Annotated in this window: 46 protein-coding genes (2 of these 46 cut by a window edge); 22 read left to right on the forward strand and 24 right to left on the reverse strand. The window is 67.9% G+C overall.

Annotated features, from left to right (window positions below; all coding sequences use genetic code 11):
* Positions 1-164, reverse strand: the 5' portion of a protein-coding gene (locus J8847_RS08930; protein ID WP_211524341.1) for an acyl-CoA thioesterase. Its footprint begins 259 nt before the window's first position; 164 of the gene's 423 nt are visible here — the first part of the coding sequence; its start codon is at positions 162-164; the stop codon falls past the left edge of the window.
* Between the two features lie 70 nt (positions 165-234).
* On the reverse strand, positions 235-1,011 hold the full coding sequence (locus J8847_RS08935; RefSeq protein ID WP_211524342.1) for an SDR family oxidoreductase: 777 nt from the start codon (positions 1,009-1,011) through the stop codon (positions 235-237).
* A 173-nt stretch (positions 1,012-1,184) separates the two neighbouring features.
* Between J8847_RS08935 and J8847_RS08940 the strand changes: the two genes are divergently transcribed.
* Together J8847_RS08940 and J8847_RS08945 are read left to right on the forward strand one after the other, a co-directional pair.
* Entirely contained in the window at positions 1,185-2,861 is a 1,677-nt protein-coding gene (locus J8847_RS08940; RefSeq protein WP_211524343.1) for an electron transfer flavoprotein-ubiquinone oxidoreductase, read from the forward strand.
* 121 nt (positions 2,862-2,982) lie between these two features.
* On the forward strand, positions 2,983-3,579 hold the full coding sequence (locus J8847_RS08945) for a hypothetical protein (protein ID WP_211524344.1): 597 nt from the start codon (positions 2,983-2,985) through the stop codon (positions 3,577-3,579).
* 43 nt (positions 3,580-3,622) lie between these two features.
* On the opposite strand, the gene J8847_RS08950 is transcribed toward J8847_RS08945, so the two are convergent.
* The 8 genes from J8847_RS08950 to J8847_RS08985 all read right to left on the reverse strand — a co-directional run bounded on the left by J8847_RS08950 (position 3,623) and on the right by J8847_RS08985 (position 10,116).
* Complete coding sequence (locus J8847_RS08950; protein ID WP_229512647.1) at positions 3,623-5,668, reverse strand: bifunctional diguanylate cyclase/phosphodiesterase; 2,046 nt, start codon at positions 5,666-5,668, stop codon at positions 3,623-3,625.
* A gap of 216 nt (positions 5,669-5,884) precedes the next feature.
* Positions 5,885-6,547 (reverse strand): amino acid ABC transporter permease, encoded by a 663-nt coding sequence (locus tag J8847_RS08955; protein WP_211524396.1) that lies wholly within the window; start codon positions 6,545-6,547, stop codon positions 5,885-5,887.
* A 49-nt stretch (positions 6,548-6,596) separates the two neighbouring features.
* The gene (locus J8847_RS08960) at positions 6,597-7,406 is read right to left on the reverse strand and encodes a transporter substrate-binding domain-containing protein (protein ID WP_211524346.1); all 810 of its coding nucleotides are present in this window, start codon (positions 7,404-7,406) and stop codon (positions 6,597-6,599) included.
* 76 nt (positions 7,407-7,482) lie between these two features.
* Entirely contained in the window at positions 7,483-7,884 is a 402-nt protein-coding gene (locus J8847_RS08965; RefSeq protein ID WP_211524347.1) for a hypothetical protein, read from the reverse strand.
* Positions 7,885-7,982: 98 nt separating this feature from the next.
* Positions 7,983-8,444, reverse strand: a complete 462-nt coding sequence (locus J8847_RS08970) for a metallophosphoesterase family protein (protein ID WP_211524348.1) — start codon at positions 8,442-8,444, stop codon at positions 7,983-7,985.
* Positions 8,445-8,447: 3 nt separating this feature from the next.
* The gene (locus J8847_RS08975) at positions 8,448-8,741 is read right to left on the reverse strand and encodes a DUF378 domain-containing protein (protein ID WP_211524349.1); all 294 of its coding nucleotides are present in this window, start codon (positions 8,739-8,741) and stop codon (positions 8,448-8,450) included.
* A gap of 103 nt (positions 8,742-8,844) precedes the next feature.
* Positions 8,845-9,471, reverse strand: coding sequence for a DUF882 domain-containing protein (locus J8847_RS08980; protein WP_211524350.1), 627 nt, complete (start codon positions 9,469-9,471; stop codon positions 8,845-8,847).
* A 111-nt stretch (positions 9,472-9,582) separates the two neighbouring features.
* The gene (locus J8847_RS08985) at positions 9,583-10,116 is read right to left on the reverse strand and encodes a GNAT family N-acetyltransferase (RefSeq protein ID WP_211524351.1); all 534 of its coding nucleotides are present in this window, start codon (positions 10,114-10,116) and stop codon (positions 9,583-9,585) included.
* Between the two features lie 215 nt (positions 10,117-10,331).
* On the opposite strand from J8847_RS08985, the gene J8847_RS08990 reads away from it, so the two are divergent.
* Together J8847_RS08990 and J8847_RS08995 are read left to right on the forward strand one after the other, a co-directional pair.
* Complete coding sequence (locus J8847_RS08990) at positions 10,332-11,342, forward strand: sulfate ABC transporter substrate-binding protein (RefSeq protein ID WP_211524352.1); 1,011 nt, start codon at positions 10,332-10,334, stop codon at positions 11,340-11,342.
* 299 nt (positions 11,343-11,641) lie between these two features.
* Positions 11,642-12,586 (forward strand): serine hydrolase, encoded by a 945-nt coding sequence (locus J8847_RS08995; RefSeq protein ID WP_211524353.1) that lies wholly within the window; start codon positions 11,642-11,644, stop codon positions 12,584-12,586.
* 46 nt (positions 12,587-12,632) lie between these two features.
* Here the strand turns inward: J8847_RS08995 and recD are convergent, their stop codons facing one another.
* The 4 genes from recD to J8847_RS09015 form a co-directional block, all read right to left on the reverse strand.
* Complete coding sequence (gene recD / locus J8847_RS09000; RefSeq protein WP_211524354.1) at positions 12,633-14,564, reverse strand: exodeoxyribonuclease V subunit alpha; 1,932 nt, start codon at positions 14,562-14,564, stop codon at positions 12,633-12,635.
* Positions 14,551-18,195, reverse strand: a complete 3,645-nt coding sequence (recB, locus tag J8847_RS09005; RefSeq protein WP_211524355.1) for an exodeoxyribonuclease V subunit beta — start codon at positions 18,193-18,195, stop codon at positions 14,551-14,553. The genes recD and recB overlap by 14 nt, the downstream gene beginning before the upstream one ends.
* Positions 18,192-21,575 (reverse strand): exodeoxyribonuclease V subunit gamma, encoded by a 3,384-nt coding sequence (recC, locus tag J8847_RS09010; RefSeq protein ID WP_211524356.1) that lies wholly within the window; start codon positions 21,573-21,575, stop codon positions 18,192-18,194. Before recC ends, recB begins: the two co-directional genes overlap by 4 nt.
* Before the next feature lie 96 nt (positions 21,576-21,671).
* A complete protein-coding gene (locus J8847_RS09015) occupies positions 21,672-24,800 on the reverse strand; it encodes a CHASE domain-containing protein (RefSeq protein WP_229512649.1) in 3,129 nt (1,042 codons plus the stop codon).
* A gap of 84 nt (positions 24,801-24,884) precedes the next feature.
* Between J8847_RS09015 and J8847_RS09020 the strand changes: the two genes are divergently transcribed.
* Both J8847_RS09020 and J8847_RS09025 read left to right on the forward strand, forming a co-directional pair.
* Complete coding sequence (locus J8847_RS09020; RefSeq protein ID WP_211524357.1) at positions 24,885-26,945, forward strand: prolyl oligopeptidase family protein; 2,061 nt, start codon at positions 24,885-24,887, stop codon at positions 26,943-26,945.
* 116 nt (positions 26,946-27,061) lie between these two features.
* Positions 27,062-27,337, forward strand: coding sequence for a DNA-binding transcriptional regulator (locus J8847_RS09025; RefSeq protein ID WP_211524358.1), 276 nt, complete (start codon positions 27,062-27,064; stop codon positions 27,335-27,337).
* Here J8847_RS09025 and J8847_RS09030 read toward each other — a convergent pair.
* Entirely contained in the window at positions 27,312-28,049 is a 738-nt protein-coding gene (locus J8847_RS09030; RefSeq protein ID WP_229429625.1) for a LuxR family transcriptional regulator, read from the reverse strand. The genes J8847_RS09025 and J8847_RS09030 overlap by 26 nt on opposite strands.
* A 379-nt stretch (positions 28,050-28,428) precedes the next feature.
* Between J8847_RS09030 and J8847_RS09035 the strand changes: the two genes are divergently transcribed.
* From J8847_RS09035 to J8847_RS09045, 3 genes are all read left to right on the forward strand, one after another.
* Positions 28,429-33,333, forward strand: coding sequence for a response regulator (locus tag J8847_RS09035; RefSeq protein WP_211524359.1), 4,905 nt, complete (start codon positions 28,429-28,431; stop codon positions 33,331-33,333).
* Between the two features lie 31 nt (positions 33,334-33,364).
* Positions 33,365-34,198, forward strand: a complete 834-nt coding sequence (locus J8847_RS09040) for a CheR family methyltransferase (protein ID WP_211524399.1) — start codon at positions 33,365-33,367, stop codon at positions 34,196-34,198.
* A 70-nt stretch (positions 34,199-34,268) separates the two neighbouring features.
* A complete protein-coding gene (locus J8847_RS09045) occupies positions 34,269-34,448 on the forward strand; it encodes a hypothetical protein (protein ID WP_211524402.1) in 180 nt (59 codons plus the stop codon).
* Positions 34,449-34,552: 104 nt separating this feature from the next.
* Here J8847_RS09045 and glpD read toward each other — a convergent pair whose 3' ends face one another.
* On the reverse strand, positions 34,553-36,088 hold the full coding sequence (glpD, locus tag J8847_RS09050) for a glycerol-3-phosphate dehydrogenase (protein ID WP_211524360.1): 1,536 nt from the start codon (positions 36,086-36,088) through the stop codon (positions 34,553-34,555).
* Between the two features lie 121 nt (positions 36,089-36,209).
* On the opposite strand from glpD, the gene J8847_RS09055 reads away from it, so the two are divergent.
* Positions 36,210-36,860 (forward strand): phosphohydrolase, encoded by a 651-nt coding sequence (locus J8847_RS09055; RefSeq protein ID WP_229429946.1) that lies wholly within the window; start codon positions 36,210-36,212, stop codon positions 36,858-36,860.
* Positions 36,841-37,677: a Sir2 family NAD-dependent protein deacetylase gene (locus J8847_RS09060; RefSeq protein WP_211524361.1), complete on the forward strand. Its 837-nt coding sequence runs from the start codon at positions 36,841-36,843 to the stop codon at positions 37,675-37,677. Before J8847_RS09055 ends, J8847_RS09060 begins: the two co-directional genes overlap by 20 nt.
* Positions 37,678-37,938: 261 nt before the next feature.
* Here J8847_RS09060 and J8847_RS09065 read toward each other — a convergent pair whose 3' ends face one another.
* Both J8847_RS09065 and J8847_RS09070 read right to left on the reverse strand, forming a co-directional pair.
* Complete coding sequence (locus J8847_RS09065; protein WP_211524362.1) at positions 37,939-40,020, reverse strand: ATP-dependent helicase; 2,082 nt, start codon at positions 40,018-40,020, stop codon at positions 37,939-37,941.
* 384 nt (positions 40,021-40,404) lie between these two features.
* A complete protein-coding gene (locus J8847_RS09070; protein ID WP_211524363.1) occupies positions 40,405-40,617 on the reverse strand; it encodes a hypothetical protein in 213 nt (70 codons plus the stop codon).
* Positions 40,618-40,806: 189 nt separating this feature from the next.
* Here J8847_RS09070 and J8847_RS09075 point away from each other — a divergent pair, with 189 nt between their 5' ends.
* From J8847_RS09075 to J8847_RS09110, 8 genes are all read left to right on the forward strand, one after another.
* Complete coding sequence (locus tag J8847_RS09075) at positions 40,807-40,983, forward strand: hypothetical protein (RefSeq protein WP_211524364.1); 177 nt, start codon at positions 40,807-40,809, stop codon at positions 40,981-40,983.
* A gap of 52 nt (positions 40,984-41,035) precedes the next feature.
* Positions 41,036-41,638, forward strand: a complete 603-nt coding sequence (locus J8847_RS09080) for a chromate transporter (RefSeq protein WP_211524365.1) — start codon at positions 41,036-41,038, stop codon at positions 41,636-41,638.
* Entirely contained in the window at positions 41,635-42,213 is a 579-nt protein-coding gene (locus tag J8847_RS09085) for a chromate transporter (protein WP_211524366.1), read from the forward strand. The genes J8847_RS09080 and J8847_RS09085 overlap by 4 nt, the downstream gene beginning before the upstream one ends.
* A 59-nt stretch (positions 42,214-42,272) precedes the next feature.
* Entirely contained in the window at positions 42,273-43,115 is an 843-nt protein-coding gene (gene fghA, locus J8847_RS09090; protein ID WP_211524367.1) for an S-formylglutathione hydrolase, read from the forward strand.
* Between the two features lie 129 nt (positions 43,116-43,244).
* On the forward strand, positions 43,245-43,715 hold the full coding sequence (locus J8847_RS09095; protein WP_211524368.1) for an Hsp20/alpha crystallin family protein: 471 nt from the start codon (positions 43,245-43,247) through the stop codon (positions 43,713-43,715).
* A 104-nt stretch (positions 43,716-43,819) separates the two neighbouring features.
* On the forward strand, positions 43,820-44,482 hold the full coding sequence (locus tag J8847_RS09100) for a phosphoribosyltransferase (protein WP_211524369.1): 663 nt from the start codon (positions 43,820-43,822) through the stop codon (positions 44,480-44,482).
* Between the two features lie 37 nt (positions 44,483-44,519).
* Positions 44,520-45,719 carry an SRPBCC family protein gene (locus J8847_RS09105; RefSeq protein WP_211524370.1) on the forward strand — a complete coding sequence of 400 codons (1,200 nt, stop codon included), beginning with the start codon at positions 44,520-44,522 and terminating at the stop codon, positions 45,717-45,719.
* 6 nt (positions 45,720-45,725) lie between these two features.
* Positions 45,726-47,060 carry an erythromycin esterase family protein gene (locus J8847_RS09110; RefSeq protein ID WP_211524371.1) on the forward strand — a complete coding sequence of 445 codons (1,335 nt, stop codon included), beginning with the start codon at positions 45,726-45,728 and terminating at the stop codon, positions 47,058-47,060.
* A gap of 54 nt (positions 47,061-47,114) precedes the next feature.
* Here the strand turns inward: J8847_RS09110 and J8847_RS09115 are convergent, their stop codons facing one another.
* The gene (locus tag J8847_RS09115; protein WP_211524372.1) at positions 47,115-49,154 is read right to left on the reverse strand and encodes a diguanylate cyclase domain-containing protein; all 2,040 of its coding nucleotides are present in this window, start codon (positions 49,152-49,154) and stop codon (positions 47,115-47,117) included.
* A gap of 168 nt (positions 49,155-49,322) precedes the next feature.
* Here J8847_RS09115 and J8847_RS09120 point away from each other — a divergent pair, with 168 nt between their 5' ends.
* Together J8847_RS09120 and J8847_RS09125 are read left to right on the forward strand one after the other, a co-directional pair.
* Complete coding sequence (locus J8847_RS09120; protein WP_211524373.1) at positions 49,323-49,802, forward strand: (2Fe-2S)-binding protein; 480 nt, start codon at positions 49,323-49,325, stop codon at positions 49,800-49,802.
* Positions 49,799-52,039 (forward strand): molybdopterin cofactor-binding domain-containing protein, encoded by a 2,241-nt coding sequence (locus J8847_RS09125; protein WP_211524374.1) that lies wholly within the window; start codon positions 49,799-49,801, stop codon positions 52,037-52,039. The genes J8847_RS09120 and J8847_RS09125 overlap by 4 nt, the downstream gene beginning before the upstream one ends.
* Here J8847_RS09125 and J8847_RS09130 read toward each other — a convergent pair.
* The 5 genes from J8847_RS09130 to J8847_RS09150 all read right to left on the reverse strand — a co-directional run bounded on the left by J8847_RS09130 (position 52,026) and on the right by J8847_RS09150 (position 57,346).
* The gene (locus J8847_RS09130) at positions 52,026-52,388 is read right to left on the reverse strand and encodes a hypothetical protein (protein ID WP_211524375.1); all 363 of its coding nucleotides are present in this window, start codon (positions 52,386-52,388) and stop codon (positions 52,026-52,028) included. The two genes, J8847_RS09125 and J8847_RS09130, sit on opposite strands and share 14 nt — an antisense overlap.
* Before the next feature lie 112 nt (positions 52,389-52,500).
* Positions 52,501-52,902: a RidA family protein gene (locus J8847_RS09135; RefSeq protein ID WP_211524401.1), complete on the reverse strand. Its 402-nt coding sequence runs from the start codon at positions 52,900-52,902 to the stop codon at positions 52,501-52,503.
* 2 nt (positions 52,903-52,904) lie between these two features.
* Positions 52,905-54,089, reverse strand: a complete 1,185-nt coding sequence (locus J8847_RS09140; protein WP_211524376.1) for an acyl-CoA dehydrogenase family protein — start codon at positions 54,087-54,089, stop codon at positions 52,905-52,907.
* Positions 54,089-54,943 carry an enoyl-CoA hydratase family protein gene (locus tag J8847_RS09145; protein ID WP_211524377.1) on the reverse strand — a complete coding sequence of 285 codons (855 nt, stop codon included), beginning with the start codon at positions 54,941-54,943 and terminating at the stop codon, positions 54,089-54,091. Before J8847_RS09145 ends, J8847_RS09140 begins: the two co-directional genes overlap by 1 nt.
* A 24-nt stretch (positions 54,944-54,967) precedes the next feature.
* On the reverse strand, positions 54,968-57,346 hold the full coding sequence (locus J8847_RS09150; protein ID WP_211524378.1) for a bifunctional salicylyl-CoA 5-hydroxylase/oxidoreductase: 2,379 nt from the start codon (positions 57,344-57,346) through the stop codon (positions 54,968-54,970).
* A 186-nt stretch (positions 57,347-57,532) separates the two neighbouring features.
* Here J8847_RS09150 and J8847_RS09155 point away from each other — a divergent pair, with 186 nt between their 5' ends.
* Positions 57,533-57,671, forward strand: partial view of a pyridoxal phosphate-dependent aminotransferase gene (locus J8847_RS09155; protein WP_211524379.1) — the start only. 1,040 nt of this gene lie beyond the right edge of the window; only the first 139 of its 1,179 coding nucleotides appear in the window; the start codon lies at positions 57,533-57,535; its stop codon lies off the right edge, out of view.

Here is a 57,671-nt window from a genome sequence, read left to right on the forward strand (position 1 = left end):
CCTTCCCCGCGCGGCTCTGGCAGGCCACCCACGCTTTCCAGCCACGCGATGCGCGCCGACTCGATATACCGGAAATAGTTGGTGTTGTTGACGTGACCCATGGCGTCCATGTCGCCCCAGCGGATAGGCATGCGCATCGCATGCACGAACTTCTTACTGCTCATTGCTTCCTTTGTTTCCACACGCTTGTTGCGCCGCGCAGTGCGGCGCCGGTTGCGGCGCTGGCAGCGCCGATTACTGCGCCGTCATCCCGTCATCGGCCGTGATGATGGCGCCATTGATAAAGTGGGCTTCCTCCGCCGCCAGCAGCAGCAGCAGCCCGTCGAGGTCTTCCGGCTTGCCGGGACGCTTGCGCGGCAAGGCGTCGATCAGCTTGCGGCCCTGTTCGGTATCGAAATAGTCCTCGTTCATTTCGGTCGAGATGTAGCCGGGACAAATCGCGTTCACGTTGATCCCGTACTTGCCCCACTCGACCGCCATCGCCTTGGTCATCTGCACCACGGCGGCCTTGCTCATGCAGTACACGCCGATCTGCGGCAGCACCCGCAAGCCCGCCACCGACGCGATGTTGACGATGCGGTGCTGCTTGCGCGGATCGCCCTTGGCGCGCGCGATCATGCGCTTGGCCGTCTGCTGGGCGACGAAGAAGGCCCCGCGCAGGTTGGTGTCCATGATGTAGGCGTAGTCGTCTTCGCTCACGTCGAGCAGTTTCTGGGTCGCCGACACCCCGGAGTTGTTGACCAGGATGTCGATCGGCCCGGCCTCGGTCTCGGCATGCGCGATCGCGGCCTTGATGCTGTCCAGGTCGGTGACGTCCAGGCGCACCACGTGGGCCGCGCCGCCGTCGGCCTCGATCTCCGCCCGCAATTCCTTGAGCCGCTCGACCCGCCGCGAGGCCAGCACCACCTGCGCGCCCGCCCCCGCCAGCGCCTTGGCGAAGCGCGCGCCCAGGCCGCTGGAAGCACCGGTCACCATTGCAATCTTGCCTTCGAAATTAACTTCAATCCCCACGGATGGCTCCCCGGCGCGATGCCGCGCGACCTTGTTGCGAAGCCATCATCATTACACAAAACATCAGTATTAGATTGCCGCATCTAATATTGCCTTTAAAATGGCGGCCGGAGTTGCAATCGGCAGAAAAAAACCGCACACTCGTGCTTATTTTACAGATTCTTATAAAAACCATGACAGAGCCAATCAATATTCTCGAACAATACGGACCGCGTGAAGCGATGGAGTACGACGTGGTCATCGTCGGCGGAGGCCCGGCGGGCCTGTCGGCGGCGATCCGGCTGAAGCAGCTGGCCGCGGAAAAGGGCCAGGAAGTATCGGTCTGCGTATTGGAAAAAGGCAGCGAGGTCGGCGCCCACATCCTGTCGGGCGCCGTCATGGACCCGCGCGCGCTGGACGAGCTGATCCCCGACTGGAAGGAAAAAGGCGCCCCGCTCAACACCGCCGTCACCGAAGACCGCGTGCTGTTCCTGACCGAGACCAAGTCCTACGCCACCCCGTCGTTCGCGATTCCGAAGGCTCTGACCAATCATGGCAACTACGTGATCTCGCTCGCCAACGTGGTGCGCTGGCTGGGCCAGCAGGCAGAAAGCCTGGGCGTCGAGATCTTCCCCGGCTTCCCGGCCGCCGAGATCCTGTACAACGAGGATGGCTCGGTCAAGGGCGTCGCCACCGGCAACATGGGCGTCAAGCGCGATGGCGAGCCTGGCCCGGATTTCCAGCTCGGCATGGAGCTGCACGCCAAGTACACGCTGTTCGCCGAAGGCTCGCGCGGCCACCTCGGCAAGCAGCTGATGGCCAGGTATGACCTGAACAAGGGCAAGGACCCGCAAACCTACGGCATCGGCATCAAGGAACTGTGGGAAATCGATCCGGCCAAGCACAAGCCCGGCCTGGTGATCCACACCGCCGGCTGGCCGCTGGACAACAGCACCTATGGCGGCTCCTTCCTCTACCACCTGGAAAACAACCAGGTCGCGGTGGGCTTCGTGGTCGGCCTGGCCTACCAGAACCCCTACCTGTCGCCCTACGAGGAATTCCAGCGCTACAAGACCCACCCGGCGATCCGCCACTTCTTCGAAGGCGGCAAGCGCATCTCCTACGGCGCGCGCGCCATCACGGCAGGGGGTTTACAGTCCTTGCCCAAGACCGTGTTCCCGGGCGGCGCGCTGATCGGCTGCGACGCCGGCTTCCTGAACACCAGCCGCATCAAGGGCAGCCACGCCGCGATCAAGACCGGCATGCTGGCCGCGGAAAGCGCCTTCGACGCACTCGCCGCCGGCCGCCAGGGCGACGAACTGAGCGCCTATCCGGAAGCCTTCGAGAAGTCCTGGCTGCATGAAGAACTGCACATCGCGCGCAACTTCAAGCCCTGGATGGCCAAGGGCCTGGTGCTGGGCACGATCATGACCGGCATCGACCAGATCGTCTTCCGCGGCAAGGCCCCATGGACCCTGCACCACCAGCACGCCGACCACGAGTCCCTGAAACCGGCCTCGCAGTTCAAGCCGATCGTGTATCCGAAGCCGGACGGCAAGCTGACCTTCGACCGCCTGTCCTCGGTGTTCATCTCGAACACCAACCACGGCGAAGACCAGCCGGTGCACCTGACGCTCAAGAACCCGAGCGTGCCGGTGGACGTGAACCTGGCCACCTACGCGGGCCCGGAACAGCGCTACTGCCCGGCCGGCGTCTACGAGTTCGTCAAGACCGACGAAGGCAAGGACCGCCTGCAGATCAACGCCCAGAACTGCGTGCACTGCAAGACCTGCGACATCAAGGACCCGACCCAGAACATCGTCTGGGTGACGCCGGAAGGCGGCGGCGGTCCGAACTACCCCAATATGTAAGGGGTAGTTGCAGGGTCTTCCTGGACGCTGAACCAATCCCCTTCGCACGGCGCCAGCGGCTTCACGCCGTGCCGGAGGGTATTGAGTCAAGGCAATGTGGGAGCAGTCGCGACGGCTGAGTATGTGCGACCTGTCCTACGGCGCTCCCTTCCCCTCTCCGATTGCCGGGATTGCCAAGAAGCCTATGATGGGGTTTCTCGACACACTCAATGAGGAGACCACCATGGGTGAAAACAAGGGACATGGCACCAAAGGCCCAAGCTACGACCAGCTGAACGACATGGACACCAATGTCCAGCGCGACAAGCTGAACCAGGAGCAACAGGGCAACATGCAATCGGGGCGGCAATCCGGCAGCCAGCAGTCGGGGCAGCAACAGGGTAGCCAGCAATCCGGTCAACGGCAGCAAGGCAGCCAGCAATCCGGTCAGCAACAAGGAAGCCAGCAATCGGGTCAACGGCAGCAAGGTAGTCAGCAATCCGGCCAGCAACAAGGCAGCCAGCAGTCGGGTCAACGGCAGCAAGGCAGCCAGCAGTCCGGCCAGCAGCAGGGTAGCCAGCAATCGGGGCAACAGGGCAGCCAGCAACGCGGGCAGCACGCATCCGGCGGCACACCGGCGCTGGACGACCTGGATTCGCGACAAGGCGAGAGCGCGAAAGATGCGTCTCAAGCCTGGAGCCAGGACAACAGCATCGACAAGCAGCGCGGCAACCGCTAGTCGCTGAGCACTTCAACCACTACTACGGCGTCCTCGTGCGCCGTCAAGGGCTGGCCGCCAGCGCCAGCCTTTCCAGTTCGTCGGCAGACATCGGTCCGCCGACGACATACCCTTGCGCATAATCGCAGCCGGCCTCGCGCAAGAGCGTGCGCTGGAGTTCGGTCTCGACGCCCTCGGCCACCACCTTCATTCCCAATTTGTGCGCCATCGCGATGATGGCTTCGCAGGCCGCCAGCCCGTTGGCTTCGCGGTCCAGCGCGTCGACGAAGCCGTGGTCGATCTTCACGTAATCGAGCTCGTAGCGCACCAGGTGGGCCAGCGAGGAATAGCCGGCGCCGAAATGGTCCAGGGCCACCTGCAGGCCCATGGCGCGGTAAGGGCGCAGGCGCTCGATCACCGCATCCATTCCCTCCAGCAGCATGCTCTCGCCGATCTCGATCACCACGCTGCGCGGCCGCAGCGCGCGCTCCCTGAGGAAGGCCAGCCAGGCATCGTACTGGCCCGGTTCGCGCTGGACCTGGGCCGGCGACTTGTTGACGCTTACCTGGAACTGGGGATCCACGTGCTGCTGCCAGTGCTGCACCTGGAGCGCCGCCTCGCGCAGCACCCAGTCGCCGATCTCGACCATCAGCCCGCTCGACTCCGCGAAGGGCATGAATTCTGCCGGGCGCAGCAGGCCGCGGCGCGGATGGCGCCAGCGCAGCAGGGCCTCGGCCTTGCGCACCCGCCCGCTGCGCAGCGACACGATCGGCTGGTACAGGAGTTCGAACTGGTTCGCCGCCAGCGCCGTGCGCAGCTCCGCCGCGATGGCCTGGCGCGCCAGCATGGCCTGCTGGGCGCCGTCGGTGTAGTAGCTGTAGCGGTTGCGGCCGGCGTGCTTGGCCACGTACATCGCCTGGTCTGCGCGCGCCATCAGGTCGCACAGCTGGCCGGCGTCGGCCGGATACAGCGCGATGCCGACCGAGGCGGATACCTCCGCCCGCTGGCCGTCGAGGACGAACGGGGCCGCCAGCGCATCGACGATGGACTGGGCGATCCGGTCGACGGTCGCGATCCGGTCCAGCCCGGACAGCACCACGGTGAATTCGTCGCCGCCCAGGCGCCCGATGGTGTCCGCGGCGCGCACGCAGGCCCCGATGCGCTGCGCCGCTTCGGCCAGCAGGCGGTCGCCGGCCGCGTGGCCGAGGCGGTCGTTCACTTCCTTGAAGCGGTCCAGATCGAGGAAGAGCAGCGCCAGGAAGGCGGCGCTGCGGTCGGCGCGGCGGATCTCCTGCGCCAGCCGGTCCATGAACATGTGGCGGTTGGGCAGGCCGGTCAAATCGTCATAGTTGGCGCGGCGCCAGATGCGCGCCGCGGCCTCGCGCTGGCTGGTGATGTCGTTGACCAGGGCCAGCGCGCCAAGATAGCGCCCGCCCGCATCGAACAGCGGATTGATGGCGACACAGGTCCACAGCGCGCCCCCATCCTTGCGGATGAACTTGAACTCGTAGCGCCGCACCTCGCCCTGGCGCCGCCGCGCGATGTTCCGCTCCAGCAGCGCCCTGCCCTCGTCGTCCATGAAACGGCCCACGGGCAAGTCGAGCACGTCCTCGATCTGGTAGCCGAGCAGCGCCGCCATGCGCGGGTTGACAAAGGTGGTGTTGCCGTGCGCATCGACTTCCCAGACGCCCTCGTCGGCGCAGTGCACGATGCGGCGCAGGCGCTCCTCGCTGCGCGCCAGCGCCTCCAGGCGACTGCCGGTTCGCTCCGCCACCACGCGGCAAGCACGCGTGCCGACGTCGTAGCTTCCCGTCAAACAAACCCAGCTTGCGCTGCCGTCCTGTGCGCGCAGCATCACTTCGCAACGCGGCTCGGGTTCCGCGCCGCGGGTGGCCATCAGGAAGCGGTCGAAGACGGGGCGGTCGGTGTCGGCCAAGGCCTCGCGCAGGCGCAGGCCGAGCGCGCGCTCGCGCGGCAGGCCCAGCATCCTGGCGCCGCACAGGTTGGCCTGCAGGATGGCGCCGTCCAGCCCCAGCAGGAAGAAACCGAAAGGCGCCAGCAGGAACAGCTCGTTGTAGCCGGCGGTGGGCTGGGCGGGCGGCGAAAACATGGCGTCGCCACCGGGCAGCGCGGCGGCCTCGGCGTCAGGGCTTGCCGCTTCCGGGGTGGAAGATGCAAGGGGCGGCCTTAGCTGGCCATACTCCATAATTCCTCCGCCAATCGTTGCCGACAGTCAGTATTTCCAAAAAGACTAACACTGGTCGATGATGCTGTCGAGATGTGTTGCACATATGCCAAATGCAATTCTACAACACTAGACAGCTGCTCAACGAGGCTGGTAGGAACGGTTGAGACGCAGCTCCGCGCGGCGCTGGAGGAATTCGAAGAACAGGCTCAGGCACCAGTAGATCGCGGCGGCGGCCAGGTACAGGGGCAAGGGCTGGAAGGTCGCGGCGATGACTTCCTTGGTCGCCAGCATCAGCTCGGTCAGGGCGATCACCGATACCAGCGAGGTGTCCTTGATCAGGCTGATCAGTGTGTTGCTCATGGACGGCACCGCCACGCGCAGCGCCTGCGGCAGGATGACGTAACCGAGCGCCTGCCACCAGCCGAGTCCGAGGCTGAAACTGGCGCGCCACTGGCCTTCGCTGACGCTCTGCACGGCACCGCGCAGGCTTTCCGACAGATAGGCGCCGGCATTCAGTGAGAGCGCCAGCACCCCGGCCGCCACCGGCGTGAATTCGATGCCGATGCTCGGCAGGCCGTAGTAGATGACGAAGATCTGCACCAGCAGCGGCGTGCCGCGCATCACGCTCACGTAGAGCGAGGCCGGCAGGCGCAGCACGCGCCAGGGCGCGATGCGCATCAGGGCCACGGGAAAACCGAGCGCCAGCCCGCCCACCATCGAGGCGACAGCGAACAGCAGCGTATACCCGGCGCCCGCGAGCATGACCGGCGCCGCGTCGCGCAGCAGGCCGGCGAGTTCCAGCAGCGGCGCGCTCCAGGGGGCGGCGTCGGCAGGGGTCACAGGGGGCCGTTCACTTGGGTTCCTGGCTGGCGTCGGCGCCGAACCACTTGAGCGAGAGCTGCTTCAGGCTGCCGTCGGCGCGGGCGTCGTTGATGATCTTGTCGACCGCCGCCTTGAACTGGGGATTGCCCTTGCGCATGGCCACGCCCATGCGCTCGACCGCGCCCACGCGCGGACCGGCCTTGATCGGCAGTTGCGAATGCTTGAGCAGGTAGGACACCATCAGGCTGTCGTTGAGGGCCGCGTCGATGCGGCCGAAGGCCAGGTCCTGCAGGTTTTCCGGGGCCGCCGGATAGCTCTTCACCTCGACGCCCGGCACCGCCTTGATCTGCTGCTCGAACACGCTGCCCTGCCCCACGCCGACCTTGCGGCCCTTGAGGTCGTTGAGACTGGCGTAGGCCGCGCGCTCGTTCTTGCGCACGATCAGCTGGGGGCTCGAGTAGGTGTAGGGAACGGAGAAATCGAAGGCCTGCTGGCGCTTGGCCGTGATGCCGACCTGGCTGACGATGACGTCGTACTTGCCGGCCGCCAGGCCCGCCAGGATGGCGGCCCATTCGGTGGTGACGAATTCGGGCTTCAGGCCCAGCTTGCCCGCCACGAGGCGGGCGACGTCGACATCGTAGCCGGCCAGCTGGCCGGTCTTGGGGTCCTTGTAGTTGAACGGCGGGTAGGTGCCTTCCATCGCGATGCGCAGGGTGCCGCGCGCCTTCGCTTCCGTCATCAGGTCGGCCGCCACCGCCGGCAGCGCCAGGAGCACGCCGCTTGCCAGACCGAGGGCGAGCGCCGCGCGCCGACCCCGCTTCGTCACTTGCTTGCCCATCACTTTACTCCGAACAATATCGAGCTGACTTTATAACCGAAAACCGGCTTGGGTGCCTAGCGAGGGGCGGGTTTGGTCACCAGGCGCGCCGGCCCTGCGAGCCGAAATGGTGGCCGGTGACGAGCGTGGTGCTCTCGACCAGCATCGACAGTCCCAGGATCAGCTGGACCAGCCTGTCGTCGGGCAGGACCCAGATCTGCCCGCGCGGCGGCTCGGCGCCGGTGGCGGCCGAGATCAGGGGCGCGATCCAGGAGGCGTCGGGCTCGACGTCGAGGATGACCGCGTCGGCGGTGGTCTGCATGTAGATGTTGCCGCCTTCGCCGAGCGTGAAGCAGATGCCGACGCCGGTTTCCTGGGGCTTGACGGTCTCCTGCAGGAAGCGGTTGTGCTCGTCGATCCAGAGTTCGACGTCCTGCGGCGTCTCGAGGGGAGTCCAGGGGCGGGGTTTGAAGCGGGGCGAATCGGGTTGGGTGGTCATGTGCTGCGTTTGAATGAGGTCGAACGCTATCTTACGGGATTATATGGGCTTCGAGGTAGGAGTAACGGCTGCGGCCTGCACGCAAACCCGAGACCCCATCAACTAAGGTCCAGCGTCACCAGATTGACCTGCACGCTGCCGCCTTCAATCAACAACTCCCCCACCGAAATCGGCAAGGAAAACCTCCTCGGCCCCGCACTCCCCGGATTCACATACAGCACGCCATGCTTCTCCACACAAGCCGGCTTGTGCGAATGCCCCGCCACCACGACGCGCACGCCATCCGCCGCAGGATCGCCCTCCAGCTCCTTGAGATCGTGAATCATGTAGATGCCGACGCCGCCCAGGTCCAGGCGCACGGTATGCGGCAAGCCCTCGGCCCAGGCGCCGCGGTCGTTATTGCCGCGCACCGCCGTCAGGGGCGCGATCCCGGCAAGCCGGTCGAGGATGTCGGGCGCGACGATGTCGCCCGCGTGGAGGATATGGGCGCTGCCCCGCAGGAAGTCCAGCGCCTGCGGGCGCAGCAGCCCGTGCGTGTCGGAGATCAGTCCGACCCGCATGCCTTACAAGCCGCGCTTGCTGCCGGCCATCTTGGCCGTGGTGTAGACCGAATACAGCGCCGCCACGCCCACCAGCACATAGACCACCCGGGTCGCCGGGCTGCCCGGTCCGAACAAGGTCGCGACCATGTCGACATCGAACAGGCCGACCATGCCCCAGTTCAGGCCACCGATGATCAGGAGCGCCATCGCCAGGTAATCCAGCCCGGACATCGCGGAGCGGGTATGTGGACGCATGGACACCCGGCGCTCGCCGGTGGTCCTGCGGTCCATCGTTGGTGCGTTCATTGTTGCCATCACAGCCTCCTTAATTTAAGGAAATGATTAGCCAGGGTCTGGCCCCCTGACCATGACAACAAATACTAGCGCAAGTTCTTTGCGCCCCTCGCACGCGTCCGGATCAGCCTTTCCAGGTGCGCTGCAGGCCGGTATCGGCGTGGATCCAGCCGCCCTTCGGGCCGGAGCGGTAGTAGTAGCCGACCCCGCCCTGGCGGAAACTGCGGATCAGGCCGCCCAGCACTTCCTCGTTGAGGGCGGCGACGCGGATGTCGGCCGCCTTGCCCAGCATGTGCAGCGACTTGCGCGCGGCCGGGACGCCCTCTTCGATCAGGCGCTTGTTCGACGCTTCGGTGCGGTAGCCCGACAGGATCTCGAGCGGCTGGGTCAGGCCGTAGCGGGCGATGAAGGCCTGGGTGCCCCAGAGCATTTCGAGCAGCTTGGGATCGATCGGCGCCGTTTCGCGGCCGTTGACGTCGCGCAGCAGGTGGCAGAGTTCCTGGTAGGCCGAGTCGATGACCTCGCCGTCCTTCCAGTACAGCACCTTGGCGCGCTCGCCGCTGGCGGGACGCACGACCGACAGGGTGCGCGGCTTGACCCAGAAATCCAGGTCGAGCAATTGCGCATCGAACAAATCCGGCGGCGGCGACATCTCGGTGGTGGACGATGCGGCGGCGGCAATCTGAGCGCCAAGGGCGCCAAGGGCGCACAGGCCGGCGCCCTGTTTCAGGAAATCTCTACGTGAAGCCATAACGAACTCATCAATGCGAGACGCGTACTATAGCTGAAGGCAGGAGCACGTAAAAGCTGGAAACACGCCGAGAAGCGTTGTAGATGGGAATCTAGAGGCGGGATATGTTGCTTATCCGCTGCAGTTGCAGAAACGCTTGCGCGCGGCGCCCTCTTCAAGCTGGCAATCCTGGTCGAGCCGTTTCCAGAGCAGGTCGCATTCGAGGCCGAAGCAGGACGTTTCCTTGCCGGCATTGAGGTAGCCGTGGCGCTCGAAAAAAGCGCTGGCGCCAGCCGGGCTGTGCAGGAAGAGCTTGTTGATATTCCAGGTGCGGGCCTGCTCCTCGACGGCGGCCAGCAGCGCGCGGCCAACGCCGCAGCGCAAGGCTTCGGGCAGCACGTAGCACAGGGCCACCTTGCCGGCCTGGGTCAGCAAGGCCAGGCCGACCAGCTGGCCTTCGCTTTCGGCGACCAGGGCGAAATTGCTGGGCGTGGAGAACCAGGTGGCGACGGTGGCCGGAGTCTTGTTGCCGAGCCAGGGGCCGAGTACCTCCGGGTCGTCGCGGTGGTCGTCCCGGCGCCCCTCTTCGATCGAGCGGCGCAGCAGGGAGCAGGCGGCAGGCGCGTCCCCGGGGGCGGCCTTGCGAATGTCAATACGGGTGGACATCAATCATCAACGTTGGAAACATAACGAACGGGCGCCGCCGGCGCGTCGCAAGGCCTCGACTATACACAAAAGGGGGAGGCTCTGCTTTCGCACTGCACAATGGGGAACGCGCGTGCGTAAGCCGTATATGGTTATGACAAATCTGTCGTTCCGTTCCGGTGCGAAATTGCGGAACATGGTCCTTGTGCACTATTAATTTCCTAAGCGAGAAGAACATGACGACTTCCCCGAATTCCCTGCGCCGCTGGATCCTGACCCTGGCCCTGGGCGCCGCCCTGCCCCTGCAAGCCAGCGCGGCCGACACCGAGCTGCTCAACGTTTCCTACGACGTGGCGCGCGAACTCTACAAGGACATCAACCCGGCCTTCATCGCAACCTACAAGAAGCAGACCGGGGAAACGGTCAGCGTCAAGCAGTCGCATGGCGGTTCGAGCAAGCAGGCACGCGCCGTCGCCGACGGCCTGGAAGCCTCGGTGGTGACCATGAACCAGGCCAACGACATCGACATGCTGGCCGAGCGCGGCCTGGTGACGAAGGATTGGGCCAAGAAGTTCCCGAACAATGCCGCCCCGTATTACTCGACCATGGTCTACCTGGTCCGCAAGGGCAACCCGAAGCAGATCCGCAACTGGGAAGACCTGGCCCGCCCTGGCGTGCAGGTCATCATCCCGAATCCGAAGACCGCGGGCAATGGCCGCTACACCTACCTGGCCGCCTGGGGCTCGGTGCTGAAGAAAGGCGGCAACGACCAGCAGGCGCGCGACCTGGTGGGCCGCATCTTCAAGAACGTGCCGATCCTGGACGCCGGCGGCCGCGCCGCCACCACCACCTTCACCCAGCGCCAGATCGGCGACGTGCTGGTGACCTTCGAGAACGAAGTGAGCATGGTGCGCGCCGAGTTTGGCGACAACTTCGAAGTGGTCTACCCGTCGGTCTCGATCCTGGCCGAGTCGCCGGTGGCCGTGGTCGACAAGGTGGTCGACCGCCGCAACCTGCGCAAGCCCGCGACCGCCTACCTGAACTTCCTGTACTCGCCGCAAGGCCAGGAAATCGGCGCCAAGCACTTCCTGCGCGTGCGTAACGAAGCGGTGATGAAGAAGTACGCGGCCAACTACAAGCCGATCACCCTGTTCACGGTGGACGAGCTGTTCGGCGGCTGGCAGAAGGCGCAGGACCGCCACTTCGACGACGGCGGCGAATTCGACAAGATCTACCAGTCGAAGTAAGCGCCTGGCGTCCTTACGATTGTGTCACAAGCCCTGCCGTGTGCAGGGCTTGTCGTTTCTGGAGTCGAGGTATACTGCTGAGCAGCTTTGTAGTGCGCTCGACAAGGAATGACGCATGTACGCCATATTTTCTGCGATAAATGCCCTTTCCAAGGGCGATTTTGCTTGTACGCCATAGACATGCGCGGCGGAGTGGTGCTATCGTCCTTCCTGTAGTTGCCCTACAGATAGATGTTGATTGTGCGCCAGCCTCGGCGCCTCCCAGACTGTCAACTTCAACCCGGATTCCAGACCCAACAATGATCAAAAAATTGTTCGCCACCGTATTGATGTCGATCTCGGCTGCGGCTTTCGCCGTGCCCTTCGGTTCGCAATCGGTGCTCGTGGTGGAAGACGATACCGGCAAGATCCTGCTCGAGAAAAACGCCGACGCAGTGGTGCCGATCGCCTCCCTGACCAAACTGATGACCGCGATGGTCGTGCTCGACGCCAGGCTGGACATGGACGAGCTGATCGAGATCGACCGCAGCGACGTCGACACCTTCAAGCACAGCAGCTCGCGCGTGCCGGTCGGTGCGCTGATCTCGCGCCGCGACGTGCTGCATCTGGCCCTGATGTCCTCGGACAACCGCGCCGCCGCCGCGCTGGCCCGCACCTTCCCGGGCGGCACCGCCGGCTTCAAGGCCGCCGTGCGCCGCAAGACCGCTTCCCTGGGCATGAGCCAGACCGTGATCGAAGAGCCGACCGGCCTGTCGCCGCACAACCGCTCGACCGCCGGCGACCTGATCAAGATGGCGACCGCATCGACCAAGTACCCCGAGATCACCGAGATGACCACCGTGTCGAAGGATCTCATCAGCATCAACGGCCGCCAGGTCGAGTACCGCAACACCAACCGCCTGGTGGGCGCCAAGGGCTGGGACATCGGCCTGTCGAAGACCGGCTACACCTCGGAAGCGGGCCGCTGCCTGATCATGAACATCAAGGCCGCGGGCAAGAACGCGACCATGGTGCTGCTCAACGCCGGCGCCTCGTCGACCCGCATTCTGGATGCGCTCAACATCCGCCGCTTCATCACCGGCGAGCCGGCGACCAAGGTGGCCCGGGCTTCCAGCCGCGCCCCGCGCTTCAAGGCAAGCTCGAGCCGCGCCCGCATCAAGGCGAGCGCCAGCACCGGCAAGCTCAAGGTGGTCAAGAAGCGCAGCAAAGCCAAGGTGAAAGTCACCCGCAAGCGCCGCAACTAAACAGCGGACGCAGGATACGAAAGGGGCCGTCAGGCCCCTTTTCCATTTAGCCGATCATGTCGCGCAGGCCGCTGGTGCGGTGCGTACGCCGCCCGATCGCATCCAGCAGCACCTCGCCCGCCGGGGTCACCAGGGTGAACACTTCGCTGGCGCGCGTGATGCCGGTGTAGACCAGCTCGCGCGTCAGGATCGCGCTGCGTTCGCGCGGCAGGGCCAGCACCGTGTGGCGGAATTCCGAGCCCTGCGATTTATGCACCGTCATCGCGAAAGCCGTCTCGACGTTGCGCAGGCGGGTGGCCAGCACGCTGCGCACTGTGTCGCCCTCCAGGAAGTAGACTCGCAGCGAACCGGGGCGCTCCGGGTCGGCCAGGGTCAGGCCGATGTCGCCGTTGAAGACCTTGGTCCCGTAATCGTTGCGGGTCACCATGACCGGGCGGCCGACATACCATTCCCCTCCCCGGCGCAGCAGGCGCGCGCTTTCCAGGCGCTGGGCGATGGCGTCGTTCAGTCCGGCAACGCCCCACTCGCCGTCGCGCACCGCGCACAGGATGCGGAAGGACTCGAAGCGCAGCAGCACCTGGCGCACCCATTCCTCGTGCCCGCCTTGCGGCCCGGCCAGCAGCAGTTCCAGGTAGGGGCCATAGCCCGACTGCGCCAGCTGCAGCAGGTTCTGCGGCTGGGCGTGGTCGATCCAGCGCACGCCGCCCTCGCCCGCCCGCAAGACCTCCTCGGCGCGCGGACCGTCGCCCGCGTTCACGGCCAGCGCCAGCTGGCCGATCGGACCGCCGAAGCGGCGGCTGTGGCGCAGCATCACGGTCTGCTGGGCCAGCGCACCGCCGCTGCCCAGGAAGGCGTCCGGCAGCTCTTCGCCGCTGGCCTCGCGCACATAGGCCAGCGTAGCGGCGGAATAGGCCCCGGCCTGGGCGTTGTGACACAGGTCGCCCAGCACCGCGCCCGCTTCCACCGAGGCCAGCTGGTCCTTGTCGCCCAGCAGGATCAGGGTCGCGGTCGGCGGCAGCGCGTCCAGCAGGCAGGCCATCATCTCCAGGTGCACCATCGAGGCTTCGTCGACGATGAGCACGTCCACGTCGAGCGGATTGCCGCGGTGGTGGGCGAAGGCGCGGCTGTCCGGACGCGCGCCCAGCAGGCTGTGCAGGGTGCGCGCGGCCCCCATGCGCGCGGTGAGTTCGCGCAGCGGCAGCTTGGCGCCGACACGCTCGGCCAGTTCGTTCAGGGCCTTGTCGATCGACTGCTTGAGGCGGGCGGCCGCCTTGCCGGTCGGCGCGGCCAGGGCGATGCGCTGGCTGCCCGCTTCCGGCGCGGTGGCGAACAGCAGCGCCAGCAGGCGCGCCACCGTATAGGTCTTGCCGGTGCCGGGGCCGCCGGTGATGATGCCCACCGCGCCGCGCAGGGCGATGGCGCAGGCGAGCTTTTGCCAGTCGGGCTTTTCGGCCGCGCGCTGCGAGGCGAACAGGGTGTCCAGCCATGCGCGCACGGCTTCGCTGTCGACCGGCCGCAGCGCCTTGGCGCGCTCGCGCACCGATTGCGCCACCAGCAGCTCGTCGCGCCAGTAGCGGCGCAGGTAGAGGCGTTCGCCGTCCAGCACCAGCGGCTGGTCGTAGTCGAATTCGTCCACGTGCCAGACCTGTTCGCAGGCGCCCAGCTGGGCCGCCCAGGCCTTCGTGCCGCGCGGCAGTGGCGCCGCGGTGGCCGCCAGCGCCTTCCATTGCTCCTCGCTCCAGCCCAGCAGCGCGGCGGCGGCCTGGCCGTCGGCCAGGTCGGACAGCTGCAGGCAGCTGTGGCCATGGCCTTCCAGCTCGGACAGCACGGTGGTGGCCAGCACGAGCGGCGGCGAAGCATTGCCGAGCGAAGCGGCGAAGCGCGCGAAGGCACCCGACAAGCGGCGCAGTTCCCCCTCCTCGGTCAGGCGCTCGATCTCGGCCCACAGGGCCGTGATGCTTCCCTCAGTCTTCGCCATGGCCTTCCTTGTTCAGCAATCGTTCCAGTTCATCGAGCAGTTCCAGGTCGGGCGCCAGGGTGCAGCAGCCGCGCGTGGCCGGGTTGGCGATCCCGCGCAGGAACAGGAACACGGCGCCGCCCAGCTGTTCGCGCGGACGGTAGGACCGGCCCAGGCGCGCACGCAGCAGGCGGTGCAGCGCCAGCATGTAGATCGTGCCCTGGATATCGTAGCGGTGCTCCATCATGCCCGCTTCCATCGCGGCCTGGGTATAGGCGGCGTCGCCCGGTCCCAGCGCGTTCGATTTGTAGTCCAGCACCCAGAAGCGGCCCTCGTGCTCGAACACGAGGTCGGCGAAGCCCTTGAGCATGCCGTGCAGGGCGCGCTCCGGCAGGATCGGGCGCACGGCGCCGCCGAAGATGCGCTCGCGGCACAGGCGGTCCAGGCGCGGCAGATCCAGGCGCTCGCTGGGGAACCAGAATTCCATTTCCGGCAGCGGATCCTGCAAGTCGCCCAGGGCCGCGCCCAACGGCGGCAGCTCGGTACTGACGATGGCCTTCAGCCAGGCCAGGGCGTCGTCCATGCGCTTGGCCCAGCCGGCGCGTTCGATGCGCTGCACCAGGCGCAGCTCGCAGGCCGGATCTTCCAGGCAGCCGAAGCCTTCGCCGGCCAGCCATTCGAGCTGCTCGTGCATGAAGTTGCCCGGCACCGAGCCGCGCGGGAAACGGTGCCAGGGCGCGTCCTCGATGCGCGGCGGGGTCGCCACCGAGGGCTCTTCTTCCAGCAGGGTCTGTTCCTGCGCCCTCATTGGCGCGGGCGGCGCCACCGCATGGCGCGTCAGCGAGGTGAAGGAGCCGATCGCCCAGTCGCGCTCGAAGCTGGCCGCGTAGCGCGGCGCCTCCAGCAGGTCGGGGCGCTCGTCCTCGCGCGCGAAGGCGGTCGAGGCCTGGTCTTCCTCGAGGTCGAGCAGGCGGATGCACTCAATGCCCCCGCACAGCTGCCGCAGGCGTTCGCGCAGGCCGGCCGGGGGAATCGGCTCGCCGCCGGCCAGCAGGTAGCCGAAAGCGGATTCGTGCAGCCGGTTCTTGCCCCGGTGCAGGACCACGGCCGTGCCCAGCCACACGGCGTGGCGCGCACGCGTGAGCGCCACGTAGAACAGGCGCAGGTCTTCTTCCAGCCGCGCGCGGTCGACCGCCGCCTGGGCTTCGGCGCTCAGGCTCAGGTCCAGGCGGCGCTCGCCGTTCTGGTCGATGAATTCGAAGAAGGCGCGGCTGCCCTTTTCCACCGGGCGCGCGGTGACCGCGAACGGCAGGTAGACCAGCGGGTATTCCAGGCCCTTGGACTTGTGCACGGTGACGACCTTGACCAGCTCGGCGTCGCTCTCCAGGCGCAGCACGCGTTCGTCACCGCCCTCGCCCAGGCCTTCGATCTGCTCGGCGAACCAGCGGATCAGGGCCTGCTCGCCTTCCAGCTGGGTGCTGGCTTCCTGCAGCAGTTCGGCCAGGTGCAGCAGGTTGGTCAGGCGGCGCTCGCCGCCCGGCTCGCGCAGCAGCCGCGCCGGCAGGCCGAGTTCATGCACGAAGCGGCGCAGCATGGCCAGCACGCCCTGGCGCTGCCAGCTGCCGTGCAGGGCCTTGAGCTGTTCCACCCGCTCTTCCCAGGCTTCCTCGTTGCTCGACAATTTCGCCAGCTCGCCCAGCGGCAGGCCTGCCGTACGGGTGGCGAAGGCAGCGCGCGCCAAGGCGCCGTCGAGCGGATTGGCCACCGCATACAGCCAGCGCAGCATGTCGGCCGCCTCTTCGCTTTCGATCACCGAATCCTTGTCCGAGAGGTAAACGCTGGCCACCATGCGGCGCACCAGGGCGCGCCGCACGGCCGCGGCTTCGCGCCGGTCGCGCACCAGGATCGCGATATCGGCCGGCATCAGGCGCCGGAAGCGTTCGCCGTCGGAGAAACCGACCCGCTCGTCGTTCAGCAGGCGCACGATGTCTTCGGCGCAGTGGTGGGCGAAGAACTCGCGGTATTCCTCGCCCTTCAGGTCTTCGCGGTGGCAGCAGGCCACCGTCATGGCCGGCTGGGCGCCGTCGATGCCGACCAGGCGCTCGCGGTGGCCCTTGGCCGCCACCGGCTCGAAAGGCAGCGGATTGTCCTCGCCGCGGCGGAAACGGAAGGCGCCCTGCGGATAGCCGCCATCGCCGTCCACGCCTTCGGCCACGGCGAACACGCGGTTCACGGCCGACACCAGGGGCGCGGTCGAACGGTAGTTGGTGCCCAGCTTGTAGTGGCGGCCCTCGGTGGCGCGCCGCGCCGACAGATAGCTGTGGATGTCGGCGCCGCGGAAGCCGTAGATCGACTGCTTGGGGTCGCCGATCAGGAACAGGCCCTGCTGCGGGGCGTCGTCCGCGACGCGGTACAGCAGGTCGAAGATGCGGTACTGGTCGGGCGAGGTGTCCTGGAATTCGTCGACCATCGCCACCGGGAACTGGGCCACGATGCGGGCGCGCAGCGCTTCGCCGTTCTCGCCTTCGAGCGCGTCCTTCAGGCGCTCGAGCATGTCGGCGAAGCCGAACTGGCGGTTGCGGCGCTTCAGTTCGCGCATGCGCTGGGCGATGTGGCCGGCGGCGTGGCGCAGCAGCGCATGCGCGATCGGGTCGATCGCTTTCAGGTCTTCCTGCAGCTGGGCGGTGCAGCCGAAGCATTCCGGCACCTCGGCATGGAAGTCCTTGCTGAAGGCGTCGACGATACCGTCTTCGCTCAGGCGCTTCCAGGCCGTGTCGGGCAGCGCCGGCAGGTGCAGGGCCGGATCGAGGGCCCAGCTGCGCAGCGCCTCGAACCATTTGACCAGCGAATCGGCGCGCATCTTGTTGCCGTTGAAGCACTTGGGATTGCGCTCGCGGTGGCCGGCGATCCAGCGCTCCATCTCGCCCGCGCGTTCGTGCCAGCCCTCCTTCAGGGCGGCCAGCTGGGCGCGCTGGGCCGCGGCCAGGCGGCCGACCAGGGCGCCCAGCGGCTCCTCAGGCAGCTCGCCCAGCAGCGCGGTGCGGTAGACCAGCTCGCGCACGCTCTCCTTGAGCGCCTCGACGCTGCTCCAGCAGCCCAGCACCGTGTCGAGCGCCTCGGCGCCGAGCGGATAGACGTGCTGGCGCCAGTAGTCGTGGGCCGCGTCCTCGAACAGCGCGCGCTCGTCGGTGACCAGTTCTTCGTCGAACAGGCTGCCGCTGTCGAAGGCGTGCTCGCGCAGCATGCGCTGGCACCAGGCGTCGATGGTGAAGATCGCCGCTTCGTCCATGGTCTCGGCGGCCAGCATCAGGCGGTGCGCGGCCACGCTGCGGGCATTGCCCTCCGGGTAGGCCTCGGCCAGGTCGCGCAAATAGGGATCGATCAGGTCCAGTTCGCCGCGGAAGAAGGCGGCTGCCTGCACCAGGCGCTCGCGCACCCGGTTGGACAGCTCGCGCGTGGCGGCGCGGGTGAAGGTCATCACCAGGATCTCGGACGGCAACAGTGGCCGCACGAAGGCGTCCTCGCCGCCATGCCCCAGCACCAGGCGCAGGTAGAGCGCGGCGATGGTCCAGGTCTTGCCGGTGCCGGCCGAGGCCTCGATCAGGCGCGAGCCGTGCAGCGGGAAGGACAGCGGAGCGAGCTCGATGCTCATGGCTCGTCTCCCCCGATCGGCGTCACGCTCACCTGCTCGTCCAGCCAGCGCGCCAGCGGGCCGTAGAGCTGGACCGCCACCTGCGGCCAGTCGCCGGCCGCGGTCAAGGCTTCGAAGTCCGGCCACAGGCGCGCCAGGCAAGGCTCCGTGACCTCGCCCGAGATCTCGAAGGCGCCGTCGTAGGTCGTGCGGGCGTCGCCCTCGGCCAGGTAGGCCAGCGCGGTCTTGCAGGCCACGGCCAGCGGCTGGTCCAGGTTGCTGCGCCAGAGCAGCGCCAGCTCGCGCAAGGCCTTGCGCGCGGCATCCTGCTCCAGCAGCGCCATTTCCAGCACCGCGTCGCGCGCCACCAGGTAGCCCGCCACCGGATGGCCGCAGGCGGCGCTGGCCAGCTGGCGCAGCCAGGGCCCGATCAGCTTGTCGCCGCGCGGCTGTCCCTGCTTGTCCAGCACCTTGGACGAGATCTGCACCAGCCAGGCGCTGCGCTCGCCGTCGCTCCTCAGGCGGTCGATCCAGTCTTCCAGCGCCAGGCCGTCGTCGAACACCAGGCTGACGGCCAGCTTGGGCGCCGGCTGCGGGAAGCGCGCGCCCAGGCGCAGCCAGCTGCTGCGCACCGGCACCAGGCCGTCGACCAGCTGTTCCTGCCACTGGCGGCCCAGCAGGCCGATCGGCAGCACGCCTTCGCGCGCCAGGCGCTCGGCGCGGTTCTTCAAGGTGGCGCGCACCTCGTGCAGGCCCTCGGCGGGGCCGCTGTCGTCCAGCAGGTGGTCTTCGATGAAGAAGCGCTCCAGCGCGTCGAGGGCGAAGGGTTCCTCGTCCTCGCCAACGACCGCGGCGTCGGCGAAGCTCACGCCCAGGCGGCGCCGGAAGAAGTAGCGCGCCGGCTGGCGCAGGAAGCTGCCCAGTTCGCCCAGGCGCAGCACGAAGCCCGGCTCCAGTTCATACGGCGGCAGATCGTCGCCCTCTTTCCCTTCTTCCGCGCCGTGGGCCGAGCGCCATTCGCCCGCATAGGTCAGCAGGCCGCCACGCTCGAAATAGCGCCGGCTGAAGGGCTGCAGCGCGTGTTCGACCGTGCGCTCGGACAGGTCGAGGTCCCAGCCGTTGACGAGATAGTCGCGCAGCTGGGCCACCAGCACCGAGGCCGGCTGCTCGCTGTTGTCGCGCACGTTGCGGCCGACCCAGCTGACGTAGAACTTGTCGCGCGCCGCCAGCATCGCTTCCAGCATCAGGTAGCGGTCGTCGTCGCGGCGCGAGCGGTCGCCCGGACGGGCAAGCCCGGGCAATGCCAGCAGGTCGAAGTCGGTCTGCTGGGCGCGGCGCGGGAAGTCGCCGTCGTTCATGCCGAGCAGGCAGACGACGCGGAAAGGCACGGCGCGCATCGGCATCAGGGTGCAGAAGGTCACGCCGCCCGAGACGAACTGGTGGTTCAGGGTCGGCTGGTCGAGCTGGGACAGCCAGGCTTCGCGCAGCACGGCCAGCGAGACCGGTTCGTCGAAGCCGGCCGCGTCCACCGTCTCGAGCCAGCATTGCAGGCCTTCGTTCAGCTGGGCCAGGGTCAGGCGGTCGGCCTCGTCCTGGGGCGAGAAGAAGGCGGCCAGCAGGCCGCGCGCGGCCTCGCCCCACTCGAGGGGACGGCGCGGCGCGGCCAGCACGGCGCGCCATGCGAGCAGGGCTTCGACCAGCTGCGCCAGCGAACCGGCCAGGGACGCGTCCAGGCCGCCCACTTCGCCGTAGGGTTCGATCTCGCCGAAGCTGCGGCCCACGCCGCTGGCGTAGCCGAGCAGCATGCGGCGCACGCCGAAGATCCAGGCGTTCTGTTCGCCCGCCGAGCCCAGGCCCAGGCCGTCGCGGTGCTCGCGGTCCAGGCCCCAGCGCACGCCCGCGCCTTCGATCCAGCGGCCGAGGATGGCCAGGTCCTCGTCGTGCAGGCCGAAGCGGCGCGCCACCGCCGGCACGTCGAGCAGGTCGCGCACTTCGCTCTGGCGGCAGCGCTGCTGCGGCAGGCGCAGCAGCCATTCGAGGGCGGCCAGCAAGGGATTCACGCTGCGGTCGCGCACGTCGCCGATCTCGAAGGGGATGTGGCGCGGGTCGCTGCGGCGGTGCTGGTCGAACACGGCGTGGATCGCGGCAGAGAAGGCGTCGATGTCCGGCACCATGACCACGATGTCGCGCGGGCGCAGGCTCGGGTCCCGGGCGAACCAGGACAGCAGCTGGTCGTGCAGTACCTCGACTTCGCGCTGCACGCTGTGGGTGATGTGGAATTCGATCGAGCGGTCTTCGCGCGCGGGCGGGACGTGCGGGTGCTCGCTCAGGGGCAGCAGGTCGCGCACGGCGGCCTGGGCCTGGGCCAGCAGGGTCTCGCCTTCGTCCTCGGCGAACAGGTCGACGCGCAGGTTGCCCTGCCGAGCACCTTCGCCGCTGTCGAATTCGTCCAGCATGCGCACGAAGTCGCGCCCCTGGCGGCCCCAGCTCGCCAGCAGCGGATGGCTGTGCGCGTGCAGTTCCTCGATCGGCACGCTGGACAGGTCGGCGCCCTCGCGCAGCGGCTGGCGGCGGCGCGCCGCGCGCAGCAGCTCGCGCCCTTCGATGATGTCGCCCCAGTAGAAGCGGCAGGGGTTCGGCACCGCCACCAGCACCTGGGTGTGCAGCGAGAGCGCGGCGAAGCCCTGCAGGGTCTGGTAAGGCAGGGTCGACATGCCGAACAGGATCACGCGGCGCGGCAGGCGCGACACCGGCTGGCGGTTCTCCAGGTTGGCGGCCAGGAATTGCTGGTGGATGGTGGCGCGGCCGGAAAAACGTTGTTCCGGCGGCACACTGGCGTGAACGGCGCGCCACAGGCAGGCCTGCCATTTCTGGTCCGGCGCCAGCGGCACCGGATCGCCCACGGCGCGGCGCAGCTGGTCGCGGCCGGCGGCCCAGTCGATCAGCCAGTCGGCGCGGTAGACCTGGTACTGGTCGTAGAGGTCGGCCAGGCGCTCCGCCAGCTGCAGGCGGCGCTCGGCGTCGCCGTCGGCCAGGAAGCGCGCCAGCGGCTCGTAGCCCGGCTCCTGCAATAGCCCGGGCAGCAGGCGCATCAGGCGCCAGGTGAGCGGATCCTTGTCGAAAGGCGAACGGGTGGGCACGCGCTCGCGCCCCAGCATGCCGCGGTAGGCTTCCCACATGAAGCGCGCCGGCAGCGCCACGCGGGTGGCGGCGCACACGCCCAGTTCCTCGGCCAGCGCGATCTTGAGCCATTCGGCCACGCCGTTCGATTGCACCAGGATGATTTCTTCTTCCAGGGGGCCGAGCGGGTGGCTGCGCATCCAGTCGAACACGGCGCTGCGCAGCAACTCGAGATGGTTGCCGTGCAAGATTAACAAGCCGGGAGAGATCGGGGATGACATGGTTTCAATTCGAACAGCCGAGGGGCAAAGTCTACCCGTTTTGGGCGCTCGGCGGTAGTGCGGACGCCCTTGCCGGGCGCCCTTGCCCCCCCCCCGCTAGCGCTGATCTCCCGCCCGGTCGCCGAGCTGCGCCGTGACCTCGCGCTCGAGCCGCGCCAGCATCGCGCGCAGGCGCGCCACCAGGGCCCGCGCCTGGGCCGTGCTGGTCGGCCCGTTCTTGCCCTGCTGGCGCCCCGGCTGGGCTTCCAGGTCCTCGCACACGGCGCCGAAAGCGCGCGCGCCCACGGCCCGCGCCGAGGACTTGATCCGGTGCCCGACCCGCCCGGCCTGCTCCAGGTCGCCCGCCGCCAGCGCGGCGTCGATCTCGGTCAGCGCTTCGCGCGCCGCTTCCAGGAACATGAAGGCGTATTTGCGCATCTTGGCGCGGTCGCCGCTGGCGGTGATGCTCAGCTGCCCCATGTCGAGCAGGCCGCCGACCGCGCCCGCCTGCGCGGCCGGGTCGCCCGCCCCTGGCGCCGAGACCGTCGCCACCACCGTGGCAACGTCTGGCACCGGGGCCGAGGTGCGGCCCAGGCAGCGCGCGATGGTGGCGGCCAGCAGCTCCGGCACTACCGGCTTGGTCAGGAATTCGTTCATGCCCGCTTCCAGGCAGCGGGTGCGGTCGTCCACGCCGGCGTTGGCGGTCATGGCCACCACCAGGGTGCCGGCCAGCTCCGGGTTGGCGCGGATGCGGCGCGTGGCTTCCAAGCCGTCCATCACCGGCATCTGGATGTCCATCAGCACGCAGTCGAAACGCTGGCCGGCCATCGCCGCCAGCGCTTCCTCGCCCTGGTTGGCCACCACCACGGCGGCCCCGGCCTGCTCCAACAGTTCGCGCGCGACCTGCTGGTTGAAGGGATTGTCCTCGACCAGCAGCACCGCGCAGCCGTCCAGGCGGGCGCTCTGGGGCGCCGGGGCCGCGCCCAGGCCGGCCGCCGCGGCGCCGGAACTTTCTTCCAGCGCCAGGCGGGCCGTGAACCAGAAGGTCGAGCCCAGGCCGGGCGTACTCTCGACGCCGACCGTGCCGCCCATCAGCTCGGCGAGCTGGCGGCTGATCGCCAGGCCCAGGCCGGTGCCGCCGTGGCGCCGGGTGGGCGAGCCGTCGGCCTGCTGGAAGGGCGTGAACAGGTGCTTCAGTGCCTGGGGCTCGATGCCGATGCCCTGGTCGCGCACCTCGAAGCGCAGCAGCACCTCGGGGCCGAAGGCGCGCTCGAGGCGCACCCGCAGCCGGATCCGGCCGCGGTAGGAAAACTTGACGGCGTTGCCGGCGAAATTCAGCAGCACCTGGCCCAGGCGCAGCGGGTCGCCGCGCAGGGGGCGCATCAGTTCGGGCGCGATGTCGACGTCGAAGCCCAGGCCCTTGGCGGCCGCGGCCTGGCCCAGCTGGGTCTCGACATTGCGCATCAGGCTGTCGAGCATCAAGCTGACCTGGTCGAGCTTGAACATGCCCGCCTCGATCTTGGAAAAGTCGAGGATGTCGTTGATGATGCCCAGCAGGTGCTGGCCCGAATGGTGGATCTTTTCCAGGTAGTCGCGCTGGCGCGGATCGGGCGCGCCCTGCAGCGCAAGGTGGGTCATGCCGATGATGCTGTTCATCGGCGTGCGGATCTCGTGGCTCATGTTCGACAGGAAGTCGCTTTTGGCCTTGCTGGCGGCGTCGGCCTGCGCCTTGAGCTGGTGCAGCTCGGTGATGTCGGTCGACACGCACAGCACCGCCGGGCCGGCGCTGCCGACCTGCACCGGCACCCGCACGCTCCACAGCTGGCGCGCCGTGCCGTCCGGCGCCGCCTGCTCCACCTGGCCGGCGCTGCGCTGCCCGCTCTCGAGCACGGCGCGGTCGCGTTCCCAGGCGGCGTCGGCGGCGCCGGCGGACATCAGCTCGTCGTCGCGGCGGCCGGCCACCAGCCCGGCCGGCTGGCCCAGGGCGTCGGCGCCTTTCGCGTTCACATAGCGGAAACGGCGCGCGCCATCCTTCAGGTAGACGTGGGCGTCCAGGTTGTCGAGCACGGAATCGAGCAGCAGGCGCTGGCGCACCGCTTCGCGCCGCGCGCGGTACTGGGCCAGGAACAGGCCGTAGACCAGCAGGGTGCCGGCGAAGCCGAACACCAGCGCGGCGCCGGGCAGGTAGCGGTCCGCGCCCACCATCATGCCGCTGCGCGGCGCCGAGAAGTGCACCTTCCACTGGCTGCCGGCGTAGTCGACGCCGAGCAGGGAGACGAAATCGTCCTGCGCCGCCTTGACCGCTTGCGCGCCCTCGCGGAAGGGGGAGCGAACGTCAGCACCGAACAGCAGCCGGTCGCCCGCCACCGGCGCCAGCTTGCCGCTGCCGGTCGGCAGGCTGCTGCCGTACAGGCTCACCCGCACCGGCTGGTCTTCGAGGAAGCCAAGGGCCCCGCCCACCAGCTCCTGCACCGAGAAGGCGATGCCGACCGAGCCGAGGTAGGCGGCGCGGCGCGCCTCCACCGTCAGCGGCTGCACGCCGCCGCGATAGAGCGGCAGGCGCATGCCCAGCACGTAGTGCGGCACCGGGTGGCGGATCAGCACCGGATTGCCGGAAGCGCTCAGCGCACCGCTGTCGCGGGCGTGGGCCAGCGACCTGGCCACCAGCGGATGGGCGGCGATGTCGACCCCGACCCGGCCGCTGGGCAGGCTGGACGGATACTGGTAGGCGATCACCTCGTAGCTGGGACGCGGTCCGTCGGAGCGGATCGCGAAGTCGGGATAGCCGTTGGGATCGACGCTGCGGTCGGCGCGCACGGCCTTCTCGAAAGCTTCGCGTTCGGATTCTCGTACATACGCGGCGAAGGAAACGGCCTCGATCGCCGGGTAGTCGTGCGCCAGGTCGAGGGCGCCCACGTAGCGCTCAAAAGCGCGCCGCGACAGCGTGCCGTCCGCGGTGTCGCCGGCCGCATGCAGGGCCGTCAGCCCGCGCACCGCCCGGCCATAGGAGGCGATCGCGGCGTTCAGGCGTTCCTGGGCCCCGCGCGCCAGGTTGTCGAAGCGGCGCCGCGCATCCTCCTCGACCGCATGCGCCGTCACATAGTGCAGCGCCGCGCCCGCGGCCAGCGCCAGGACCATGCCGCCGCCCGACAGCAGCGCCATGCGCGACGGACGCGCCGGACGGACGTGGGAGCCCGCGGACGTCTCCGCCCCGGCGCCCGCGCTGCCCTGTTTCGATCGCATCATGCTGTTCCTAGCGGGCGGTCTCGGCCCCTGAAAATTGCTAGTATAAGTGCCGCAGGTGACAAAGGGATAAGGGGAGAGGCTGTAATGCAACAGTTCGCTGAAGAATGTTCGAAGGAAGCCGGGAATCCGCACGATCCCTACCTGTGGCTCGAGGAGATCGACGGCGAACAGGCCCGGGCCTGGGTCGCCGGGCGCAATGCCGAGTCCGAGGGCGAACTCGAGAGCCGACCCGGCTTCGCCCCGCTGCGCGAGCGCCTGAAGGCCATCCTCGACTCCCGCGAAAAGATTCCCTACGTCGGCGTGCACGGCGGCCTGTGCTACAACTTCTGGCGCGACGCCGATCACGTGCGCGGCATCTGGCGCCGCACCACCCTCGCGCAATACCGCCAGCCCGAACCGCAATGGGAAACCGTGCTCGACCTGGACGAACTGGCCAGGTTTGAGAACGAGAACTGGGTCTGGGCCGGCGTGGCCTGGCTGGAACCGCACGGCGACCGGGTGCTGGTCTCGCTCTCGCGCGGCGGCGGCGACGCCCACGAGATGCGCGAGTTCGACCTGGACGCCTGCAGCTTCGTCGCGGACGGCTTCTTCCTGCCCGAGGCCAAGAGCGACGTCGCCTGGATCGACCGCGACACCCTGTTCGTCGGCACCGATTTCGGCCCGGGCAGCCTGACCGAATCCGGCTACCCGCGCATCGTCAAGGAATGGAGGCGCGGCACGCCCCTGGAGAGCGCGCTCACCGTCTACGAAGCCGGGGAAGACGACCTGGCGGCATCAGGCCACAAGGACAGCACGCCCGGCTTCGAGCGCGAGTTCGTGCAGCGCCAGATCGGCTTCTATACCAGCGAACTGTTCCTGCGCCGCGGCGGACAGCTGGTCCCCGTGCCCAAGCCGCTCGACGCCAATGCCTTCACGGTGCGCGGCCAGCTGGTGATCGAGCTGCGCTCGGACTGGCAGCCGGGCGCCCTGCTCTACCCGCAAGGCGCGCTGCTGGCCACCGATTTCGAGCGCTTCATGCAGGGCGGCCTGGACTTCCAGCTGCTGTTCACGCCCACACCCGAGACCTCGCTCGACGGCGTCGCGGTGACCCGCGGCGCCCTGCTCCTGACCATCCTCGACAAGGTCAAGAACCGCGTGGTCGAGCTGCGCCACGTGGACGGGGACGGCGGCTGGCAGCGGCGCGAAGTCGCGGTGCCGGGCATGGGCGCGCTCGGCGTGGCGGCCCTCGACCCGGACGAATCCGACGAGTTCTTCCTGACCGTGACCGATTTCCTGCACCCGACCACGCTCTACCTGATGCGCGTGGGCGAAGACGGACGCGAGCCGCTCAAGGCCATGCCCGCCTTCTTCGACGCCCATCCCTATACGGTGGGCCAGCACGCGGCGCGTTCGCAGGACGGCACCATGGTCCCGTATTTCGTGGTGATGAACCGCGACACCAAGCTCGACGGCGCCAACCCCACCCTGCTCTACGGCTACGGCGGCTTCGAGGTGGCGCTCAAGCCCTTCTACAGCGGCTTGACGGGCGCGGCCTGGCTGGACGCGGGCGGCATCTACGTGCTGGCGAATATCCGCGGCGGCGGCGAGTTCGGCCCGCGCTGGCACCAGGCGGCGCTCAAGCAGCACCGCCAGCGCGCCTTCGACGATTTCATCGCCGTGGCCGAGGACCTGGCCGCGCGCGGCCTGACCAGCCCACGCCACCTGGGCATCATGGGCGGCAGCAACGGCGGCCTGCTGGTGGGCGCCGCCCTCACCCAGCGCCCCGAGCTGTTCGGCGCCGTGGTCTGCCAGGTGCCGCTGCTGGACATGCGCCGCTACCACGAGCTGCTCGCCGGCGCCTCGTGGATGGGCGAGTACGGCGACCCGGACGACCCGGCGGAATGGTCCTACCTGGCGCGCTATTCGCCCTATCACAACGTGTTCGCGCACCGGCACTATCCGCGCGTGCTGTTCACCACCTCGACCCGCGACGACCGCGTCCATCCGGGCCACGCGCGCAAGATGGCGGCGCGCATGCTGGAGCAAGGCCACGACGTGCTGTACTGGGAAAACACCGAGGGCGGACATGCGGGCGCGGCCGACAATGCGCAGACCGCACGGATGTATGCCTTGACGTATACCTTCCTGCTGGAACAGCTGCGCTGAAGGGCCTTCTTTCGAGCGATGTCACTACACTATCAGCTCTGCTAGGTGGCGGCGGGGCGGGACGGTGGAATACTTCTTCCTGTTGTATTTAACGTTTCTTCAGGAAAGGAAGTACCATGGCAAACGATCTGATGTGCGACGCGCTGGCGGCCGAACTCCAGGCCCAGCAAGTAGTACAACAGGCCGCGGGGGCACTGCGCATGGCGCCGCACGAGCTGCGCCGCCTCCGTATCAGCAAGCGCGAAAGCCAGGAGAAGTTCTGGAGCCGCTTCGGGGTCACCCAGTCGAGCGGCAGCCGCTTCGAAACCGGCCTGGCGATTCCCGCCCCGGTTGCAATCCTGCTGCGCCTCTATATCAACGGTAAGCTTAACGATGGGGATCTTCAGGGCTGATGAGGCCGAGGGCGATCGCTTTGACGACCGCCTGCTGGCGAGTGTTGACGCCGAATTTTTGGCGCACATTCGCCAGGTGAAAATTGACGGTCGCTTCGGAGCAGGTCGTAATGCGGGCGATTTCCCAAGAAGACTTACCGGCCGCCACCCATTGCAGTACTTCCAGCTCGCGCCGCGTTAGCCGCGGAGCACTTTCCTGCCGGGATTCCTGAACCCGGAACTTCGCCGACGAGGCGAATGCGTAGTCGCGGATCAAGGACAGGCCAGGCAGCACTTCGGCCACCGATTTGTGGAAGGCCTCGTCCGGCTCCGCATCCGACGCAAAACTCAGCACGCCAAACTCACCCTGCGGTCCATGGACCGGCAGGGTGACGCCGCTGCGAATCCCGAATTCACTCGCCTCTTCATACATCGCGCGCTGGGCCGGCTCCGCGAAGGTCGCAGGCTCCCAGACGATCGGCAGGCTGCTGGTCATGCAGTGGCCGACCACCGGGTCGAACTGGGCGAAGCCCTTGCGGTCGTAGCGTTCGCGCCACTCCGATGCATAGTTACTGCGCAAAAACGCCGAGTCGAAGCGGCTGTGCCGCGAATTGGCGACGCCGTACAGGACGCGGTCGAAGCCCTGACCGCGCGCCAGCTTGAACAGCAGGTCGGACCAGGACAGGACGTCGCGGCAGTGCATCATCTCGGCAAGTGAGGCGGTATCGATCATGGAGGCGGACTCGGTTATGACACGGTTAGCTATGCAACACCGCTATGCTAGTTGACTTCCCCCCCTTAAAGATTCACGAAAATTAACAACCCAGAAATAATTTTCTAATATAGGCCTACAACCTAAAGTTATTGTTGTAGTAAAGACACAACGGATTCACCAATCGTGCGCCGTCCACTTTGCGCTTTCGGGTACGCTCGCCCGGATTCGCGTCTGAACATTTCAATATTGCAAGTTTCATTCTGAAAATGTTAAAAGCTCAACAGCAACGCTTGACTTGGGCAGACACAAGAGTATCTTTTCACCGTTGAATTTGTAACAGTCCGCAGGCCGCCTGCACCTGCCGATCCCTCTCTTCTAGGAAACAAGGATTTAGTCGATGAACACGATGACCGATATGGGCGAACAGCTGGACGTCAAGTTGCTGCTGAACACCCTGATGGCACTCAAAAAGGGCGACTTCTCTGTTCGTATGCCCTCCGACTGGACGGGCGTGTCCGGCAAGATCGCCGATACGCTGAACGACATCATCGAAACCAAGCAGAAGATGGTCGAGACCGTGACCGAAGTGTCGCGCGTGGTCGGCCGCGAGGGCCACCTGACCCAGCGCGCGGACCTGCCGGGCGTGGTGGGCGGCTGGAGCACGATCATCAGCTCGGTCAACACCCTGATCGACGACCTGGTGCGCCCGACCACCGAGATGGCGCGCGTCATCGGCGCGGTGGCGAAGGGCGACCTGTCCCAGACCATGGCGCTGGAGGTCGACGGCCACCCGCTGAAGGGCCAGTACCTGCGCGCGGCGATGACCGCGAACACCATGGTGGAACAGCTCTCCTCCTTCTCCTCCGAAGTGACGCGCGTGGCGCGCGAGGTGGGTACCGAGGGCAAGCTGGGCGGCCAGGCGCAGGTGAAGGGCGTGGCCGGCACCTGGAAGGACTTGACCGACTCGGTGAACTCGATGGCGGGTAACCTGACTTCGCAGGTGCGTAACATCGCGGAGGTGACCACCGCGGTGGCGAACGGCGACTTGTCCAAGAAGATTACCGTGGACGTGCGCGGCGAGATCCTGCAGCTGAAGGACACCATCAACGTCATGGTGGACCAGCTGCGTTCCTTCGCATCCGAGGTGACGCGCGTGGCGCGTGAGGTGGGTACCGAAGGCAAGCTGGGCGGCCAGGCCTACGTGCCTGGCGTCGCGGGCACCTGGAAGGACTTGACCGACAACGTGAACTTCATGGCGTCCAACCTGACGGGCCAGGTGCGTAACATCGCGGCGGTGACCACCGCGGTGGCGAACGGCGACCTGTCCAAGAAGATTACCGTGGACGTGAAGGGCGAGATTCTCGAACTGAAGAACACGATTAACGTCATGGTGGACCAGCTGTCCTCCTTCGCATCCGAGGTGACCCGCGTGGCGCGTGAGGTGGGTACCGAGGGCAAGCTGGGCGGCCAGGCGGTCGTGAAAGGCGTCGCGGGCACCTGGAAGGACTTGACCGACTCGGTGAACTCGATGGCGGGTAACCTGACCGGCCAGGTGCGTAACATCGCGGACGTGACCACCGCCGTGGCGAACGGCGACTTGTCCAAGAAGATTACCGTGGACGTGAAGGGCGAGATTCTCGAACTGAAGAACACCATCAACGTCATGGTGGACCAGCTGAACTCCTTCGCATCCGAAGTGACCCGCGTGGCGCGGGAAGTGGGTACCGAAGGCCGCCTGGGCGGCCAGGCGAACGTGCCCGGCGTCGCGGGCACCTGGAAAGACTTGACCGACGGCGTGAACTCGATGGCGGGTAACCTGACGGGCCAGGTGCGTAACATCGCGGAGGTGACCACCGCGGTGGCGAACGGCGACCTGTCCAAGAAGATTACCGTGGACGTGAAGGGCGAGATCCTGGAGCTGAAGAACACCATTAACGTCATGGTGGACCAGCTGTCCTCATTCGCATCCGAGGTGACGCGCGTGGCGCGTGAGGTGGGTACCGAAGGCAAGCTGGGCGGCCAGGCTTATGTGCCAGGCGTCGGCGGCACCTGGAAAGACCTGACCGACAACGTGAACTTCATGGCGTCGAACCTGACGGGCCAGGTGCGTAACATCGCGGCGGTGACCACCGCCGTGGCGCGCGGCGACTTGTCCAAGAAGATTACCGTGGACGTGAAGGGCGAGATTCTCGAACTGAAAGACACCATCAACGTCATGGTGGACCAGCTGTCCTCGTTCGCATCCGAGGTGACGCGAGTCGCCCGTGAGGTGGGTACCGAGGGCAAGCTGGGCGGCCAGGCGAACGTGTCGGGCGTGGCCGGCACCTGGAAAGACTTGACCGAGAACGTGAACCAGCTGGCGGCGAACCTGACCAACCAGATGCGCGCCATTGGCGAGGTGGCGACCGCGGTGACCCGCGGCGACCTGTCGCGTTCGATTCAGGTGGAAGCGCGCGGCGAGGTGTCCTACCTGAAGGACAACATCAACGAGATGATTCGTAACCTGAAGGAGACCACGCAGAAGAACGCGCAGCAGGACTGGCTGAAGACCAACCTGGCGCGCTTCACCCGCCTGCTCCAGGGCCAGCGCGACCTCCAGGCCGTGACCAAGCTGATCCTGTCCGAACTGGCGCCGCTGGTCTCGGCCCACCACGGCGTGTTCTACATGATGGATTCGCAGGAATCCGACGCACGCCTGCGCATGATCGCCAGCTACGGCTACCGTTCCAGCCGCAAGCTGCCGACTTCCTTCCTGCCGGGCGAAGGCCTGGTGGGCCAGTGCGCGCTGGAGAAGACCCGCATCTGGCTGACCGACGTGCCGCGCGACTACATCGTGGTGTCCTCGGGCCTGGGCTCGGCGCCGCCGAACAACATCGTCGTGCTGCCTATCCTGTTCGAGCAGCAGGTCAAGGCGGTGATCGAAATCGCGTCGCTCGACCGCTTCACCGAAACCCACCTGTCCTTCCTCGACCAGCTGATGGAATCGATCGGCGTGGTGCTGAACACCATCGAGGCGAACAGCCGTACCGAATCGCTGCTGACCCAGTCGCAGTCGCTGGCGCAGGAACTGCAGCAGACCAACCAGGAACTGGCGGAGAAGGCGCGCCTGCTGTCCGAGCAGAACATCGAGGTGGAACGCAAGAACCGCGAGGTGGAACAGGCGAAGCTGGCGCTGGAAGAAAAGGCGACCCAGCTGGCCCTGTCCTCCAAGTACAAGTCCGAGTTCCTGGCCAATATGTCGCACGAGCTGCGTACGCCCTTGAACTCGCTCCTGATCCTGGCGCAGCAGCTCTCGGATAACCCCGAGGGCAACCTGTCGGCGCGCCAGGTGGAATTCGCGAAGACCATCCACGGCTCCGGTTCCGACCTGCTGACCCTGATTAACGACATTCTGGACCTGTCGAAGATCGAATCCGGTACCGTCACCCTGGACGTGTCGGAGTACCGCTTCTCGAACCTGCGCAACTACGTGGACCGCACCTTCCGCCACATGGCGGAAGCCAAGCACCTCGGCTTCCAGGTGGACCTGGCGGACAACCTGCCGACCGCCCTGATGACCGACACCACGCGCCTGCAGCAGGTGCTGAAGAACCTGCTGTCGAACGCGTTCAAGTTCACCAGCCACGGCAACGTCGCGCTGACCATCAGCCTGGTGGCCAGCGGCTGGACCGCCGACCACCCGAACCTGGTGCACGCCGACGCGGTGCTGGCCTTCTCGGTGCGCGACACCGGCGTGGGCATCCCGTCCGACAAGCTGCAGCTGATCTTCGAGGCATTCCAGCAGGCCGACGGCTCCACCGCGCGTAAATATGGCGGCACCGGCCTGGGCCTGTCGATCTCGCGCGAACTGGCGCGCCTGCTGGGCGGCGAAATCCGCGTCGAATCGACCGTCAACGTCGGCTCGACCTTCACCCTCTACCTGCCGTACAACCGCGCGGGCTTCATCAACTACGAACAGACCCGCCAGCCGCAGCCGGCCCGCCTGGCGCCGCCGGTGCAGCAGCCGCCGGCGGCCCAGCTGCCTGCCGCCCAGGAGCATGCCGACAGCGCGGCGGTCGAGGTGCTGGACGCCTCCGGCGCCGTGATCGAATACGCATCGATGGCGGACGACCGCGGCCTGGTCACCCCGGGCGACCCGTCGGTGCTGATCGTGGAGGACGACGAGCGCTTCGCCAAGGTGCTGCTCGACTTCGCCCGCGAGAAGAACTTCAAGGGCATCGTCACCCACCGCGGCGACTCGGCGCTGTCGCTGGCGCGCGACTACCTGCCGTCGGCGATCCTGCTCGACATCGACCTGCCGGACATCGACGGCTTCACGGTGCTCGACCGCCTCAAGCGCGACCCGAACACCCGCCACATCCCGGTGCACGTGATGTCCTCGCTGCGCGAGCGCGAGCGCGCACTGCGCCAGGGCGCCATCTCGTACATCAACAAGCCGGTCGGCCGCGAGCAGCTGCAGGAGGAATTCAAGCGCATCCAGAAGTTCCTGATGGGCGGCAAGCGCAGCCTGCTGGTGGTGGAAGACGACATGGCCCAGCGCGAGTCGATCGTTTCCCTGATCGGCAACACCGACATCCACATCGTCACCGTGGAAGACGGCAAAGGCGCGCTGGAAGCGCTGGAGAGCTCGCACTTCGACTGCATGGTGCTGGACCTGACCCTGCCGGACATCTCGGGCTTCGAGCTGATGGACAAGATCAGCAAGAACGAGCGCCTGCGCGACCTGCCGATCGTGATCTACACGGCCAAGGAACTGTCGCGCGCCGAAGTCACGAAGCTCAAGCGCTACGCCAAGACCATCGTGATCAAGGACGCCCGCTCGCCGGAGCGCCTGCTGGACGAGACGGCGCTGTTCCTGCACCGCTCGCAGGCATCGCTGCCGGAGACCCAGCGCCGCATGCTGGAAGAGATCCACGCGCTGGACGGCGGCCTGGCTGGCCGCAAGGTCCTGATCGTCGACGACGACCTGCGTAACATCTTCGCGCTGTCCACCCTGCTGGAGCGCCAGCAGATGCAGGTGCAGTTCGCCGAGAACGGCCGCGACGGCATCGAGGTGCTGGAGAGGGACCCGAGCATCGAGATCGTCCTGATGGACATCATGATGCCGGAGATGGACGGCTACGACACGATGCGGGCGATCCGCCGCATTCCGAAGTTCCGTTCGCTGCCGATCATCACGCTGACCGCGAAGGCGATGAAGGGCGACCGCGACAAGTGCATCGCCGCCGGCGCCTCGGACTACATCACCAAGCCGGTGGACGTGGCCCAGCTGCTGTCGATGATGCGCGTCTGGCTGCACTGATGGCTGCGTGCATGGAGCCATCTTGGATGCAATGACCGGGTTCGCCACCCTTCAGGCGACCGAGGATCTCGAGATCGAATTGCTGCTGGAAGCCCTGTTCCAGCGCTTCGGTTTCGATTTCCGCGGGTATGACAGGAATCTGCTGCGCAGGAAGCTGCTGGCGCTGCTGCGCCAGCGCGGATTGGCCACGGTGTCGGCGCTGCAGGAAAAGGTGCTGCACGAGTCGGGCGCGGCGCTGGCCGTGGTGCGCACGCTGGCGGTGGCCGGCGCGCCGCTGTTCGACCGTCCCGACTGGGTGCGGCGCCAGCGCATCGCCCTCGGCGACAGCCTGCGTCCCACCGCCCTGCCCCGGGTCTGGCTGGCCGAGCCGGCCGGCGTGGGTGAGGCCTGGACCCTGGCGATCCTGCTGGCGGAAGAAAAGCTGTACGCGCGCACCCAGGTGTTCGCCACCCTGGCCAGCGACGAACTGCTGGCCGAGCTGCGCGACGCCACGGTGCCGGTCGCCCAGCTGGCCGAGTTCCAGCCGCAGTACGAGCAGAGCGGCGGTACCGGGCGCCTGGCGGATTACTTCGAAGTGGCGAACGGCGAAGCCCGCCTGCTGCCGCGCCTGCGCGAGCGCATCACCTGGGCGCAGTACAGCCTGGTCACGGACGCCTCGTTCAACGAGTTCCACGCCATCGTCTGCTGCCGCGCCCTGTCCGACTTCGGCCCGCTGCTGCGCCAGCGCGTGCTGCGCCTGTTCCACGACAGCCTGGCGCTGTTCGGGGTGATGGGGATCGACAAGGAGCTGGGGGCGAGCGATGCGTTTGTGGAGGATTACCAGCGGCTGTTCGAGGATGCGGCCTGGTATAAGCGCGTCAGGTAAGCCTGACACTTCTGGCCCGCAGCTCTTGAACCGTGGGTGCCCCCCCGGGGGGGGGGGGGGGGGGGTTTTTTTGGGTTTTGGGGGGGGCCCCCCCCCCCCCCCCCCACCCCCCCCCCCCCCCCCCCCGGGGGGCCCGCCCCCCCCCCCGCCCCCCCCCCCCCCCCCCCCCCCCCCCCCCCCCCCCCCCCCCCCCCCCCCCCCCCCCCCCCCCCCGGCGGCCGCGGCGCCCCCCCACCCCCCTGGGGGCTAAAAAACCAAAAAAAAACCCCCCCCCCCCCCCCACCCCCCGGGCGCCCCCCCCCCCCCCCCCCCCCCCCCCCCCCCGGGGGGGGCCCCCACGGTTCTATTTTGCGGTTAGGCTGGCTCCAACGCCGCACTCCCCTGCTCCGCCATCCACGCCTCCACCTTCTCCGCGCACCTCGGCGCCAGGTGCAAGCCCAGCTTGGTCCGCCGCCACAGCACATCCACCGCCGTCCGCGCCCACTCCTCGCGCATCAGGTAGCGCAGCTCCGCCTCGTACAAGCCCGTCACCACCTCGGCCCCGAGGTCCTCGAGGCAAACCGCCGCCCCGATCAGCCGCTCCACCCGCGTCCCGTAAGCGCGCGCATAGCGCAGCGCCAGCGGCGCCGGCAGCCAGGCATGGCGGCGCTGCAGGGCCGCCACCCAGCGGTCGAATTCCAGCACGCCCCGGCTGTCCGGCGCGGGGCCGAACAAATCCCCGCCCGGCAGCACCGCTCCCGCGGTCCAGGCCGGCGTGGCGCACCCGAGGGCCGGCCCGATCCAGTCCAGCACCTGCTCGGCCAGCTTGCGATAGGTCGTGATCTTCCCGCCCAGGACGGACAGCAGCGGCGGCCCGTCCGCATCCTGCTCCAGGTAGTAGTCGCGCGTCGCCGCGGCCGCGCTCTCGGCCTCGTCCTCCAGGATCGGGCGCACGCCCGAATAGCTCCACACCACGTCTTCCGGCTCGAGCTGGCGCCGGAAGTAGCGGTTGGCCAGCTCGCACAGGTAGCGCTTTTCCTGCGCGCCGATGCTCGCATCGCCCGGATCGCCCTCGTAGTCGACGTCGGTGGTGCCGATCAGGGTGAAGGCGCCCTCGTAGGGAATCGCGAACACCACCCGCCCGTCCGGATGCTGGAACAGGTAGGCGCAGGAGTGGTCGAACAGGCGCGGCACCACGATGTGGCTGCCCTTGATCAGGCGCAGCTTCCGGTGCGGCGCCACCGCATTGGCCTGGCGCGCCAGCCGTCCGGCCCACGGCCCGGCGGCATTCACCAGGCCGCGCGCCTTCACCTTGATCGGCCGGCCGTCCGCGACCAGGGTGGCGTCCCAGTGGCCGACGCGGCGCGTGAGCTCGCTGCACAGGGTGCGCGGCAGGATGGTGGCGCCGCGTTCGCGCGCGTCGATGGCGTTCAGCACCACCAGGCGCGCATCGTCCACCCAGCCGTCGGAATACACGAAGGCGCGCGTAAACTCGGGTTTCAGGGGCTGTCCGGCGCGGTGCGCGCCCAGCTCGACCGTTTCCGAGGCCGGCAGGAATTCGCGCGGGGCCATACGGTCGTAGAGGAACAGCCCCGCGCGGATCAGCCAGGCGGGCCGCTGGCCGGCGTCCTGGGGCATGACGAAGCGCATCGGCCGCATGATGTGGGGCGCGCTGCGCAGCAGGGTCTCGCGTTCCAGCAGCGCCTTGCGCACCAGGCCGAACTCGCGGTGCTCCAGGTAGCGCAGGCCACCATGGATCAGCTTGCTGGACGAGGAGGACGTGTGCGCGCCCAGGTCGTCCTTCTCGCACAGCAGCACGCGCAGGCCGCGCCCGGCCGCATCGCGGGCGATGCCCACGCCGTTGATGCCGCCTCCCACGACCAGCAGGTCGCATTCGATCGTCTCTTTCATCGCCGCCTCCATGCCACGCGCCGCTGCGCTCATCCGGCCCAGTGTAGGAGCCCACGCAAGAACCGTGTTTGCATGGATCAATTATGCGAAGAATCTGCGTCGCCGTGTGTAAAATCGACACATGCACAACCCATCCCACCCGGCCGCCCTTGCCACGACGCGTGCCTGGGTCCGCATGCCCTCCGGGCGCCGGCTGGACCTGCTCGATCCCACGCCCTTCGACTGGGACGACGCCGACCTGGCCCTGGGCCTGGCCCGCACCTACCGCTGGGGCGGCCACTCGGCCTGGCCCCTGCCGCTGTCCGTGGCCCAGCATTCGATCACGGTGATGCTGCTGCGCCGCGCCGCCGGCCCGGCCATCTCGCCCCTGGAGGAATTGCGCGAGCTGCTGCACGACGCCGAGGAAGGCCTGCTCGGTTTCGATGCGATCTCGGTCATCAAGCCCTTCCTGGGCGAGGCCTTCCGCGACCTGACCCGGCGCCTGGAGCACGCGGTCTTCCTGCGCTACGGCCTGCCGGCCTGGGATGCGCGCTCGCATGCCGCGCACAAGCGCGCCGACCGCCTGGCGGCGGCCACCGAGGCCGTGCACGTGGCGGGCTGGTCGATGGACGAAGTGCGCCGCACCCTCAAGATCCGCGCCGCCGTGCTGACCGACGACCCGTTGGCCGAGCGCTACGGCTGCCGCCCGTGGGAACCCTGGCCGCCGGCCCTGGCGAGCGAACGATTCCTCGCCGAACTCGAGCGCCTCAAGCATGCCGTCCACGCCGCTTGAGCCCATCGCGCGCGCCGCCGCGCTGCTGCGGGACGCCGACGGCCTCCTGATCGCGGCCGGCGCCGGCATCGGCGTCGATTCCGGCCTGCCCGACTTCCGCGGCGCCGCCGGCTTCTGGCGCGCCTACCCGGCGCTCGCCCAGCGCAGGATGTCCTTCCACGAGATCGCCTGTCCGGACACCTTCGACAGCGACCCGCGCCTGGCCTGGGGTTTCTATGGCCACCGCCTGGGCCTGTACCGACGCACCCTGCCCCATGCGGGCTTCGCGCTGCTGCGCGCCCTCGGCGAACGCATGGCCCACGGCAGCTTCGTCTTCACCAGCAATGTCGACGGGCAGTTCCAACGCGCCGGTTTCGCGGACGACCAGGTGGCGGAATGCCACGGCTCGATCCACCACCTGCAGTGCACCCGGCCCTGCTGCGACGCGATCTGGCCGGCCGAGGGCTTCCAGCCCCAGGTCGATGCGGCGCAGTGCCGGCTGGTGTCGCCGCTGCCGCACTGCCCGCGCTGCGGCGCGTTGGCCCGGCCGAATATCCTGATGTTCTACGACGGCGCCTGGATCGATGCACGGACCGCCGCGCAGTTCGAGCGTTTGGCGGCCTGGCGCGCGGGCGTGACGCGGCCCGCGGTGATCGAACTGGGTGCGGGGACGGACATCCCCTCGGTGCGCCGCTTCGCGGAATCGCAAGGCGTGCCTGTCGTACGGATCAATCCGCGCGAAGCGCAGGTGCGCGACGGCGTCGCACTGGAAATGGGCGCGCTCGCGGCCATGCAGGCGCTGGCCTCCGCGACCGGGCTTGATCTAGCGCAACAATGAAAGCTAAGTGGCTGATTTCATTCAGGCTTTTGGCCTATCCACAAGAAATGTGGATAAGTATGTGGAAAAGCGGCACTTGACAAGCCGCAAGGGCACTACTGATGCGGGTTTCAACAAAATGCCCGTTCTACAGGCAAAAATAATGCCCAATAAAATCAGTCACTTGCACGTGCACCACTTATAAGCAGCTCATCCGTATGCGGTCCAGTCCTACAAAAATGATGAATCGGGGATAAGTCGCCAATCTGCTGTCATCTTTCGTCATTTCCACGCGTTCCTGGCCCGCTCGCGCACGAGCATGCGGACGCTCTCCGGAACCGGCCGGCGCACCTCGCGCTGCTCGGCATTGAGCCAGGCGCATTCCTCGAAATGCTTGAGCATGGCCGGGGTAATGAAGCGGGTCCGGGCCGCATACACATGGCGGTCGCCCATCTGCGCCTGCTGCTTGATGAAGAAACGGTTCGGCACCACCAGGTGCAGGTGCTCCTTCGCCCGCGTCATGGCCACGTAGAGCAGGCGGCGCTCTTCCTCGATGTCGTCCTGGCTGCCGGTGCTCATGTCCGAGGGAATGCAGCCGTCCACCACGTTCAGCACGTGCACGGACTTCCATTCCTGGCCCTTGGCCGAATGGATGGTCGACAGGATCACATAGTCCTCGTCCAGCAGCGGCGGGCCGGCGCGGTCGCTGGTCGCTTCCGGCGGGTCGAGGGTGATCTCGGCCAGGAAGGCTTCGCGGCTGCCATGGCCGCCCGCCAGCGCCGCCAGCTGCTCCACGTCGGCTGCGCGCACTTGCGCATCGTCGTGCATGCGTTCCAGGTGCGGCAGATACCATTGCTTGACCAGTTCGATGTCCGCCGGCCAGCGCAGGCCGGGCGTGCGCAGGCGCCGGTACAGGGCCACGAAGGCGTCCCAGTCTTCCTTGCTGCGCGCCGGCACCGCGAAGGCTTCGCAAGCCGCCGCCGGATCGGTGCTTTCGCCCACCGCATCGAGCAGGCGGCTGGCGGTGGCCGGGCCGATGCCCGGGATCAGCTGGGCCACGCGGAAGCCCGCCAGGCGCCCGCTCGGGTTCTGGGCGAAGCGCAGCACGGCCAGCACATCCTTGATGTGGGCCGCTTCCAGGAACTTCAGTCCGCCGAACTTCACGAAGGGAATATTGCGGCGCATGAGTTCGAGTTCCAGCGCCGCGCTGTGGCTGGCGGCGCGGAACAGCACCGCCTGCTGGGTCAGGGCGACGCCGGCCTCGCGCTGCTCCAGGATCCGGTTGCAGACCCAGCGCGCCTGCTCGGCCTCGTCGGGAATCAAAACCAGCTGCGGCTTCATGCTGGAGGCCTTGTCGGTCCACAGGGTCTTGGCATGGCGCTCCAGCGCGCCCGCGATCACGGCGTTCGAGGCGTCCAGGATAGGCTGGGTGGAGCGGTAATTGCGCTCCAGGGTGATCAGGCGGGCCGGCTGGCTGAACTGCTGCGGGAAGTCGAGGATGTTGCGCACCGTCGCCCCGCGGAAGGCATAGATGGACTGGGCGTCGTCGCCCACCACCATCACGCCCTGCCCGCTCGGCTTCATGCCGGCCAGGATGGACGCCTGCAGGCGGTTGGTGTCCTGGTATTCGTCGACCAGCACGTGGTCGAACAAGGCGCCCAGCTCGGGGCCCAGCTCGGGATCGGCCGCCATCTCGGCCCAGAACAGCAGCAAGTCGTCGTAGTCCAGCACGTTCTGTTCCTGCTTGGCGTCGACGTAGGCGCCGAACAGGGTCTTGAGCTGGGCCTCCCACTCGCTGCACCAGGGGAAGAAGGCTTGCAGCACGTCGTCCAGCGGCGCGCGGCTGTTCACCACCCGCGAGTAGATCGACAGGCAGGTGCCCTTGAGCGGAAAGCGCTTTTCCGTCTGCGACAGGCCGATCTCGTGGCGCACCAGGCCCATCAGGTCTTCCGAATCGCCGCGGTCGTGGATGGTGAAGGATTCGTCCAGGCCGATCCGGCCCGAGAACTCGCGCAGCAGGCGCGCGCCCACGGCGTGGAAGGTGCCGGCCCAGGGAAGGTCGACCTGGGTCTGGGCGCCGGACTTGCCGAGCAGGCGCTGCAGCACGCCGCCGGCGCGGCGCGTCATCTCGCTGGCGGCGCGGCGCGAAAATGTCAGCAGCAGCATGCGTTGCGGGTCGGCGCCGGCCTGGATCAGGCGCGCTACGCGATGCGCGAGCGTATTCGTCTTGCCCGAGCCCGCGCCGGCCACCACCAGCAGCGGACGCGGCGTTTCGGCGCCGATGTCATGCTCGACGGCCGCCCGCTGCTCGGGGTTGAGCGCGGCGAAAGGATCGTCTTTGGTGGGCGTGAGGACGGCGGACATTGGTGGGCGGAGCTGGAAAATGCCATACTGTACATTTATCCAGTCCTGTTCAGCAAGAGGGAATTTCAGACAGGAACGATTCAGTGCGCATGTGTCGTGAAGGTTTACATGCACAAAGCGGCCTAAGTATTGGAAAAATCTAAACTTTTCCGGATATCCACAAAGTCTGTGGAAAACACTGTGGAAAAACGGGGGCTTGACACGCCAAACGCGGCCAAACATGCGGGTTTCAACAATTTGCCTATTGGGAAGGCAGTGTGGTTAACCACGAAAATCAAGGGCTTACGTAAGGCCCGCACTATTTTTTATAGCGACCTTAAAAACTTCCGCGTGCACAATTCCTGTGCATAAGCAGCATGGCGGAAACTACCAAAATCCGACAGTTCAAGCCACGCTCCGGTGCCGCGGATCGAGCAGTACCCGCTCGATCACTTGCGACCGGACCGCCTGGCGTTTGAGGAATTCAAGGGCGCAGAGCATGCCGGACTCGCGCATCAGCGCGATGCCGCGCGCGACGATGTCGCGCTGGCGCGGGTCACGCCTTTGTTCCATGAAGTCGGCAACCGGCGAGTTGGCTTGGGCGGGATATGGGCCCATCGAGAGTCCTCCTGTGGGGTGATTTGCCGCCCCACGATTATTCAGTACTGTTTAACGAAGTCAATACCAGATCCATATCGTGCTGCAGGCGATGCGAGAAAATGCGCCGGCGCCGGCGCCGCCTGCGTTGCGCCGCGTTCCGCCGTCCCTGCCTACAATCGCCTTATCACACTGTCCAGGAGGTCCGCCATGAGCATGCACCCCGATCCCGACCTGAACCCCGGCGACGAAGCCGAACCGGGCACGCCCGGCGCCGGCGAGGACATCTGCGAGGCCTGCGCCGGCACCGGCCGGCTGGGCGACGGCAAGCCCTGTCCCGAATGCGGGGGCAGCGGCCGCGTCATGCGCGGCATCGGCGGGGGCTGAATCCACGGGCGGCTGAAAGCGGACTGAAAGGACGGCGTGCCATAATGGCGGGATGACCGCTTCACCCTCCGCTATCCCCGCATCCGTCCCAGGTTCCAGCCCCGAGCGCCCGCGCCCCGCGTCGCTGACCGCCCTCTTCATCGCCTTCACCCTCCTGGCCCTGCAAGGCTTCGGCGGCGTGCTGGCGGTCGTCCAGCGCGAGGTGGTCGAGCGCCGCCGCTGGCTCAGCAACGAAGAGTTCATCGAGGACTGGGCGGTGGCCCAGATCATGCCGGGACCGAACGTGGTCAACCTGGCGATGATGCTCGGCGCCCGCTGGTTCGGCCTGGCCGGCGCCCTCACCGCCCTGGCCGGCCTGCTGGCGGTGCCGCTGGTCGTGGTCCTGCTGCTGGCCCTGGTGCATGCGCGCTTCGCGGACAATCCGCACGTGGCCGGCGCCCTGCGCGGCATGGCCGCCGTCTCGGCCGGCATGATCGCCGCCACCGGCCTGCGCATGGCCGCCACCCTGGCGCGCAATCCCGTGCCCCTGGTGTTCGGCATCGCGATCGCCGCCTGCGCCTTCGTGCTGCTAGCCTGGGTGCGCGTGCCGCTCACCTGGGTCCTGTTCCCGCTCGGCGGCCTGGGCTGCCTGCTGGCGTGGCGGGGGCTGCGATGAGCGTCCATCACATCGTCCTGACCTGGCAGGACTGGATCGACCTGTTCGGCCACTACCTGATGCTGTCCCTGATGTCGCTGGGCGGCGCGATTTCGACCTCGAGCGAGATGCACCGCTACCTGGTGGAGCAGCAAGGCTGGCTGACCCAGGCCCAGTTCAACGAGGCGATCGCCCTGGCCCAGGCCGCGCCGGGGCCGAACGTGCTGTTCGTGGCCCTGATGGGCTGGCACGTGGGCCTGAACGCCGGCAGCACCGCCGCCGCCTTCCTCGGCGTGGCGGTCACCATGGTCGGCATCATGCTGCCTTCGACCATCTTCACCTACCAGGTGGCGCAATGGGGCCACCGTAACCGCGAACTGCGCGCCGTGCGCGCCTTCAAGCAGGGCATGGGGCCGCTGGTGATCGGCATGCTGCTGTCCACCGCCTGGCTGCTCGCCGCGTCCGGCGGCGGCGGCGCCAACCTGCCCCTGTGGCTGCTGGCCGCGGGGAGCTGCGTGGTGATCTGGCGCACCCGCATCCACCTGCTGTGGATGCTGGCCGCGGGAGCGCTGCTGGGAGCGTTCGGCGTGGTCTAACTGGCAAGATCGTGATGAACGCGGCATACTAAAGCTTCTCCTCCACTTCCGCCGACATCATGCTCGAACTCCTCAACGAACACGCCTGCTTCGGCGGCGTCCAGCGCTTCTACCGCCACGATTCCAGCGCCATCGGCCTGCCGATGCGCTTTTCCGTCTACCTGCCGCCCGGCCACGAGGGCAAGCGCCTGCCGGTGCTGTTCTACCTGGCCGGCCTGACCTGCACCGAAGAGACCTTCATGATCAAGGCCGGCGCCCAGCGCGTGGCGGCCGAGGAAGGCCTGATCCTGGTCGCGCCGGACACCAGCCCGCGCGGCGCCGGCGTGCCAGGCGAGAGCGACAGCTGGGACTTCGGCGTGGGCGCCGGCTTCTATGTCGACGCCAGCGAGGGCGAGTGGGCGCGCCACTACCGCATGTACAGCTACATCCTGGAGCTGCGCGAGCTGGTGCTGGCCCAGCTGCCGGCCGATCCGGAACGCACCGGCATCTTCGGCCACTCCATGGGCGGCCATGGGGCCCTCGTGATGGCGCTGCGCAATCCGTCACTGTTCCGCTCGGTGTCCGCCTTCGCGCCGATCGCCGCGCCGAGCCGCTGCCCCTGGGGCAAGAAGGCCTTCGGCGGCTACCTGGGCGCCGACGAGGCGGCCTGGGCGCGCTACGACGCCAGCGCCCTGATGGCCGGCCGGCGCGAGGCGCCCTTCCCCGGCGGCATCCTGATCGACCAGGGCCTGGCGGACAAGTTCCTGGCCGAGCAGCTGTACCCGGAAGCTTTCGAGCAAGCCTGCGCCCAGGCCGACCAGCCACTCGAACTGCGCCGCCACGCGGGCTACGACCACGGCTACTTCTTCATCCAGACCTTCGTCGCCGACCACCTGCGCTTCCACCGCCGCCAGCTCTCCTGAGCGCGCTTATGCCCGGGTGGACGCATGCCGTCCACCCTGCTTGAAACTTGCCATCCGCTGCCCTATAAAGAAGGTGCCGGCATCCGCCGGCCATGTCCATCACATGTCCCTCACCAAACGGAGGCCATCATGAATCTCGTGAGAAGAGGCGGTTCGCCGCTCTCGGCCTACCGTCCGGGCTCGGTCGAGGACCAGTTCGGCCGGATGGTCGAGACCATGTTCGAGGACTTCTTCGCGCCGCTCGCGCAAGGCGGGCGCTGGGGCGAGGAAGGGACCCTCACACCACGCGTGAACGTCACCGAAACCGACAAGACCTATGAGGTGCAGGCCGACCTGCCCGGCGTCGCGAAGGAGGACGTCAAGGTCAGTATCGACGGCGGACGCGTACAGATCGAGGCTGAATGCCGGCAGGCAAACGAACGCCGCGAGGGCGAAACGGTGGTGTATGCTGAACGCACCGCACGCAAGTTCATGCGCAGCTTCACCCTGCCGCAGGAAGTCGACGATACGACGGCGCAGGCAAGGCTCGAGAACGGCGTCCTTCTGTTGACCCTGCCCAAAAAGCAGGGCGCCGAAGCGCGCCGCCTGACCATCCAGTAAGCGCCTGGCTCCACCCGAGGGCCGCCGCCGGGTGGCCCGCAAGACCGCGTTGCGGCGAAGCCGCACAACAACGCGGTCTTCTTATTTTTCAGGACGGGCGCAGCATGCAGCAAACCGACGCCTTTACCGACCGCGCTCACGCGGGCCGCCAGCTGGCACGCCAGCTGCGGCAGTATGCGGGTCCCGACACCCTGGTGCTGGCCCTGCCGCGCGGCGGCGTGCCGGTGGCCTTCCCGGTGGCCCAGGCCCTGCATGCCGAGCTCGACCTGATGCTGGTGCGCAAGCTCGGCTTGCCGGGCCAGGAGGAATTCGCCATGGGCGCCATCGCCAGCGGCGGGGTGCGCGTGCTGCAGCCGGGGGTGCCCGGGCTGATGGGCGTGACCCAGGAAGAAGTCGACGAGGTCACGCGGCGCGAGGAGCAGGAGCTGGCGCGGCGCGAGCGGCGCTACCGCGGCGGGCGTCCCCCGCCCCGGCTGCGCGGGCGCACCGTGATCCTGGTCGACGACGGAATCGCCACCGGCGCCACGATGCAGGCGGCGGTGGAAGTGGCGCGCCACCAGGCGCCGGAGCGGCTGGTGGTGGCCGCGCCGGTGGGCGCGCCGGACACGGTCGCCAGCCTGGAGGAACAGGTCGACGAGGTGGTCTGCCTGGCGACGCCGCCGCGCTTTCGGGCGGTGGGCCAGTGGTACCGCAAGTTCGACCAGACGAGCGACGAGGAAGTGCAGGATTTGCTGGCGCAGGCCTGGGCAGGGACGCCCGGCCAGTAGGCAAAGCGCCGACCCAACCCAATCGAGAGGAGCCGACATGAAACAGATCAAGACCGACAGCCGGATGGAACTGGGCGACATGGGTAAATGGATCGGCGCAGCCGCCGCCGGTGCGCTCTTGATGTATATCTTCGACCCCGAACGCGGGCGCGCCCGGCGCGCCTATGCCGCCCACACGGTGCGCGACGCCGGCCTGCATACCGGCGACGCCATCGGCGGCTTGCTGCGCAGCGCCACCGCCAGCCTGAACGCGGCGCGCGACAGCGCTTCCGCCGCCTACGCCCGCGCCGACGCCATGGCGACCCGCGCCGGCGAACGGATCGCCGACACCGCGCACGATCTTGCCTCCAGCGCCGCCGACGCCGCCTCGCGCACGCGCGGCCGGATCGCCAGCGCCGCCGAGGAGTCGCGCGAGCGCAGCCGGGAGCTGGAGCACCGACTGGAACGCAATACCTGGGAAGCGCGGGGACGCATGGATGCGCGCATGGACGCCGAGGCGGACCGCGCCCGCTCGCGGGTGCGCGAAGCCGCGAGCCAGGCGCGCGGCTGGCTCGACGAACTGGTCAACGCCTTCGACCACCGCAGCCCCACCCTCACCAATTCCGCCCTGCTCGGCGGCGGGGTGCTGGGCCTGACCGGCCTGGCGCGCCGTTCCCCGCTCGGCGTGGTGCTCGGCCTGGGCGCCCTGGCCCTGCTGGCCAGGAGCGGCGGCGGCGCGCGTCTTGCCGCCATGGTGCGCGGGCAACCCTCGGGCAGCCGGATCGAGGTCGAGAAAACCATCGAGATCGCCGCCGCGCCCGATGAGGTCTACGATGCCTGGTCGAACTACGACAACTTTCCGCGCTTCATGTCGCACGTGAGCGAGGTGCACGACCTGGGCCACCGCCGTTCGCACTGGGTGGTCAAGGGCCCGGGCGGCAGCGAATATTCGTGGAACGCCGTCATGACCGAGCAGGCGCGCCCCGACCACATGGCCTGGCGCAGCGAGCCGGGCTCGGAGATCGAGCAGGAAGGCGCGGTGAGTTTCGAGCCGGTGCGCGGCGGCACCCGGGTCACGGTGCGCATGGCCTATACGCCGCCGGGCGGCGCCCTCGGCCACGGGCTGGCGCGCATGCTGGGCGCCGATCCCAAGCGCCAGATGGACGACGACCTGGCGCGCATGAAGTCCTTCATCGAGCGCGGCGTGACGCCCTACACGTCCTCCCACTCGCCCGCCGGTGACCGCTACCTGCATTGAGTCATCATGGCGATCATCACCGACACCGCCCTCGATGCGATCCGCTCGCAAGCCGTCCCGATCGCGGGCGGCGCGCGCGACTATGACGCCCTGCTCGACCTGGTGGGCAACGCCCGCTTCGTCCTGCTGGGCGAAGCGACCCACGGCACGCATGAGTTCTACGCCGAGCGGGCCCGCATCACCCAGCGCCTGATCGAGGAAAAAGGCTTCACGGCCGTGGCGGTGGAGGCCGACTGGCCGGACGCCTACCGGGTCAACCGCTACGTGCGCGGCGAAGGCCACGACGCCGACGGGCGCGCGGCGCTGTCCGGCTTCGAGCGCTTCCCGGCCTGGATGTGGCGCAATACCGCGGTGCTCGACTTCGTGGAATGGCTGCGCGCGCGCAACGAGGCCAGCCAGGCCAAGGCCGGTTTCTACGGACTCGACCTGTACAGCCTGTTCACCTCGATCCACGAGGTGCTCGGCTACCTCGACAAGGTCGACCCGGAAGCCGCGCGCGAGGCGCGCCGCCGCTACGCCTGCTTCGACCACTACGACCGCGACAGCCAGCAGTACGGCTACGCGGCCAGCTTCGGCATGAGCGACTCCTGCGAACAGGGCGTGCTGGCGGCCCTGCACGACCTCCAGCAGCGCGCCTTCGACTACATGCAGGGCGACGGCATCGCGGCCGAGGACGCGTATTTCTGCGCCCAGCAGAATGCGCGCCTGGTCAAGAACGCCGAGGAATACTACCGCACCATGTTCCGCGGCCGGGTCTCGTCCTGGAACCTGCGCGACAGCCACATGGCCGAGACCCTGGACGCGCTCGCGCGCCACCTCTCGCGCGACGGCAAGCCGGCCCGCATCGTGGTCTGGGAACACAACTCGCACATCGGCGATGCGCGCGCCACCGAGATCGGGCGCATGGGCGAATGGAACGTGGGGGAACTCGCGCGCAAAGCCTATGGCGCCGACACCTGCCTGATCGGCTTCTCGACCTATGACGGCCGGGTCACGGCTGCTTCGGAATGGGACGGACCGGCCGAGCACAAGCACGTGCGCCCCGGCCTGCCGGGCAGCTACGAGCACACGCTGCACAGCACCGGCCTGGGCAATTTCTATGTGCCCCTGCGCGATCCCGGTCCCGCGCGCGACGCCCTGATGGAGGGACGCCTCGAGCGCGCCATCGGCGTGCTCTATATCCCGCGCACCGAGCGCCAGAGCCATTACTTCATGGCCCAGCTGCCGCGCCAGTTCGACGCCGTGATCCACATCGACCGCACGACGGCGGTCGAGCCCCTCGATCCGACCAGCGGCTGGCATTCGAACGAGCCGCCGGAGACCTATCCTCAGGGCTTGTGACTCGGAGCCAGGTTCAATCCTGGCCCATCGCCGCCAGCCCGGCCGTTTCAGCCTTCACCTGCCCGGCGCCTCCAAACCTGGCGACGCCGGATGGCCCTCCTTTGGCGTCGCGTCTCCATCGAAAATCGCATAGCCGTCCCTGCCCTTTCGCTTGGCCTCATACAGCGCACTGTCGGCTGCCGCCAGCAACTCTTCCTGGTTCTGGTCCGCGTGCGACAAGGCGATGCCGACGCTGCTCGATGCCTGCAACGGCCCCTTGCTGGTGTCGATCGGCACCCGCATCGTCGCCACGATCTTGGCCGCGATGCGTTCGGCCTCGGCCGGCGACGAGATCTCCTCCAGGATCACGACGAATTCGTCGCCCGACAGGCGCGCCGGGGTGTCGGTATTGCGCACACCCGCCGTCAGGCGTCGCGCGAACTCCTTCAGCACCTCGTCGCCGACGCCGTGGCCATAGGTGTCGTTGATGCGCTTGAAATGGTCGACGTCGAGATAGGCCAGGGCCAGCGGCTTGCGACTGCGCCGGGCCCGGTCCAGGGCGTGCTGCAGGGTTTCGGTGAACATGTGACGGTTGGCGATCCCGGTCAGGGTATCGATGCGGGTCAGCTGCACCAGCTGCTCCTCGACTTCCTTGGTATGGGTTACATCGTGCATGAGGGCGTAGACGCCGGCGACCGTGCCGTCCAGCTGGAGATCGGGAATGAAGGTGCCCTGCAGATAGCGCGGCGCGCCGGGCACATCCAGCTTCACTTCGCAGGTGACACTGTGGCCGGCGAAGGCCTCGTCGAGCTTGTCCCGCACCTGGGCATAGGCTTCGCGCCCCATCAGTTCCGACACCGTCATGCCGGCCAGCTGCGCCAGCGATACGTCGAACCACTTTTCGAAGGTGGCGTTGCCGAAGCCGAAACGCCGCTCCCTGTCGAGGTAGGCAATCAGCACCGGCAGGTTGTCCGCAATCGTGCGCAAGCGCTTCTCGGTCGCATTGCGGTCCCCTTCGGACGTCTCGCGCTCCGCCATCAGCTCGTAGAAGGCGCGCCCCAGTTCGCCGATTTCGTCCTTGCGGCCGTCGCGCAGCACCGCGATGTCGCTGGCATCGTGGCGAATCGCCCAGACCTGGTCGCGCAGGGTCTCCAGCGGCCCCAGCAGCCGGAATACCAGCACCCAAGCCAGCACCCCGGAGGCCAGCGCCAGGCCGAGCGCGCCGAAGAAGGCGTTGCGGCGCATTTCGGCCAGCGGCGCGAAGGCCTCGTCGCTCGGGTAGCGCGCCGCCAGGATCCAGCCGGTGGTGCGCAGGCGCTTGAACGCATAGATGGATTCGCGCCCATCCTTGCCGCGCCCCTCCACCCAGCCTTCATACCCTGTCAAGGCGCGCTCGGTGGCGGTGTTGAGACCGGGTTTAGCGTTAACATGTTCCATCACACGATCTTTTTCCGGGTGGTCGATCAGGATGCCTTTCGCGGTCATGAGGTAGAGATACCCCGAGTTGCCCGGGCGGAGCGAGCCGATCTGGCGCAGGAAACCTGAACCCTGCAGGTCCACGCTGGCGACCAGCACCTGTTCCACTTCGCCGTCCGCATTGCGGATCGGCGCCGCGAAAATCACCACGTTCTTGTCCGACAGGCGGCTGAGGATCGGCTCCGAAATCACGCTCGCCCGGGTACGCATCACCCGCTCGAAATAGTCGACACCGGTGGCGTTCAGGCTGCGGCCCGGCGGGAATTCACGCAGGGTCACGACCATCTCGCCGGTGCGCGCCAGGGTGAGGAAGTTCAGGTAGTCGTTGCCCCACATGCGGGCCTGGACGTCGAGGTACTGCTGCATCAGCATGTTGTCGCGCAAGGCCGCCTGCGGCGTGTTCGCCGCCATCGCCTCGATCTGGCGCACGCGGTCGCTGATGCGGTCGTCCATGAAGGACACCGCCCCAGCCAGCATGGTGAACTGCTGGTTGCCGATCACCGCCTTCATGCCGCGTTCGGCCACGGACAGGGTCGACAGGGTAACCAACAGGGTCGTGACGAACACCAGCGCAGCGGCCACGCAAGCCAGACGGAACTTCAGGTTCGGTGCAGATACGCGTGAGCCAGGCTTAAGCATGGGATTTGCATCTGTTGGCTGATCGACAACCAAGTATTACACATTATTAGGTCGAGCGACCGAGAATACGCCTTTTGTGTGCAGCTTTTCGCTACTGTCGAGGCCGTCAGATTTCCGCTAGGATGGTGGATTGTTCAGTCCATGTCCTGATTACCACGAGAGTTCGCCATGAGTAAATACACCTTGCAGGTCAATGGCCAAGCCCAGGCCGTCGACGTCGAGCCGGATACGCCGCTGCTGTGGGCCTTGCGCGACACGCTGGGCCTGGTCGGCACCAAGTACGGCTGCGGCCTGGGCCAGTGCGGGGCCTGCACGGTGCACCTGGACGGCGTGCCGGCGCGCTCCTGCCTGACGCCGGTCTCGAGCGTCGGCAAGCAAAAGATCACCACCATCGAAGGCCTGGACGCGAAAGCCCGGCATCCCTTGCAGCTTGCCTGGCAAGAACTGGACGTGCCGCAATGCGGCTACTGCCAGTCCGGCCAGATCATGAGCGCCTGCGCCCTGCTCAAGCAGCATCCCAAGCCGAGCGACGCCCAGATCGACGAGGCCATGGCGGGCAACCTGTGCCGCTGCGCCACCTACACCCGCATCCGCGCCGGCATCCACCGCGCGGCCGAGATCGCAGCCACCGGAAACGGCAAGAAATGAGCGCGCCACTCTCTTCCTCGCGTCGCGGCTTCCTGCGCAACAGCGCCCTCGGCGGCGCCTTCCTGCTCGGCATGTCGGCCGAGGGCGTCCTGGCGGCCGCCGCCGGCGCCGCTCCGGCCGGTCCGGCCGCCCCGGACTTCGTGCCCAACGCCTTCATCCGCATCGCGCGCGACGGCCGCGTGACCCTGATCTCGAAGCAGCCGGAGATCGGCCAGGGCATCAAGACTTCGCTGCCCATGGTGATCGCCGAGGAACTCGACGTCGACTGGAAGGATGTGCGCATCGTCCAGGGCGACCTCGATCCGGCCTATGGCAGCCAGGGCGCGGGCGGCTCGACCTCGACCCCGACCAACTACAACGATTTCCGCCGTCTTGGCGCCACCGTGCGCGCCATGCTGGTCCAGGCCGCCAGCCAGGCCTGGAAGGCGCCGGCGGGCGAATGCGCGACCGCCGGCGGTTTCGTGGTGCACACGCCCACGAAACGCCGCCTGGGCTATGGCGCCCTGGCCGAGGCGGCCGGCAAGCTGCCGGTGCCCGCCGCCGACCAGGTGGTGCTGAAGGACCCGGCCGCTTTCAAGCTGCTGGGCAAGCGCATCGGCGGCGTCGACAATGCCGCCATCGTCAGCGGCAAGCCCCTGTTCGGCATCGACGTGCAGATTCCCGGCATGCTGTACGCCGTCTACGCCAAGTGCCCGGTATTCGGCGGCAAGGCGCTGCGCGCCAACCTGGACGCGATCCGCGCCATGCCGGGCGTCAAGGACGCCTTCATCGTCGAAGGCGCCGGCGTCCTGAACGCGCTGCGCCCGGGCGTGGCGATCGTCGCCAACTCGACCTGGAACGCCATGCGCGCCCGCCGCGCCCTGGAAGTGGAATGGGACGAAGGTCCGGGCGCCGGCCACAGCTGGGCCGATTTCACGGCCCAGGCGAAAGCCGCCGGCAGCAAGCCGGGCGCGCTGACCCAGCGCAAGGACGGCGACGTGGCGGCGGCGCTCAAGGGCGCGGCCAAGACCGTCGAGGCGGCCTACAGCTATCCCTTCATCTCGCACGCCAGCATGGAGCCGCAGAACTGCACCGCCTGGTTCAAGGAAGATGGTTCGCTGGAATTGTGGGCGCCGACCCAGAACCCGGGCGCCGGCCAGGCCCTGGTGACGAGCCTGTTCAATATTCCGAAAGAAAAGATCACGCTGCACATCATCCGCAGCGGCGGCGGTTTCGGCCGGCGCCTGAGCTCGGACTTCATCGTCGAAGCCACCGCCATCGCGCAAAAGGTGAAGGCCCCGGTCAAGCTGACCTGGACCCGCGAGGACGACCTGCAGCACGACCACTTCCGTCCGGGCGGCTTCCACTTCCTGCGCGGCGGCGTCGATGCGGCCGGCAAGGCGGTGGCCTGGCACAACCATTTTGTGACCTTCGCCAACCGCATCGAGCGCGACGGCCAGAGCGTGCTGCAGCCCGGCAGCGGCGGCAACCTGTCGGGCGACGAATTCCCGGGCCGCTGGCTGCCCAATGTCCAGCTCGAACAGACGGCCCTCGAATGCCGCGTGCCGATGGGCCCGTGGCGCGCGCCGGGCAGCTGCGTGTTCGCCTGGGTCTTCCACAGCTTCATCGACGAGCTGGCTCATGCGGGCGGCCGCGATCCGCTCGAGTTCCGCCTGGAACTGCTGGGCGACAAGGACGTGGTGCCGGGCACCGGCGAGCGCGGCCAGCCCTACAGCGTGGCGCGCATGAAGTCCGTGCTCATGACCGCTGCGGACAAGGCCGGCTGGGGCAAGAAGAAGTTCCCGCGCGGCCAGGGCCAGGGCATCGCCTTCCACTTCAGCCACCGCGGCTACGTGGCCCAGGTGGCCGAGGTCACGGTCTCGCGCGACGGCAAGCTGAAGGTCGACCGGGTGGTGGTGGCGACCGACATCGGCGCCCAGATCGTCAACCTGTCGGGCGCGGAAAACCAGGTCGAGGGTTCGGTGATCGACGGCCTGTCGACCCTGATGTTCCCGGAGCTGAACATCGACAAGGGCCGCATCGTGCAAAGCAACTTCCACGATTACCAGCTGCTGCGCATGCCGGATGCGCCCGCCAAGATCGAAGTGCACTTCGTCAAGTCGGATTATCCGGTGACGGGCCTGGGCGAGCCCGCCCTGCCGCCGCTGGCCCCGGCGGTATGCAATGCGATCTTCGCGGCGACCGGCAAGCGCGTGCGCGAGCTGCCGCTGTCGAAGACCGACCTCAGCTGGACCTGAGTCCGCTTGCTTCGTTCCGGCGCGCCGCCGCGTGCGCCGGATCGTTGTCCTTGGCGCCGTGCTGTTCGAGGATGGCGGCGGCCTGTTCCAGGCGCGCCGGGTCGTCGGCGCTCACGGTGATCACGCACTTGCCGATCTCCAGGCCGGGCGTGTAGACGTCCTTGTAGTCGGTGCCGCCCTTCACGGCGGGCGAATCGCCGACGGTGAAATTGGCCTCCGAGGGCCCGGCTTCGTCGCCGGTATGGCTGATCTCGATGCTGTCCCGGTCGAATCCGGCGTCGAGCAGCGCCTTGCGGGCGCGCTCGGCGTCCTCGATCTCTTCGATGACTCGTACGATCTGGGTATCCATGGCTGCTCCGTTTGTCGATGGAACCACCGTAACAGAAACGCCCCCGCCGCGGCGCTCATTCCGCCGTCCGGTAGCTCCCTGCAGCCATTGAATGTTCCGTAACGAAAGAATGTCAGCCAGCCTGATCGGGAACGACCGCGGTCACCTCGATCTCGACCCGCGCCCGGTCTTCCATCAGCGCGCTCACTTGCACGGCGCTCATGGCCGGGAAGTGGCGTCCGATGGTGTCGCGGTAGGCCGCGCCCACGGCCGCGCCGGCGTCCAGGTATTCGCGCTTGTCGACCACGTACCAGGTCATGCGCACGATGTGCTCGGGCCCGGCGCCGGCTTCGCGCAGCACCGCCACGACATTCTCCAGCGCCTGGCGCGCCTGGCCGACGAAATCGTCGGTCTGGAAGCGCCCTTCGGCGTCCCAGCCGATCATGCCGCTCACAAAGACCTGGCGGCCGGATGCGGCGATACCGTTCGAATAGCCTTTCGGGCGCACCCAGCCCGCAGGCTGCAGGATCTCCATCATCATTTTTCCTTTTGCGCGGCAAGCAGTTCCCGCGCCACGATCAATAACTGCACTTCGCTCGCGCCCTCGTAGATGCGCAGGGCGCGGATCTCGCGGTACAGGCTTTCCACCATGCGCCCGCTCTGCACGCCCTGGCCGCCGAACAGCTGCACCGCCGCGTCGATCACGCGCTGGGCGGACTCGGTCGCGGTCAGCTTGGCCATCGCGGCTTCCTTCGTCACCTTGCGCCCCTGGTCGCGCATCCAGGCCGCGCGGTAGGTCAGCAGTGCAGAAGCATCGATGTCGGTCGCCATCTGGGCCAGTTTGGCCTGGGTCAGCTGGAAGTCGGCCAAGGTCTTGCCGAACATGGGCCGCGCCTGCACGTGGGCCAGCGCGTCGTCCAGCGCGCGCCGCGCAAAGCCCAGCGCGGCCGCCGCGACCGAGGTGCGGAATACGTCGAGGGTGGCCATGGCGATCTTGAAGCCCTGCCCTTCCTCGCCGACCAGGCGCGCAGCGGAAACACGGCAGCCTTCGAAGGACAGGCGCGCCAGCGGGTGCGGGGCGATCACGTCGATGCGCTCGGCGATCCGCAAGCCCGGCGCATCGGCGTCGACGATGAAGGCCGAGATGCCCTTGGCGCCGCGCCCGCCGTCGCCGCCGCCGTCGCCGGTACGCGCGAACACCACATAGAAGTCGGCGATGCCGCCGTTCGAGATCCAGGTCTTTTCGCCATCCAGCACCCAGTCGCCGCCGTCGCGGCGGGCCGCGCACTGCATGGCGGCCACGTCGGAACCGGCCTGGGGCTCGGACAGCGCGAACGCGGCGATCGCTTCGCCGCGCGCCACGCGCGGCAGGTATGCCGCCTTCTGTTCATCCGTGCCGAACAAGGAGATCGCGCCGCTGCCCAGGCCCTGCATGGCGAAGGCGAAATCAGCCAGGCCCGCATGGCGGCCCAGGGTTTCGCGGATCAGGCAGATGGCGCGGGTGTCGATGCTGTCCCGGGCGCCGCCGTGGGCGGTGCCGCCGACCGCATGGCGCAGCCAGCCGGCCTGGCCCAGCTGCTTCACCAAGTCGCGGCAGACACTGTCGACGTCGTGGCCGTGCGCACCATCGAGGTGGGCCGCGGCCCAGGCATCGAGTTCGCGCGCCAGCTCGCCGTGGCGGGGCTCGAAAAAGGGCCAGTCGAGATAGTCGAGGCGTTCCATCAATCCCCCTCGAACTGCGGCTGCTGCTTGGCCACGAAAGCGTGGTAAGCGCGGTGGAAATCGTTGGTGGCCATGCAGATCGCCTGCGCCTGGGCCTCGGCCTCGATGGCTTCGTCCACGCCCATGTTCCATTCCTGCTGCAGCATCTTCTTGGTCATGCCGTGGGCGAAGGTAGGACCATTCGCCAGCTTCGCGGCGAAGGCCTGGGCCTCGCCCAGCACCTGCTCCGGCTCGCACAGGCGGTTGAAGAAGCCCCAGCGCTCGCCCTCTTCACCGCCCAGCGCCCGGCCCGAATACAGCAGCTCGGCGGCGCGGCCCTGGCCGATCAGGCGCGGCAGCAGCGCGCAGGCGCCCATGTCGGCGCCGGCCAGGCCCACGCGGGTGAACAGGAAGGCCGTGCGGCTGCGTGCGGTGCCGTAGCGCAGGTCCGAGGCCAGGGCCAGGATCGCGCCGGCGCCGGCGCACACGCCGTCCACCGCCGCCACGATCGGCTGCGGGCAAGCGCGCATGGCCTTCACCAGGTCGCCCGTCATGCGCGTGAAGGCCAGCAGGCCCGGCATGTCCAGTTTGGTGAGCGGCCCGATGATCTCGTGCACGTCGCCGCCCGAGCAGAAGTTCTCGCCGGCGCCGGTGATCACCAGCGCCTTGACGTCGTCGGCATAGGCCAGCGCGCGGAACAGGTCGCGCAGCTCGGCATAGGACTCGAAGGTCAGCGGATTCTTGCGCCCGGGGCGGTTGAGCGTGATGGTGGCGACGCCGCCCTCCAGCGCGAACAGGAAGTGCTGCGCCTGGTGGCCTTTGAGGCTGGCGCGGCCGCCCGGCAGCCGGTGCGCTTCGCCCGGTAGATAGTGCATGGATGACTCCTGTGGATAAGGGTTTCAGCCTTCGAGAAGGCGCGCCGCCACCTGCTGCGGGCTCAGGCCGGCATTGGCCGCCTGCAGCGCGCGTTCGCGCTCCAGGTTGCGCTCCAGCTGCAGCTTGCCGGCGCGGTACTGGCGCGGCCACGCGGCGCCCGTGTAGCCGATGCGCGCGGCCTCCAGCAGGGTCCAGGCCGGGTTGGCCAGGTGCGGACGCGCCACCGCGCACAGGTCGGCGCGCCCGGCGGCGATGATGCTGTTGACGTGGTCGGCCTCGTAGATGGCGCCCACGGCGATGGTCGGGATGCCCGCCTCGTTGCGGATGCGATCCGAGAAGGGGGTCTGGAACATGCGCCCGAACACCGGCTTTTCCAGCTTGCTCACCTGGCCCGAGGAACAGTCGATCATGTCGGCGCCGGCCTGCTTGAACAGGCGCGCGATCTCGACCGCGTCGGAAGGCAGGATGCCGCCCTCGACCCAGTCGTGGGCCGAGACGCGCACGCTGATCGGCCGGTCCGGCGGCCAGGCGGCGCGCACGGCCGCGAACACTTCGAGCGGAAAGCGGCAGCGGTTCTTCAGGCTGCCGCCATAGGCGTCGCTGCGGCGGTTGGTCAGCGGCGAGATGAAGCTGGAGAGCAGGTAGCCGTGGGCGCAATGCAGCTCCAGCCAGTCGAAGCCCGCGTCCGCCGCGGCTTCGGTGGCGCGCACGAAGTCGCGCTTGATGCGCTCCAGGTCCTCGAGGGTGGCGGCGCGCGCGGTCTGCGACACCCCTTCGATGTACTGCTGGCTGGACGCCGCCACCAGCGGCCAGTTGCCCGATTCCAGCGGCAGGTCGATGCCGTCCCAGGCCGCCCGGGTCGAGCCCTTGGCGCCGGCATGGCCGAGCTGCACCCCGATCTTCGCGTCGGTGGAGCCGTGTACGAAGTCGACGATGCGCTTCCAGGCCGCCGTGTGCTGCGGCGTGTACAGGCCAGGGCAAGCCGGGGTGATGCGAGCGTCGGCCGAGACGCAGGTCATCTCGGCCATCACCAGCGCGGCGCCGCCCAGGGCGCGCGCGCCCAGGTGGGCCAGGTGGTAGTCGCCCACCGTCCCGTCCTCGGACGAGTACTGGGCCATCGGCGACACCACCACCCGGTTCTTGAGCAGCACCCCGCGTACTTTATACGGGGTGAACATGGGCGGCACCGGGGCTTGCGGCGGCGGCAAGCCGGCTTCCCGCGCGGCGCGTTCGGCGAACCAGCGCTCGAAGCCGGCCACGTAGGCAGGGTCGCGCAGGCGCAGGTTCTCGTGCGACAGGCGCTGGCTGCGCGTCAGCAGCGAGTAGGCGAACTGACCGGCCTCCATCGCGCTGTAGCGGGCCACGTTCTCGAACCATTCCATCGAGTTGCGCGCCGCGCTCTGCAGCTTGAGCACCTCGACCATGCGCAGGTCCTGGTAGCGGGCCAGGGCAGCATCCATGTCCCCGCCGTCCAGGGCGCCCGCCAGCTCGATCGCATCCTCCAGCGCCAGCTTGGTGCCCGAACCGATCGAGAAGTGCGCGGTGTGGGCGGCGTCGCCCATCAGCACCAGCGGCACCCGCCGCCCGTCCAGCTCCAGGCGGTGCACCCAGTTGCGGCAGGCCAGGCGCGGGAAGCGGATCCACATCGCCGAGCCGCGCAGATGGGCGGCGTTGGCCATCAGGGCGTGGCCGTCCAGGTGGCGCGCGAACAGGCGCTCGCAGAAGGCCAGCGCCTGCTGCTGCTCCATCTCTTCCAGTCCGGCCGCGCGCCAGGTCGATTCCAGGGTCTCGACGATGAAGGTCGAGGTCTCGCCGTCGTACTGGTAGGCGTGGGCCTGGAACCAGCCGTGCTCGGTTTCCTCGAAGGCGAAGGTGAAGGCGTCGAAGCGCTTGCGCGTGCCCAGCCACACGAAGCGGCACAGGCGCGGCTCGGCTTCGGGCTGGAACACCTCCGCGTGGCGCTGGCGGATGGCGCTGTTGACGCCGTCGCAGGCGACCACCAGGTCGGCCTGGTAGCGGCGCGCCAGCTCGGCCTCGTCGCGCACGTCCTGCTCGAACACCAGTTCCACGCCCAGGGCGCGGCAGCGTTCCTGCAGGATGTTCAGCAGGCGCTTGCGGGCGATGCCGCAGAATCCGTGGCCGCCCGAGGTGACGGTGCGGCCCTTGAAATGGACGTCGATCGCATCCCAGTGATTAAACGACTGCAGGATCTCGCGCGCGCTCGGCTCGTCCGCCTGGGCCAGGTGGCCCAGGGTCTGGTCGGAAAACACCACGCCCCAGCCGAAGGTGTCGCTGGGACGGTTGCGCTCGACGACGGTGAGGCGGTAGTCCGGATGACGCTTTTTGGCCAGCAGGGCGAAGTACAGGCCCGCCGGTCCGCCGCCCACGCACACGATGTTCATTCATGCTCCCCGTTCTGGTGTTGCGCGTATATTACATGCGCGGATAGTTGAAGTGTCAACCAAATGCCTCGCACCATTTCTGTGCGATAGAGACAATTCGCAAATATTTAGTACAATCCGGCAATGGCGGTGTCTTGCACTGTCCAGGTGCACACTGGCGCCGGCAACAACCTATCGAGCGAAGCGATGAAGATCTCCGACCGGATTGCGCATTCCCGCCCGCTGGCGACGACCGCGATGCATGGACGCGCCGACGCGCTGCGCCACGCCGGCGAACGGGTCATCGACCTGTCGATCGCGATTTCCCATTTCCCGGCGCCGGCGC

Origin of the sequence: Massilia sp. AB1 (assembly GCF_018119385.1) — a bacterium.
Lineage (GTDB): Bacteria > Pseudomonadota > Gammaproteobacteria > Burkholderiales > Burkholderiaceae_D > Telluria.

Excerpts from the sequence above, each read along its gene's own strand:
- J8847_RS08940 (WP_211524343.1), top strand. The coding sequence starts at position 1,185 with ATGACAGAGCCAATCAATATTCTCGAACAATACGGACCGCGTGAAGCG.
- J8847_RS08945 (WP_211524344.1), top strand. The coding sequence starts at position 2,983 with ATGTGCGACCTGTCCTACGGCGCTCCCTTCCCCTCTCCGATTGCCGGG.
- J8847_RS08950 (WP_229512647.1), bottom strand. The coding sequence starts at position 5,668 with ATGTTTTCGCCGCCCGCCCAGCCCACCGCCGGCTACAACGAGCTGTTC.
- J8847_RS08960 (WP_211524346.1), bottom strand. The coding sequence starts at position 7,406 with ATGGGCAAGCAAGTGACGAAGCGGGGTCGGCGCGCGGCGCTCGCCCTC.
- J8847_RS08965 (WP_211524347.1), bottom strand. The coding sequence starts at position 7,884 with ATGACCACCCAACCCGATTCGCCCCGCTTCAAACCCCGCCCCTGGACT.
- J8847_RS08970 (WP_211524348.1), bottom strand. The coding sequence starts at position 8,444 with ATGCGGGTCGGACTGATCTCCGACACGCACGGGCTGCTGCGCCCGCAG.
- J8847_RS08975 (WP_211524349.1), bottom strand. The coding sequence starts at position 8,741 with ATGGCAACAATGAACGCACCAACGATGGACCGCAGGACCACCGGCGAG.
- J8847_RS08980 (WP_211524350.1), bottom strand. The coding sequence starts at position 9,471 with ATGGCTTCACGTAGAGATTTCCTGAAACAGGGCGCCGGCCTGTGCGCC.
- J8847_RS08985 (WP_211524351.1), bottom strand. The coding sequence starts at position 10,116 with ATGTCCACCCGTATTGACATTCGCAAGGCCGCCCCCGGGGACGCGCCT.
- J8847_RS08990 (WP_211524352.1), top strand. The coding sequence starts at position 10,332 with ATGACGACTTCCCCGAATTCCCTGCGCCGCTGGATCCTGACCCTGGCC.
- J8847_RS08995 (WP_211524353.1), top strand. The coding sequence starts at position 11,642 with ATGATCAAAAAATTGTTCGCCACCGTATTGATGTCGATCTCGGCTGCG.
- recD (WP_211524354.1), bottom strand. The coding sequence starts at position 14,564 with ATGGCGAAGACTGAGGGAAGCATCACGGCCCTGTGGGCCGAGATCGAG.
- recB (WP_211524355.1), bottom strand. The coding sequence starts at position 18,195 with ATGAGCATCGAGCTCGCTCCGCTGTCCTTCCCGCTGCACGGCTCGCGC.
- recC (WP_211524356.1), bottom strand. The coding sequence starts at position 21,575 with ATGTCATCCCCGATCTCTCCCGGCTTGTTAATCTTGCACGGCAACCAT.
- J8847_RS09015 (WP_229512649.1), bottom strand. The coding sequence starts at position 24,800 with ATGATGCGATCGAAACAGGGCAGCGCGGGCGCCGGGGCGGAGACGTCC.
- J8847_RS09020 (WP_211524357.1), top strand. The coding sequence starts at position 24,885 with ATGCAACAGTTCGCTGAAGAATGTTCGAAGGAAGCCGGGAATCCGCAC.
- J8847_RS09025 (WP_211524358.1), top strand. The coding sequence starts at position 27,062 with ATGGCAAACGATCTGATGTGCGACGCGCTGGCGGCCGAACTCCAGGCC.
- J8847_RS09030 (WP_229429625.1), bottom strand. The coding sequence starts at position 28,049 with ATGATCGATACCGCCTCACTTGCCGAGATGATGCACTGCCGCGACGTC.
- J8847_RS09035 (WP_211524359.1), top strand. The coding sequence starts at position 28,429 with ATGAACACGATGACCGATATGGGCGAACAGCTGGACGTCAAGTTGCTG.
- J8847_RS09040 (WP_211524399.1), top strand. The coding sequence starts at position 33,365 with ATGACCGGGTTCGCCACCCTTCAGGCGACCGAGGATCTCGAGATCGAA.
- glpD (WP_211524360.1), bottom strand. The coding sequence starts at position 36,088 with ATGAAAGAGACGATCGAATGCGACCTGCTGGTCGTGGGAGGCGGCATC.
- J8847_RS09055 (WP_229429946.1), top strand. The coding sequence starts at position 36,210 with ATGCACAACCCATCCCACCCGGCCGCCCTTGCCACGACGCGTGCCTGG.
- J8847_RS09060 (WP_211524361.1), top strand. The coding sequence starts at position 36,841 with ATGCCGTCCACGCCGCTTGAGCCCATCGCGCGCGCCGCCGCGCTGCTG.
- J8847_RS09065 (WP_211524362.1), bottom strand. The coding sequence starts at position 40,020 with ATGTCCGCCGTCCTCACGCCCACCAAAGACGATCCTTTCGCCGCGCTC.
- J8847_RS09070 (WP_211524363.1), bottom strand. The coding sequence starts at position 40,617 with ATGGGCCCATATCCCGCCCAAGCCAACTCGCCGGTTGCCGACTTCATG.
- J8847_RS09075 (WP_211524364.1), top strand. The coding sequence starts at position 40,807 with ATGAGCATGCACCCCGATCCCGACCTGAACCCCGGCGACGAAGCCGAA.
- J8847_RS09080 (WP_211524365.1), top strand. The coding sequence starts at position 41,036 with ATGACCGCTTCACCCTCCGCTATCCCCGCATCCGTCCCAGGTTCCAGC.
- J8847_RS09085 (WP_211524366.1), top strand. The coding sequence starts at position 41,635 with ATGAGCGTCCATCACATCGTCCTGACCTGGCAGGACTGGATCGACCTG.
- fghA (WP_211524367.1), top strand. The coding sequence starts at position 42,273 with ATGCTCGAACTCCTCAACGAACACGCCTGCTTCGGCGGCGTCCAGCGC.
- J8847_RS09095 (WP_211524368.1), top strand. The coding sequence starts at position 43,245 with ATGAATCTCGTGAGAAGAGGCGGTTCGCCGCTCTCGGCCTACCGTCCG.
- J8847_RS09100 (WP_211524369.1), top strand. The coding sequence starts at position 43,820 with ATGCAGCAAACCGACGCCTTTACCGACCGCGCTCACGCGGGCCGCCAG.
- J8847_RS09105 (WP_211524370.1), top strand. The coding sequence starts at position 44,520 with ATGAAACAGATCAAGACCGACAGCCGGATGGAACTGGGCGACATGGGT.
- J8847_RS09110 (WP_211524371.1), top strand. The coding sequence starts at position 45,726 with ATGGCGATCATCACCGACACCGCCCTCGATGCGATCCGCTCGCAAGCC.
- J8847_RS09115 (WP_211524372.1), bottom strand. The coding sequence starts at position 49,154 with ATGCTTAAGCCTGGCTCACGCGTATCTGCACCGAACCTGAAGTTCCGT.
- J8847_RS09120 (WP_211524373.1), top strand. The coding sequence starts at position 49,323 with ATGAGTAAATACACCTTGCAGGTCAATGGCCAAGCCCAGGCCGTCGAC.
- J8847_RS09125 (WP_211524374.1), top strand. The coding sequence starts at position 49,799 with ATGAGCGCGCCACTCTCTTCCTCGCGTCGCGGCTTCCTGCGCAACAGC.
- J8847_RS09130 (WP_211524375.1), bottom strand. The coding sequence starts at position 52,388 with ATGGATACCCAGATCGTACGAGTCATCGAAGAGATCGAGGACGCCGAG.
- J8847_RS09135 (WP_211524401.1), bottom strand. The coding sequence starts at position 52,902 with ATGGAGATCCTGCAGCCTGCGGGCTGGGTGCGCCCGAAAGGCTATTCG.
- J8847_RS09140 (WP_211524376.1), bottom strand. The coding sequence starts at position 54,089 with ATGGAACGCCTCGACTATCTCGACTGGCCCTTTTTCGAGCCCCGCCAC.
- J8847_RS09145 (WP_211524377.1), bottom strand. The coding sequence starts at position 54,943 with ATGCACTATCTACCGGGCGAAGCGCACCGGCTGCCGGGCGGCCGCGCC.
- J8847_RS09150 (WP_211524378.1), bottom strand. The coding sequence starts at position 57,346 with ATGAACATCGTGTGCGTGGGCGGCGGACCGGCGGGCCTGTACTTCGCC.